Origin of the sequence: Amycolatopsis anabasis (genome assembly GCF_009765355.1) — a bacterium.
Taxonomy (GTDB): domain Bacteria; phylum Actinomycetota; class Actinomycetes; order Mycobacteriales; family Pseudonocardiaceae; genus Amycolatopsis; species Amycolatopsis anabasis.
Map to the genome: position 1 here is coordinate 112612 of NZ_VTHK01000006.1, position 55909 is coordinate 168520.

A 55909-nucleotide genomic window follows, 5' to 3' on the forward strand; every position below is an offset into this window, starting at 1 on the left:
TGCATGCAGTCGGCGTGCCCGTAACGATTGCTGGTGCCGCGGACCGTGTTGCCGAGGATCTTGATGCCGTTGCCGAAGAACCGGATGCCGTCGCCGTCGCCGTTCACCGGTGTGGTGATCCTGTTGTCCCGCAAGGTGATGTTGTTGCCGGTCGCCTCGATTCCCGGCGCCTGCGGCCGGTTCAGGGTGAAGTTCACGACGATCACGTTGTCGGCCTCGATCGTGACGCCGTCGGCGTCGACGCCGGTGCCGTCGTAGGTGATCGGTTTGTCCGGGGTCCCGCCCTTGTCGATCGTCACCCGGCTCCGGGCCGGCCCCGCGGCGAAGCACACGACGTCGCCCGGCCGGGCCTGCCGCGGTTGCTCCTGGCTGGTGACGCGCAGGCCGCACGTCGAGCCGGACGGTTCGGCGGCGTACGCGGAACCGGCCACCAGCGCTGCCGCCGCCAGGATTCCGGCCAGGGACAAGCTCATCATCGGTCGCGCACTCGGCGTGGTTGTCATATCGAGCAAGTTAGGCGGGCCGACGGGGACCGGTCCCGCCACCCGATCGGGTTCTGTCCCCCGCCACCGGAGGACGCCTACGCTGAATCGCCCCTCCCTGTAGGCGATGGAGTCTCCGATGCCCGTCCCGGTGGCGCCCGGCCGGTGGCCCTTGCTCGGACACACCCCGGCGATGCTGCGCCGCCGTTTCGAGTTCACCTCCGCACTGCGCGACCACGGGGACGTGGTGAAGATCTTCCTCGGCCCGCTGGAGACGTATTTCGTCACCAGCCCCGAACTGACCCATCGGGTTCTGGTCACCGAAGGGACCGCCTTCGGGAAAGGAATCCTGTTCGACAGGTTCCGGCCGTTCCTCGGCAACGGCCTCGCCATGTCGAACGGCGCTTTCCACCTGCGGCAACGCCGGCTGATGCAGCCCGCGTTCCACCGCGCCCGCATCGCGCGGTACGCGGAGACCATGGTGCGGGCGACCACGGAGCTGGTCGAATCCTGGCGGCCCGGCGAGGTCCGCGAGATCGACGAGGACATGCAGTCGCTCGCGGTCACCGTCGTCGGCGAGACGCTGTTCTCGACCGAACTGGGCCGATCCGCGATCGAGGAGGCCCGCCGGTCGATTCCGATCATCCTCAACGACGGAATGATCCGCGCGCTGTCGCCCGCGTTCGTGGCATGGCTCCCCATCCCGGTCAACCGGCGGTTCGACGCGGCCATCGAGCGGATGCGCGCCATCGTGCTGGCGGTCATCGCCCAGTGGCGCGCCGACGGCGTCGACCGCGGCGACCTGCTGTCCACGCTGCTGCTGGCCATCGACGAGGACACCGGCGAGGGGATGACCGACCAGCAGGCCTTCGACGAGGTGATCACCCTGCTCACCGCCGGGATCGAGACGAGCGCGCTGGTCCTGGCCTGGATGTTCCACGAGATCGCCCGGCATCCCGAAGTCGAGCGGCGGCTGCGGGACGAGGTCGACTCGGTGCTCGCCGACCGGCCGGTCACCTTCGACGACCTGCCGAAGCTGGTCTACACCAAGCAGGTCATCCACGAAGTCCTGCGGATGTATCCGATCTGGATCTTCATGCGACGCGCGCTCCGGGAGGTCGAACTCGGCGAGGTGCGCATCCCGGCGGGCGCCGAGGTGACCGTCAGCCCGCACGCCATGCACTTCGATCCGCGGAGCTACCGCGAACCGGACCGGTTCGATCCGGACCGGTGGTCCGCCGAGCGTGCGAAGGAACTGCCGAAAGGCGCGTTCATCCCGTTCGGCGCGGGAACGCGCCAGTGCATCGGGAACGCCTTCGCCCTGACCGAGGTCGCGATCGCCGCGGCCACGGTCGCCGCCCGGTGGCGGCTGGTTCCGGTGCCGGACAAGCCGGTCCGGGTGAAGTACACCACCACCGCCTACCCCAGCCGGCTGCCGATGACGGTGGTCCCCCGGAGTTGAGGACAGGGCGATCGGGCTACCACCCCCGACGCCCTGCCTCGGACGACGACCAGGCTCCGCGAAGAACTGACGTCGCGGGTCCATGATGGTGGTCGGCGGGAGAGATGATCACCCCATAATTGGGGGAATCCCTACCCCATTCTACTACGGCTTCGGCACTCGGCAGCGGCTGACTACCTGCGTTTTCGCGGTGAGGGGGTGGCGCTGGCCTTCCCCCGCTCATACTCTCGGGCTCGCTGATTCGGCCGGTGTCCCCTACCAGGCACCACGGGTCGAGCGAAATTCCAGGTTCCGCGAAGAACAACGGCATAGGGGTTGATATGACTCGTGACGTCGCTGCGGTGGTCACGGCGGGCATTGTCGCGGTGATTTTCCTGCTTCTGGTGGGGTTCGTGGTCTGGCGGTTGACCGCGAAGGTTCCCGCCCGGACGGCCCGCGTCCTGATCGCGCTGGCGGGTGTGCTCGCCGGCCTGCCGGCGGTGCTGTACGCGCTGTTGAGCACGCACGGCTGACCCGGGGCCGTGAAATGGGACTGGGGTTGATCGAGGAAGCCACGAAATGGCGGCGGCGGGGCCTGTCCGAACCGTGGCTGGAAGACTCCTTCGTGGCCGAGTTGCCGCCGGATTCGTTGCGCCGCTTGGAACGGCACGCGTCGCTGCTGGACGCCGGTCAGCTCGACGGCATTCCGGGTGCGGCGGGCGCGCCGGTGGTGATCGTGCTCGACGGCGCGGTGAAGGTGTTCCAGGTGCGCTGGGACGGGCCGAACGTCCTGGTCGACGTCGCCGGTCCGGGCGATGTCCTCAACGCCGAGGAGATCGTCACCGGCGTCGCCACGGCGGTCCGCTTCGGACAGTCCGGGAAGGTGGTGCTGCTTTCGGTTCCGCGCCGGAAGTTCCGGGAACTCCTCGACTGCGATCAGGAGATGGAACGTGCGCTGTGCCGGACGTTCGCCCGCCGGTTGCAGGCGCAGATGAACCAGCGCAGCCACACCGGCCGGAAGGTCGAGCAGCGGCTGTGGGCCTTCCTGGTGGAGCTGGGGCGGCGCCACGGCACTCCGGCGAATCGGGGAGGCACGTTGCTGCGCGTGGGGCTCACCCAGGCCGATCTGGCCGCGGCCCTGGGTGTTTCCCGCAACTCCGTGGAAACGGCCCGGCGCAACCTGCGCGAAGCGGGCAAGCTCAGCACCGGCTACGCGCAGGCCGTCCTGCACGAGCTGCCCAGCGAGGAGGAACTCGACCAGGCGTTCTGGAACTGGGCCTGAAACGGCGGCGCCGCACCGGGGTCCGGCCCGGTGCGGCGCCCGCGATCGCGGGCTCAGGACGCGAGTTCCCGAATCCGCGCGTTGCGCTCGTCGCGCCAGGCAAGGGCTTTGTGCAGTTCGGTCAGGTCGTGCGGCGACCACAGCACCAGGGTGAACAGCGTGACGCCCGCGTCCGCATACGCGTCCGCGAGCTCCAGGCCCGCCCATTCCTGGGAACGCTCGATCTCCGCGTGGTCCCGGCCGAGGGCGTCGGTGTTCTCCCGCAGGATCTTGTTCTTGTGCGCGAGCGTGTCCAGGGTGTCGAAGTAGTGCCAGATATCCGCGTACCGGGCCACCAGCGGCAGGGTCTTCTTCACGCCCCCGCCGCCGATCAGGATCGGGATCTTCCGCCGCGGAGCCGGTTTGAGCACCGAAAGGCGGTGCTCGATGCGTGCCAGGCTCTCCGCGAACAGCTTCATCCGGGAGCCCACCGTGCCGAATTCGTACCCGTAGGTGACGTAGTCCTTTTCGTACCAACCGGCGCCCAGTCCGAGGATGAGCCGCCCGCCGGAAATGTGGTCGACCGTGCGCGCCATATCCGCGAGCAGGTCCGGATTGCGGTAACCGACGCCGGTGACCAGGCAGCCGATCTCGATGCGCTCGGTCTGCTCGGCCCAGGCGGTCAGCACGGACCAGCCTTCGAAGTTCTCGACGTCGGGCTGTTCCCCGCTGACCGAGACCGTGCCGTTCGGGTCGATGTTCGCACCCGAGGGAACGTGGAAATGGTCGTAACTGAAGAGCACGTCCGTGCCCGCTTCTTCGATCCGCAGCACCTTGTCGCGCAGGTGCTGGTAAGTGACCCCAGCGCCGCCCTGCACGAGCTGCACCCCGATTCGCACCGGCTTGGCCATGAACTGCCCCCTCTTATTGGAAACGGGAGATCTTTCTGACATCGCCAAGATAAGCGGATCGGGACCGGTCCCGACATGTTCCTTTAGTGAAAGAAGATTCCCGGCGCAAAACGAAGACGGCCTCCGATCGCGGTTCCGGAAAGCAATTCCGGAACCGCGATCGGAGGCCGTATCGGCTTTTCGTCAGGCCGGGTAGTCCGCCCCGCGCGCGACGGCGTCCCAGGCGGCCAGTTCGGCCTTGGCCTTGTCGTAGCTTTCCGCGAGGGAGTCCGCCGCCTCGTTGCCCAGGGCGAGCCGCAGCGGCGGGTTCTCCGCCTCCAGCGCGGTGATGATGGCGGCCGCGGCCCGGTCCGGGTCGCCCGCCTGCACCCCGTTGGCGTTGGCGAGCGCGGTCTGGACCGCCCCGACGCCCTCGCGGTAGGGCTCGCTGGGTTCGGTGAACTCGATGACGTTCGGCTCGTTGAACGAGGTCCGGAACGGGCCGGGTTCGACGATCAGCACGTGGATGCCGAACTTGGCCACCTCCAGCGACAGCGCCTCGGACCAGCCCTCGAGCGCGAACTTGGTCGCGGAATACGCGCTGATACCGGGGAAGGAGTACCGGCCCGCCTGGCTGCTCAGCTGCACGATCGCGCCGCTGCCCTGGGCGCGCATGCGCGGGAGCACGGCACGGGTGATCGCGGCCGGGCCGAACAGGTGCAGGTCCATCAGGGCGCGCAGTTCCTCGTCGGGAATGTCCTCGGCCGCCCCGATCAGCCCCTTGCCCGCGTTGTTCACCAGGACGTCGATCCGGTCGTGCTGGTCCAGCACCTCCGCGATCGCGGAGTCGATCCGCGCGTTGTCCGTCACGTCCAGCTCGACGACGGTGATCCGGCCGGCCGCGGCCTCGGCGAGGTCTTTCACCGATTCGGGGCGGCGGACGGCGGCGACCACGGTGTCACCCGCGGCGAGGGCCGCGTTGGCGAGCGATCGGCCGAACCCGGCGGAGGCCCCGGTGATCAACCAGACACGTTGGCTCATAACTGTTCTGCTCCTCGGAATCAAACTGCCGGACAATTTTCGGTTTTCTCGATTTCGGTCGTTCCGGTTTCCGCCGGACGTTCCCTGGTCAGCAATCCGACCAGGGCGGCGCCGAGAATCGACAGCGCGGCGATGGTCCACATCCCCGCGTGCAGCGCGTCGGTGTACGCCGACGCGGCGGTCGCCCGCAGCGACGCGGCCGGACCGGGACCCGCGGCCACCGCTCCCCCCATGTCGCCCTGCAGAACCCTGGCCGTGACCGCACCCGCCGTGTCCCGGCCGAGCGAATCGGTCAGCTGGGACTGGGTCACCGCGGTCAGCAGCGAGCCGAGGACCGCGATCGCGACCGACTCGCCGCCCAGGCGCATGGTGTTGAACACGCCCGCCGCCATCCCCGCCCGCGCGGGAGCGACGGCGGAAACCGCGGCGCCGTCCAGGATCGCGAGCGAGATCCCGAAACCCGCGCCGATGCACAGCAGCGGGCCGGCCAGCTCCCCGGCACTCGCCCCGGGGTGGATGACGGTCAGCCAGGCCGCACCGGCGGCGACCAGGACCATGGTGACCACCAGCAGCATCCGCTGGGTGACGCGGTGCGCGATCGAACTGATCAGCACCGGCATGACCAGCGTCGGCCCGGTGAGCAGCACCAGCAGCAGGCCGGCGGACCGGGCGCTCATCCCGTCGACCGCCATGAAGTACGACGGCAGCTGCATCAGCGGCGCGACGAAGCCGAAGGCCAGCAGCACCGGCATGGCGCAGATCGCCAGGAAACGCGGCTGGGTGAACAGCGAGACGTCGATCATCGGGTGTTCCGCGCGGCGCTCGATCGCCACGAACGCCGCCAGCAGGAGCACGCACGCGACGAGCGCGCCGACGACCAGCGGGCTGCCCCAGCCGAGCGAGGGCCCCTCGATCACCCCCAGCACGAACAGGGACAGCCCGAGGGTGAAGGTGACCGCGCCCGGCCAGTCCGGACCGGCGGGGTGCGCGTCCCGGGACTCGGGCAGCAGCGGGACGAACACCAGCGGCGGCAGCAGGACGACGGCGGCGACCAGAAAGAAGGCCCGCCAGCCGCCCAGCGAGGTGACCAGCACCCCGGCGACCAGCGGGCCGAACGCGAGGCCGAGGCCGATCGCGGTGCCGAACACCCCGAACGCCCTGGTGCGGGCCCGGCCTTCGAACGCGTGCGCCAGGAGCGCGCTGCCCCCGGTGATCACGCAGGCCGCGCCGATCCCGGCGAGCACCCGGGCCGCGATGAGCAAGCCGATCACCGGCGCGAACGCCGCGACCAGCATCGACGCGCAGAACAGCGCGATGCCGCCGGCGAACATCCGCCGCCGCCCGGTCAGATCGGCGAGGGACCCGGTGATCGCCATGAAACTGGCGAAGGTCAGGAAGAACGCGTTCACCACCCACTGGGCGGAGGTGAGGTCGGTGTGCAGGCTGTTGCTGACGTCGGGAAGCGCGACCGAGGCGCCGGTGGCGGTGACCGGCACGAGCACGATCGCGGCGCACACCACGGCGAGGGTGAGGCCGGGCCTCGTCCGGCGCCGCGGGGCAGCTACGACGTTGACCACGATGAATAACCTTTCTAGGGCACGTGAAGTCTTAGGACCATCCAATCCCTGATGTATGAAAGACATAGAAGCAGCTGCGAGCGGACGCCGTCAAGCAGCAGACTTCTCTCTTCCATGAGAAGCCTGATAGTTTGGACGGGCTCCCGGGATGCGGGAGGAACGGGTCACACGAGTGAGGTCACATGGGCGTCGAAGAGCGGATCGCGGAGAGCTTGGAAACGCGCCTGGGCACCTTCCTGAAGCGGTCCGAGCAGGCGCTGATGGCCGAGAAGCACCGCGTGCTGAAGCCGTTCGGGTTGTCCGTGCCGCAGTACGCGGCGCTGAACGCGCTGTCGGTGGCGCCGCTGTCGGGCGCGCAACTGGCCCGGATCTGTTACGTGACACCGCAGAGCATGGCTTCGCTGCTGTCGACCCTGGAAGCCAAGAAGCTGATCGAACGCACCCCCTCGGACGTGCACGCCCAGGTGCTCGTGGCGAAGCTGACCCGCTCCGGGCACGCGGTCTTCCGCAAGGCCAACGAGGCCGCGCTGGCCGTGGAGGCCCGGCTTTCCGCGGCGTTCACCGACGACGAGGAGAAGTCCCTGCGCGAACTCCTCCAGCGGGCGATTAGCACACTGTCCGACGGCTGAAACCCCCGCTGCCGCTTTAGTGACACCCGGGGTGCGCCGTCCGGAACATCGGCGCCGTTCCGCGGGCCCCTCGCCCGTAGCGTGCGATCGGACAGGTCCGGTCGTAACGAGGGGACGTTTCATGGACGAACAGGTGCTGATCGTCGGCGGCGGGCCGGTGGGCATGCTGCTGGCGTGCGAACTGCTCCAGCAGGGCGTTCCGGTGCGGCTGATCGACGCCGCGCGGGAGCATTCGACGCATTCGCGGGCCACCATCGTCTGGCCGCGGTTGCTGGAACTGTTGCGCCACACGGATCTCACCGATCGGCTGGCCGAGCGCGGGCATCCGATCGATGGCGTCACCTACTTCTCCCACGGCCGCCCGCTCGGCACGGCCTGGATGAACCGGCTGCGGGACACGCCGTACCCGTTCGCCCTGGGCATCGCCCAGAGCGTGACGGAAGAGATCATCGAGGGCAGGCTCGGCGAACTGGGCGGCAAGGTCGAACGCGGGGTGCGGTTGAGCGAAATCCGGAACGCGCACGGCCCCCGGCCGGTCGCCGTGCTGGCGGGGCCGGGCGGCACCACCGAAGAGGTCCAGACCACGTGGCTGGTCGGCGCGGACGGCGCGCACAGCTCGGTGCGCAAGCTGCTCGGCGCCTCGTTCGAGGGCGAGCAGTTCGACGTGAGCTTCGCCGTCACCGACGCCGAGGTCACCGGGGACGTGCCGCTGAACGTGCTGAGCTACTGCTACACCCCGGAAGGCAGCCTCGCCTTCGCGCCGCTGGGTGCCGGGATCAGCCGGGTCGCGGTCAGCGTGCCGCACGCCACCGACGACACCCCGCCGTCGCGGGAGTTCTTCCAGTCGATCATCGACGAGCGCGGTCCCGGCCGCACCGCGCTGGGCGAGCTGCGGTTCAGCACCACGTTCCGGGTGCACGCGCGGATCGCCGCCCGGTTCCGGATCGGCCACTGCGTGCTCGCCGGGGACGCGGCGCACATCATGAGCCCGGCCGGGGCGCAGGGGATGAACACCGGCTTGCAGGACGCGGTCAACCTCGGCTGGCGGCTCGGCGGCGTGCTGCGCGGCCGGCTGCCGGAACGGGTTCTCGACGGCTACGACCGGGAGCGCCGGGACGCCGCGCACGCCGTCGCCCGCACCACCACGCTGCAAACCGACTGGGGGCTGCTGCGGAAGGGCCGCCAGATCGCCGTCCGGGACATCGCCCTGCGCGCCGCCTCCGCCGGTGGCCTGCTCCAGCGCGGCCTCGCGCCGCTGGTGGCGCAGACCGGGGTGCGGTACCCGGCCGCGGCGCGGCGTCTGCTGCGGAACTCGTTGCCCGGTAAGCGTCGCGCCCGGCCCGGTGAACGGCTGCCGGTGCTGCCGGTCGCCGCACCGCTCGCACCGGAGTTCCGGGTGGCCGGACGCACCTGGACGGCGATCGCGGCCGACGGGTTCACGGTACTGGCGTGGCCGGGAAACCGGACCCGGCCCGGCTGGGCGGACCTGGTGCGGCGGGCACGGCAACTGGTCGCCCCGCACGCCGTGGTCGCCGAACCGCGGTACGGGGAGGGCCCGCTCGCCGACGCCCTGGGCGACGCGGCGGTTTTCGCGGTCGTGCGCCCGGACGGCTACCTGCACGAAACCGTTACCCCGGCACGGGTTTCCACGCTCCCGGCAGCCCTGGACGCGGCACGCGCGCGCCAGTGATCGTGCACCTGGCGCGAGTTCCCCGTTTCGGACGTGCGAGTTCCCCGTTTCGGTCTACCGAGTTCCCCGTTTCGGTAGGCGAGTTCGACATCCGGGCCACCTGAGGGGCTCGCCGAAAGCGCGCGCACTTTCGGGGCGGGCGGCGACGGGTTTCCTTGCGTACGCGGGGGAGCCGGGTGCTGGGTCGTGAGTGGACAGGCCGGTTCCAACCGGTCCAAACACTCACGACCCCCGTGACCTGGCGACCTCGAGCGCGCAGGCGAGGAGGGCACTTTCCCGGGAAAGTGCCCTCCTCGCGGTTCCGGCCGGGAAGGGTGGCGCTAGCCGGCCGGGGTGCGGGTGACCCCGGGGAGGTGGGGCCACCCGAGTTCGGCGGCGACGACCGCCATCTCCGGGTTCGGCCCGACGACGACCGGGTTGCCCACCAGCCGGAGCAGGCCGAGATCGGACGTGTGGTCCCCGTACGCGAAGCACTCCGCCGCCGGCGCGCCGGACCGCTCGATCAGTTCGCGGGCCGCGTTCGCCTTCGCGTCGCCGATCATGGTGCGGGTCACCTCGCCGGTGCAGACGCCGTCCCGGAGTTCGAGCTGGGTGCACAGCACCAGATCGGCATCGCAGTACTCGGCCACCGGATCCAGGCAGGCCGGGAAGGACCCGGAGAGGAACACGACCGTCGCGCCCGCGGCCCGGTGGCCGCGCAGCGCGGCGAGCACATCGGTGTGGAACAGGCCGCCGCGGCGCAGGTGCTCGGCGAACCACGCGCGCCCGAACTCGGCGAGCTCGGCGGCCTTGCGGCCGGCGAACCGGCGGTAGAACAGCCGGTTCGCCTGTTCGCGCGGCGTCCCCGGGCGCAGCAGGGCCCGCGCCTCGTCCCGGAGCGCACGCTGCTCCGCCGGGCGGTACCCGGCGGCGTCGAGGAAGTAGTCGTAGAAGTCGAACATGCTCTTGACCGAAATGAGCGTCTCGTCGACGTCGAAGAACGCGAGCACATCTCCCCCGTTCAGCCGAGCGCCAGGTCGATCGACGCGACCACCGCGCCGCCCTGCGCCGCCGCCATCCGGAAGGAACCGGGTTCCGGCAAGGTCGTGGTGGTCAACTCCACCGGCGCGTCCACCTCGGCGAACCGGTCGAACCGGCCGTCCAGCCGGAGCACCACCCGGCCTCCGGGGTCCTTTCCGGACAGCAGGAACGCGCACTGGCGCGCGGCCTCGCTCAGCACCATCGCCGGAACGTGGTCGTAGGGATGGTCGTACATGCTGCGGTTGCGGAACGTCCGCGGGCTGAGCACGGCGCCGAGCGCGCCCTCCTCGATCCGGGCGCCGTCGAGGACCACGTTGCGCGGATCGTGTTTGTCCACAGCGGACGGATGCACCGGCGTTCCGGCCGGTCCGGCGGGCAGCGCGAACGCGGTCGCGATCTCCGCGCCGCGCTGCATCCGCCGCAGCACCAGGTACTGCTCGGCGGGCGTGCAGCCGATGTCCATGGACAGGTGGCCGAGCGCCCGGCCGTCGAGCACGAGATCCAGCTCGAAGAGCAGGCGCCGCAGATGCCCGCCGCGCACCCGGCGCTGGGGAACCGCGCCCTCCACGCGGAGTTCCCCCGGCCGTTCGCCGCACGCGAGCGCCGCGCGATCGGTGATTTCCAGCCGCCACGACCGGACCATGAACGCGGTCGCCCGCGGCGCGCCCTGGTGCACGTGGGCCGCGTAGGTCATCGCCTGACGCCCCGCCTCCAGCACGTTCAGCGGATCGTGCCAGGCCGCGGCCGCCACGTGGTCGCGGAAGTACCCGTGCGACAGCGGAAGCTGCGCGGCGCACGCGAACCGTTCCTCGTCCACCCGCGCGTACCCGGTCAGGAAGACCTCGGACAGCGACCAGCGGTGCAGCAGGTCGCGCGGGACGGTCTGGTCGTAGGCCAGATCCGGGATGACAGCGGTGATCACAGCTTCCCCCTCGCATACTCGGGACTCGCGACGACCAGGCAGCCGACCGAGCCATCGGAACCGACCGAGGTCAGCACGGCGACCTCGCCGCCGGGCGCCCAGTTCGCCAGTGCGGTGGCCAGTTGCAGCGCCGCACTGGCGCCGTGCGTTTCCCCGAGGACCGCGCCGACCCCGAGCCGCCTGGCGGCCCGTTCCGGGAAAACGGCCCGCAGCGCGCGTTCTTCGACCGCGGCCCAGCCCCGCCGCCCACCGGCCCCGGGCACGAGCAGGCCGACCTCCCCGGCCGCCACGCCCGCGCGGTCGAGTGCACTGTGGACGGTCTCGGCGAGCCGCGCGGCCACCGCGATCGGGCCGTCGCCGGTGAAACCGGTTTCGCAGGCCAGGATCCGGCCCAGCAGGCGGTCACCGGAACCCCCCGGCAGGTCGAGCGCGAACACCGCGCCGCCCTCGGCGAGCGGCGTGCCCTCGGCCAGTCCGCCGCCGCGATGCCACGCCCAGGCCGGTTCGGCGGCCAGCTCCTCGACCGCGCCGGCCAGCATCCGCCGCGCGTGGCCGTCGCGCAGCGCCGCGCAGGCGTACCGAAGGGCGTGCAGACCGGACACCGGGCCACCCGACACGGTCGCGTTCACGCCGGTGAGCCCGGTCCTGATCGCGGTCTTGCCCGCGGCCGAGTTCATCATCGTGCCGGGGAACTGGGCCGGGTTGACCAGGTACGGCCGGTCCCGCTCGAACGTGTCGCGCAGGAATTCCAGCACGGTCGCGGCACTGCCCACCGACATGCCCAGCGCGATCCCGGTCCGCTCCGCATCCGGCCCCGCCCCGGCCGCGTCGAGCGCGGTCACGCAGGCGGCCATGGCCAGCTGGTCGGTGCGGCTGAGCCGGGACAGGCCCCGGTTGCCCAGGACCGCGGCCGGATCGAAGCCGGGCACCGGCGCGACGGCGAGCGGGGGCCAGCCGGGTTCGTCCCGCGGCGCGGGCCGGGCCGGGGCGAGTCCGGTGATCGCTTCGAGGCCGGTTCCGGCGGCGCTGAACACGCCGCAACCGACGATGTCGGCGACCGGGCTGAGCGCGGGTGCGGCGGTCATCAGGCGGCCACCTCCCCGAACAGCGTGATGGCGTTGTTCCCGCCGAACGCGAAGCCGTGGTTCTGCGCGATCCGGACCCGCGCGGTCCGCGCCGCCGGCACGCAGTCCAGGCCCGGGCCCAGTTCGGGATCCCGCTCCCGCAGCGTCGCGGTGGGCGGCAGGAACCCGTCGTGGACGGCCGCGCAGGACACCAGCGCGCCGAATCCGGCCGCGGCGCCCATCGTGTGGCCGAGCAACGACTTCACCGAGCTGATCGGCGGGATGCGCTCGCCGAACACCGCGCGCACCGCCGCGACCTCGGCGGCCTCGTTGGCGCGCGTTCCGGTGCCGTGCGCGCAGATGTAGTCGACCTCCTCGGGTTTGACCCCGGCCCGGTGCTGGGCGACGCGGATGCACGCCGCGATCGACGCGGCGTCCGGATTGGTCATGTGCCGCGCGTCGCAGGTCATCCCGTAGCCGAGCACCTCCGCGTAGATCCGCGCGCCGCGGTCGAGCGCGGCGTCGAGGGGCTCCAGCAGGAGCGCGACGCCCCCTTCGGCGGTCACGATCCCATCCCGGTCCTTGTCGAACGGCCGCGGCACGTCCCGGGCGAGGGCGCCGAGCCGGTGGAATCCGGCGTGGGTCGACCGGTTGGCCGCGTCGGCTCCGCCGCACAGCGCCGCGTCGGCGTCTCCGGCGCGCACCAGGTCGAAGGCGTAGCCGATCGCGTAGTTGGCGGCCGCGCACGCCGTGCCGAAGGTCAAGGTTTCCCCGGTGAGGCACAGTTCGGTGGCGACGGCGGCGGCGATCCGCCCGGCGTCGGCCCGCCCGGCGAGCTCCGGCGGCGCCGATCCGGGCCCGTGCGCGACGACGTGCTCGGCCAGCCGCTCCAGCACCTGGGACTCGCCGTTGGTGGTGCCGAAGCAGCTCGCGACGCGCCCGGCGGCGAGCGCCTCCGGATCGGTGTCCGAATCCGCCGCCGCCATCCGCGCGGCGGCCGCGGCGAACTGCCCCGAGCGGCCCCAGCGGCCGGGGTCGCGCAGGTGGTCGGCGGGGTCGAAGCCGCGCACCTCGCCCGCCCGGGTGTGCTCGAATCCCGTGGCGTCGAACTGCTCGATGGGCCCGATCCCGCCGCGTCCCGCCCGGACGCCGTCGACGACCGCCTGCTTGCCCAGCCCGAGGCCGCTCACCGCACCGAGGCCGGTGACCACCACCCGGCGCTCACGCATGAACGATCTCCGCCGCGCTGTGCTTGGCCACCACCTCGCAGGCGGCCGGCAGGCTGTCCAGTTCGGAGATCTCCTCCTGCGGGATCTTGATCCCCAGTTCGCGTTCGAAACGCGCGAACATCTCGATGACGAGCAGCGAGTCGGCGTCGAAGTCGTCGAAGAAACTGCTGTCGTCGGTGATGTCGGCGGCGTCGACTTCGAGCACCTCCGCGACGATCTCGCGGACCTGGTCGCGCAGTTCGTCCGAAAACACGTGGCTCATGATTCTTCTCCCCAGAATTGACTCACCCCGGTCACGGGGTCCCCCGAATCAAATCCCGGCCACCGGTGCCGGGGCAAGCACATCCAAAGTGACAGCGGGGCGTCCGGAGGAGACAGTGACTCGCGGTGCCGCACGTGCCAGCGTGAATGTCGCGGATGGACTGTCGAATGGGGGCGCGACCGATGAGAACCGACGCGATCGGCATTGCGGCCGGTGAATTGTGGCTTCCGCCGGGCCGGGAACTGGCCGACGCGGCCGTCCGGGAGGGGCGCCTGCGCGCGCGGGACGCCCGGGACCTCGGTCATCCGGAGGTGCCCGACGCCGGTGACGAGGCGGCGCCGGACATGGCCGTGCACGCGGCGCTGGGTGCGCTCAAACAAGCGGGCGCCGACGCGGAGGACCTCGACGTCGTGTGCCACGCGTGGATGTACTACCAGGGGCACGACCTGTGGTCGCCCGCGCATTACATCGCCGATCGAATCGGCGCCCGGCGGGCGTTTCCGGTCGGCGTCCAGCAGGTGTGCAACGGCGGCCCGGCCGGTGTCGAACTGACCGCGGCGCGCCTGCTCGCGGCCGGGCCGGGCGGCACGCGCTGGGGTCTGGTCACCACCGCCGACCGGTTCACCGCTCCCGGATTCGACCGCTGGGCCGGTGACTACGGGGTGGCCTACGGGGACGCGGCGACCGCGTTGCTGCTGCGCGTTCCCGCGGACCCGGCGGACGCGCTGCTCCTGCGCTCGATCGTCACGGCGGCGGCGCCGGAACTGGAGGGCATGCACCGCGGCGCCGATCCGTTCGCCCGCGCCGCCCGCACCCATCGCGACCGCGTGGACATGCGCGCCACGAAACGCGCCTACCTGCGCGAGCACGGTCAGGACCCGTTCCTGCTGGCGAACCGGCGCAGTGTCACCACGATCGCCGCCACGGCCTTGCGGGAGGCCGGTCTGGCGCCGGACGATCCCCGGTTGCGGTGCGCGGTGCTCCCGCGGTTCGGGCGCAAAACCCTCGACGCGGTGTGGCGCCCGGTCCTGGCCGGATGCCTGCGCACCGAACTGCTCGACCTCGGCACGACCACCGGCCACCTCGGCGCCGGGGACGCGCTCGCCGGGGTGGCCGAACTGGCGTGGCAGGGGATCCTCGCACCGGGTGAAGCCGCCCTGGTGTTCAGCGCCGGGGCGGGCTTCACCTGGTCCTGCCTCGTCGTGCAGGCGCGGTCGTGAGTCACCGGCGCAGCGACGGAACGGGCACCGGGACCGGCGACGGGATGAGTCCCATTTGGACGGCCTTGTTCGCGGCCTCGACCCGGGACCGGGCGGCGAGCTTGTCGAAAATGCTGCGCATGTGCCGTTTCACGGTGCCCTCCACGATGTCGAGCCGGCGGGCGATCTGGTAGTTGCTCAGGCCTTTGGCCACGAGCTCGATCACCTCGGCCTCGCGCGGGGACAACGGTCCCGGTTCCGCCGGCTCCGGGCGCAGCAGCTGATTCGCCGACAGCGAGACGGTGACGGGATTGCCGGGCAGCCGTGCGCCGCGGACCGCGGCCACCAGCGCGTGCCGGGTCACGGTCTTGTGCAGGAAGCCCGCGATTCCCGCCGCCAGCAACAACCGGACCAGCGCGGTGTCGTCGTGCATGGTGAGGACGAGCACGCGCACCCCCGGCCGGACGTGCTGGAGGCGGCGCACGGTGTCCTGCGGACGTTCGTTTCCCGGCATTTCGATGTCCAGCAGCACGACATGCGGCCGGTGCTCGGCGGCCAGGCGCAAGGCTTCGTCCACGCTGCCGGCCACCCCTGCCACGGAAAGATCGGGTTCGGCCTCGAGCAACTCGGCCAGCGCGTTGCCGAGCAGCGTGTGGTCGTCGGCGATCAGAATTCGAGTCTCTTTCATATTCTTTGCTCTCCTGAAGTCAATCGGCGCGGTGCTCGTTCTCGGGCAGCGGAACCCACAGCCGCATACTCGTGCCCCGGCCGGGCTTGCTGATCAGGGAAAGTCGTCCCCCCAGGTGTTCGGCGCGTTCCCGCATGACGGTCAGGCCCGCGCCGTCGCGCAAATCGTTCCGATCCGGAGAAGCGAAACCGGATCCGTCGTCGTCCGCCGCCACATCCACGCGGCCGGGACTGATCCCGACCCGCACCCGGACGTTCTCCGGCGACGCGTGCGCGAACGAGTTCCGCAGGAATTCGCGGAGAATCAGGAAGATCTCGTCCCGGTGATTCTCCGGTAGCCAGGCCTCGTCCCCGTGCACCCGGACGCGGACCTCGGCCGCCCGGAAGTTGAGCTCCTCCGCGCAGGCGGTGAGCGACCGGGCCAGGCTGGTCAGCGGCGCCTTGGCGCGGAGACCGGAGAAGAGCAGGCGGGTGAAGTCCTTCGCCTCGGCCAGCGCGCCCTCGACCGCCCGGAGATGATCGTCGCCCGCGCCCCGCGCCTTCACCCGGTACAGCTCGAGGTGCCGCATGGCCAGGACGAGGCTGTTGCCGAGCTGGTCGTGCACGTCCCGCGCGAGGCGCTTGCGATCGTCGGAATTCGCCTGCTCGACCTGTTCCAGCAGGTAGGCGTCGTAGCTGTCCGCCGCGGCGGACAGGTGCCGCGAACTGAGCTCCTGGAGCAGGCGGGCGGCCCGGGTGACCAGGGCCGCCCGGGGCTCACCGGGGAGCCCGGAAACGAGGTCCGCGAACTCCTCCAGCGCGATCCCGGCCAGGATCTCGATCGCCTTCAGCGCATCGGTGAACCGGGCCCGGCGGCAGGCCCACAGCCCGCCCAGGACGGCCGGTTCGGCGAGCGGCTCGCCCGGGTGCGGCTCGCTCCCGGGCGAGCCGATCGCCCGGGCGAAGGCTTCCAGCACCAGCGACGCGTGCGCCCGCGCCTGCCCCCGGAGCTCGGCGACGATGCCGAGCGGATTGGCGACGAGCTCCAATCTTTCCTGGTACTTGCGAACAATGTCCGGTATTGCCGTGGTGACTCTTTCCCCCACATCGGCACTCGGCTTCGACTCCATGAAGTTGTCCCCCAGATTTCTTTCGCAGGCTCGGCACGATAGCTCATTCGCCGGACGGCAAAGAATTCGTTACCGCGACACTGCGGCGCACCATACGTGCGACACACCAGCCCCCAAGACCCGCCTGGCATGATTTTGCCGCACGTTCATTGACTTGCGCACGACCCGACTCAGTCAACGGGGTGACCTTGATCACAAGAAAACTGGGGCAAGCATCAGAGTATCGGGCGGCAACCCACCGCGCGCGCCGTCCGAATGGGAAAGAATCCCGTCGATACCACAGAACCTGTCCCGGGATGCCGGGAAAATTGCCCTCTCCACTTGGGACACCGCACGCCGTATGTCCTCTGTGGACCACCAAGTTCGTTCGGAAGGCTAACGGCCGGAAAGGAACCCGGAGAAAAGGCCGCCGCCCACTCGGGGCGACGGCCTCGACTCTTCGAGTGACTCAGGCGGTGGCGGTGAACTGCGCCGAGTACAGGCGATAGTAGGCGCCCCGGGACTCGAGCAGTTCGTCGTGCGTGCCCTGTTCGACGATCCGGCCCGCCTCCATCACCAGGATGAGGTCGGCGTCGCGGATCGTGGACAGCCGGTGCGCGATGACGAAACTCGTGCGCGACGAGCGCAGCGCGGCCATCGCGTGCTGCACCAGCGATTCCGTCCGGGTGTCGACCGAACTCGTCGCCTCGTCGAGGATCAGCAGCGACGGGCCGGCCAGGAACGCGCGCGCGATCGTCAGCAGCTGCTTCTCCCCCGCGCTGACGTTGGTGCCCTCGTCGTCGATCACCGTGTCGTAGCCGTCCGGCAGCGTGCGCACCCACCGGTCGACGAAGGTCGCCTTCGCCGCGGCCAGGATCTCCTCCTCGGTCGCGTCCGGTTTGCCGTACGCGATGTTGTCGCGGATCGTGCCGCCGAACAGCCAGGTGTCCTGGAGCACCATGCCGGTCTGCGACCGCAGGTCCTCCCGGCGCAGCCGGGTGATGTCCACGCCGTCCAGGGTGATCCGGCCCGCGTCCAGTTCGTAGAACCGCATGATCAGGTTGACCAGCGTGGTCTTCCCGGCCCCGGTCGGGCCGACGATCGCCACCGTCTGCCCCGGCTCGGCGACCAGCGACAGGTGCTCGATGAGCGGCTGCTCGGGCCGGTAGGAGAAGCTGACGTCCTCGAACTCGACCCGCCCCCGCCGCTCGGCGGGCAGCGAAGCGTCCGCCGGATCGGGTTCCTGCTCCTCGGCATCCAGCAACTCGAAGACCCGCTCGGCCGAGGCGACCCCGGACTGCATCAGGTTCGCCATCGACGCCACCTGGGTCAGCGGCTGGGTGAACTGCCGCGAATACTGGAGGAACGCCTGCACCTCGCCCAGGCTCATCGCGCCGGAGGTGATCCGCACTCCGCCGATCACCGCGACCACGACGTAACTGAGGTTCGACAGGAACATCATCGCCGGCATGATCAGCCCGGAGATGAACTGCGCGCCCAGGGCCGATCCGAACAGCTCGTCGTTGCGGCGCCGGAACTCGGCTTCGGACTCCCGCTGCCGCCCGAACACCTTGACCAGCTGGTGGCCGGTGAACGCCTCCTCGATGTGCGCGTTGAGCGCGCCGGTGTGCTTCCACTGCGCGATGAACAGCTTCTGCGACCGCTTGCCGATCCAGCCGGTGATGAGCACCGAGGCGGGGATCAGGACCAGCGCGAGCAACGCGAGCAGCGGCGAGATGGTGAACATCATCACCAGCACGCCGAGCACGGTCAGCAGCGAAGTCAGCAGCTGGCTCAGGGTCTGCTGCAACGTCGTCGAGATGTTGTCGATGTCGTTGGTGACCCGGGACAGCAGCTCGCCCCGGGGCTGACCGTCGAAGTAGCGCAGCGGGAGCCGGTGCAGCTTCTCCTCGACGTCGGCCCGCAGCTTGAACACGACCCGCTGCACCACGCCGTTGAGCAGGCGCCCCTGCGCCCAGCCGAACACCGAGGACGTCAGGTACAGGGCGAGCACCCAGGCCAGCACGGTGCCCAGCGCGCCGAAGTCGATCCCCGCGCCGGGCACGTTCCGCAGGCGCGCGAGCACGCCGTCGAAGATGACGTCGGTGGCCTGCCCGAGGATCTTCGGCCCGGCCACGGCGAACGCGACGCTGGCGACGCCGAGCGCGACGACGGCCGCGAACTTGACCCGTTCCGGGCGCATGCGGGCGATCAGCCGTTTCAGGGAGGGCCCGAAGCTGTTCGCCTTGCCCATCGGCATGCCCATGCCCGGCATGCCACGGCCCATGGGCGAGGGCTGCGGCCGGGGAGTGGTTGTGGTGGTGGTGCTCATGCCGCCTGCTCCGGGGTCAGCTGGGACTGGACGATTTCCTGGTAGGTCCGGCAGGTGTCCAGCAGTTGCCGGTGGGTGCCGATCCCGACGACCGATCCGTTGTCCAGCACGATGATCTGGTCGGCGTCGAGGATGGTGGAAACCCGCTGGGCGACGACGAGCACCGCCGCCCGCGCGGTGTGCGGGCGCAGCGCCGCGCGCAGCCTCGCGTCGGTCGCCAGGTCGAGCGCGGAGAACGAGTCGTCGAACAGGTAGATCTCCGGTCGGCGGACCAGGGCCCGGGCGATGGACAGCCGTTGCCGCTGGCCGCCGGAAACATTGGTGCCGCCCTGCGCGATCGGCGCCGCCAGCCCGCCGGGCATGTCCTCGACGAAATCGCGGGCCTGCGCGATTTCCAGGGCCTGCCACAGTTCCTCGTCCGTGGCGTCCGGGTTCCCGTAGCGGAGGTTGGTCGCCACGGTGCCGGTGAACAGGTACGGCCGTTGCGGCACCAGGCCGATCCGGTTCCACAGCGCGTCGGGATCGAGTTCGCGCACGTCGGCGCCGTCGACGAACACATTGCCCGCGGTCACGTCGATCAGCCGGGGCACGAGCGAGAGCAACGTCGTCTTCCCCGACCCGGTGCTGCCGACGATCGCGGTGGTGCGGCCCGGCTCGGCGCGGAAGGAGATGTCGCGCAGCACGGGATCCGCCGCGCCGGGATACCGGAACTCGACGCCGCGGAACTCGAGTTCGGCGCTCCTGGTCAGCTCCCGCACCGGCGCCGCGGGCGGGCTCACCGAGGACTCGGTGTCCAGCACCTCGGTGATCCGCTCGGCGCAGACCGCGGCGCGCGGGATCATGGTCGAGATGAACGTCGCCATCATCACCGACATGAGGATCTGCAACAGGTAGTTCAGGAACGCGGTCAGCGCGCCGATCTGCATCTCCCCCGCGTCGACGCGGTGCGAACCGAACCACAGCACGGCGACGCTGGAGGCGTTCAGGATGAGCAGCACCGTCGGGAAGATCAGCGCCTGGTACCTGCCGACCCGCAACGCGGTGTCGGTGAGCGTGCGGTTGGCGTCGGCGAACCGGCGGGTCTCGGCGGGCTCGCGGACGAACGCGCGGATGACGCGGATGCCGGACAGCTGCTCCCGCAGCACGCGGTTGACCTCGTCGATCCGCTCCTGCATCTTGCGGAACTGCGGCACCATCCGGGACACGATCAACCCGATCGCGAGCACCAGCACCGGCACGCAGACCAGCAGCAGCCAGGACAGGCCGACGTCCTCCCGCAGCGCCATCACGATGCCGGCGACGCACATGATCGGTGCCATGACCAGCATGGTGCACACCATGACCACCAGCAGCTGGATCTGCTGCACGTCGTTGGTGGTGCGCGTGATCAGCGACGGGGCGCCGAACCCCGCGACCTCACGCGCGGAGAACTCGCCGACCCGGTGGAAGACGGCCGACCGGATGTCCCGGCCCAGCGCCATCGCGACCCGGGCGCCGAAGTAGGCCGCACCGACCGAGCAGAGGATCTGCAGCACCGTGACGGTCAGCATCCAGCCGCCCGTGGACAGGATGTAACCGGTGTCCCCCTTGACCACGCCGAAGTCGATGAGGTCGGCGTTCAGGCTCGGCAGGTACAGCGAGGCCAGCGTGCCGATGAGTTGCAGCACGAAGACGGCCGTGAGCTCGCGACCGTACGGCCGCAGGTACGTGCGTAACAGGCGGTTCAGCAACGAAGCCCCCACAGAAGAAACGAACCGTGTCTAATATGACCCAAGGTAGACAGCTTCGATAAGAAACGCAACGTATTTTAAGGGGCAGGGTGACCGAGACGAAGTCGCGCCGCCGGGGAGCGGAGCTGGAGCAGGCGATCCTGGACGCGACCTGGGCCGAGCTGAAGGAAGTCGGCTACACCCGGCTCACCATCGAGGCGGTGGCCGCCCGCGCCGCGACCAGCAAACCGGTAATCTACCGGCGCTGGTCGAGCCGCGCGGAACTGGTCCTCGCCGCGTGGGACCGGCGGGTGCCCGCCAAGCGGAAGGCGCCGCCGCACACCGGCGCGCTCCGCTCCGATCTGGTGGCGCTGTTCAAGGAGGTCGCGCACCGGGTCGACAGCATGATGAGCGAGATGATCGCCGGTGTGATGGGCGAGACCTTCCGGCATCCCGAGGTCACCAAGGTGCTGCGGAAGCGGCTCTGCGAACCGTCACCGCTGACCGAGGCGATCGAGACGATCCTGGGGCGCGCGGCCGATCGGGGCGAACTCCCGCCCGTCAAGCTGCCGCTGCGAGTCACCCGGCTCCCGCTCGACCTGGTGCGCAACGAGTTCATCGTCTACGGCGCGCCGCTCAACGAGGAAAGCATCGTGGAAATCGTGGACGAGGTCTATTTGCCGTTGTTGCGCGGATTGGGCAGCTCACCGGAAACCTAGGAACGGGAAACTCGCGGCGGTTGTTGCGTTGTCCGCACCTCGATGCGCAGGGCGATGCACTCTCGGTTGAACATGGCAGGAACACAAGCGGGGGAAGACATCAGGCATGCGGCCTAAGAAAAGGGCCCTATATCCACCCAGGGCAATCACGCACGGCCGCGATTAGGCCGAACGGATGTGAGCCACGACTCCCCTCGCGGGCGGGCGTTCCCGCCCCTTGGAGATCTTCACCCGGGGTGAAACCGCACGTCACGCCATCGACGCATTGCTCCTTCCGGCCCGCCTCCCATAGATTGAACGGGAGGCGGTTTCGCGGACGGTCAGCGTGGATTAACGCGAACGCCGTCCGAGTCGGGGTAATGAATCAAGTTTCACACCCTGAGCGTTCGCACGCGATTTTCGACCTTCCTGCGATGTGTGCTGCGCGCCAGTATTCGTGCCTACCGCCGAACCCTGGAGTGAAACGAAAATGACTGATTTGACTGCCCATCCCGCGCAGGCGTTCGGCGCGGATCCATTGCAGGTCCGGGACACCGATCACTACACCGATGAGTACGTCAAAGGTTTCGTGGAGAAATGGGACGAACTCATCGACTGGAAGAAGCGGTACGAGAGCGAGGGAAGCTTCTTCGTCGATCTGCTCAAGTCGCGGCGGGTGAAATCCGTCCTCGATGTGGCCACCGGAACCGGTTTCCATTCGGTGCGGCTCATCGAAGAAGGTTTCGACACGGTGAGCGTCGACGGCAGCCCGGAAATGCTGGCCAAGGCCTTCGAGAACGGGAAGAACTACGGCGGCCACATCCTGCGGGTGGTGCACGCCGACTGGCGCTGGCTCAACCGGGACGTGCACGGTGAGTTCGACGCGGTGATCTGCCTCGGCAACTCGTTCACGCACCTGTTCTCCGAGCGGGATCGGCGCAAGGCGCTGGCCGAGTTCTACGCGGTGCTCAAGCACGACGGGATCCTGATCCTGGACCAGCGCAACTACGACGCGATCCTGGACAACGGGTTCTCCAGCAAGCACACGTACTACTACTGCGGCGAGCAGGTGACCGCGGAACCGGAGTACATCGACGAGGGCCTGGCCCGTTTCCGGTACAGCTTCCCGGACCGCTCCCAGTTCCACCTCAACATGTTCCCGCTGCGCAAGGACTACGTCCGGCGGCTGCTGCGCGAAGTCGGCTTCCAGCGGCTCGAGACCTACGGCGATTTCCAGGATTCCTTCGCCGCGGACGAACCCGATTTCCTCATCCACGTCGCGGAGAAGAGTTACGTGAAAAGCACCGAAGACCGAATCGCCTATTCGTCCGCGGTGAACGTCGCCCGCGACTACTACAACTCCTCGGACGCGGACAATTTCTACTTCTCCATCTGGGGCGGCGAGGACATCCACATCGGACTGTACGACCGGCCGGACGAGGAGATCGCGACGGCGAGCCGCCGGACGGTCGAGCGGATGGCCGGCAAGCTCGCGCTCACCGGGGCGAACCACGTGCTCGACATCGGTTCCGGTTACGGCGGGGCGGCGCGTCACCTGGCCCGGGCCTACGGCTGCCGGGTGACCTGCCTGAACCTGAGCGAGGTGGAAAACCGGCGCAATCGTCAGCTCAACGACGAGAGCGAGCTGACCGGGCTGATCGACGTGGTCGACGGCTCGTTCGAAGACCTGCCGTTCGAGGACAACCACTTCGACGTGGTGTGGTCGCAGGACGCGATGTTGCACAGCGGGGACCGGATCCGCGTGCTGCAGGAGGTCTACCGCGTGCTCAAACCGCGCGGCGAGCTGGTGTTCACCGATCCGATGGCCGCGGACGCCTGCGCGAAGGACGCGCTCCGGCCGATCCTGGACCGGCTGCACCTGGAATCCATGGGGTCGCCGGAGTTCTACCGGCGCGAACTGCACCGGCTGGGCGTCGCCTCGCTCGAGTTCGAGGATCACACCCCCCAGCTGGCCACCCACTACGGCCGGGTGCTGGACGAGACCGAGCGGCGCGAACCCGAGCTCGCGGGCAGCATCAGCGACGAGTACCTCACCCGGATGAAGACCGGCCTGAAGCACTGGGTCGACGGCGGGCGCGCGGGAAACCTCGCCTGGGGCATCTTCCACGCCATCCGATGAGCGCGGTTGACCTCAACGCGGATTGAGGACGCAGGCTGAGGTGGTCCGCGAGATCGGGAAAGGACCACCATGCCTGTGCGAATCGGGGCCGGATTGCCCACGTTCGGCCAGGGAGCCGGGAACGCCGTCCCGGACATCCCGGCCCTGGCACGCGCGGCCGAACAGTCCGGTTTGGACGCCGTCTGGGCCGGTGACCACCTGAGCACCGGCAATCCGTTCCTGGAGAGCACCGTCGCGCTGGCCGCCGCGGCCGCGGTGACCGAGCGGCTGTCGATCGGGTTCGGCGTGCTGCTGCTCGCGCTGCGCCAGGAAGCCTGGGCCGCCAAGCAACTCGGCTCCCTGCAATGCCTGTCCCGGAACCGGCTCCTGCTCGGCGTCGGCACCGGCGCGGGCTCGCCGGGCGAATGGGCCGCGGCCGGGATCCCCCGCGCCGAACGGGGCCGCCGGACCGACGCGATGCTCGCCGCGCTGCCCCGGCTGCTCGCCGGCGACGCCACCGAACTGGGCACGGTGCCGGGCGCACCGGTGACGGCCCTGCACCCCGCGGTGGCGATGCCGCCGCTGTGGATCGGCGGCGGCTCGGACCGGGCGTTCCGGCGCGTGCTCGACCACGGCGCCGGCTGGCTCTCCTCGTTGCTCGCGCCGGAGGAGTTCGCGCACCGGCTCACCGCGCTGAGCGCGATGGCCGCGCGGCGGGGCCTGCCCGCCCCGGACGCGGGCACCACCGTGTTCGCCGCGGTGAGCCGGAACGGCCACCGCGAGAAACGGGACCGGATGGCGCGTTTCCTGGGCTCCCTGACCGGCCGGTCCCCGGCGCAGCTGGAGCGGCTCGTGGTCAGCGGGCCGCCCGAGGCGCTCGCCGAACGGCTCGACGAGTACCGCCGGTCCGGTGCCCGGACCTTCGTGGTACACCTGCCCGGACCCGACTGGGCCCGCGACTACGAACTCCTCGCCGAAGCCCGCGCGCTCCTGGTACCGGCCGTTACGGGGTCCGGCCGGTGACGGCCAGGATCCGGTCGAGCAGCGGCGCGTCGGCGGGAACCTCGACCGCGGGCCCCCACAGGCCCTCGACGGGGGCCTTCGGGACGAATTCGGCCACGTGGTCGAGGCAGGCGCGCAGCGTCTCCCCGGGCAGGTCGAAGGGCTGCCCGGTGGCCTGCGCGAGGTCCCAGCCGTGCACGACCATCTCGGTGAGCGCGATCCTGCCCCAGAGCCGGTTCGGCAGCTCCGGACCCGCCGCCGGGCCCATGCCCGCCCAGGCCGCGGGGTCGTCCCAGGCCTCGCCGAGCGATCGGACGTGCCGGGTGACGGCGGCCCGCCAGCCGTCGCCGAGGTGCGCGGCGGAGGCCTCGGCCCGGACGTCGACGGGCTCCTTGCGCGCGACGGCGGTGAGTCCCCGCGCCGCCTCGCCGACGTGGTCGATCAGGTCGCCGACGGTGTACTCGGTGCACGGGGTGGGGCCGGTGAGCCGCTCGTCGGCGATGCCGTCCAGCACGTCGATCATCCGCTGGCAGGCCGGTTTCAGGTCGATCATCGTTCCTCCCGGTGGTCGTTCACCAGGATGTCGGAACCGACTCGCCGGTCTCGACATCCCCCGGGCGGTTCGCTGGCGCGAGTCCCCCGTTCCGGAAGGGTGAGTCCCTCGTTTCGGTCTATCGAGTTCCCCGTTTCGGTAGGTGGGTGGTTACCAGCCCCGACCGGCGAACAGGGCGGCCCGGGCCATCGCCACGACCGTGGACCAGGGCGGCAGCGGGCGGCCGGCGACCGGGCGGTCGATCCACCGCACCCGCCCGCGCGGGAGGAGCGACGGTGGCAGGGAAATGGTGGCGCCCAACGGTTTCCACCCGACATCGGCCCGCAGCAGGTCCTCGCGCGTCTTCTCGCTCATCTCGGTCCGCGGCCGGGTCAGGAAGATCCAGTCCGCCGGGTCGCCGGGGATCCCGATGATCGGTCCGGTCACCAGGTGCATCCGCAGCAGGGCGTTGACCTCCCCGCCGAACGCCGCACGCATGACCAGCGCGTCCACGGTCTCACCGATCGGCAGTTCGAGCCGTGTCCCGGAAGTGTCCACTGTGGTCGGCCAGTCGAACGTGCCGCGGTACCGGCGGGACACCGCGGCGAGGTCAGCCAGCACATCGGGGGCGGTCTTCTCGGTGGTGGTCAAGGCGGAACTCACTTTCCTCGGTGGATGCGGATTCGGCCCGCGGCGGATCCTCCAGAACCGCGTCGCGCAGGGCCGCACGGAACCGGCCGACCTGCAGGGCCGTCAGCCGGGCGGTTCCACCGTGCGGGAATTCCACCTCGACGGCATCGGCCACCCGGCGGATATGTATCCGGGCGGTCCAGCCGCGGTGATCACGGCAGGGAACCCGGCGCCCGGGGCGGCGGCCCAGGAACCGGCTCAGCATGATCGGCCCTCCCCGCGCAGCAACCGCTGGGCGGCCAGCGCCACGAGCAGTTCCAGGCGCAGGTCCGGATCGGCGAGCCGCTCGCCGAACAGCGCGGTGAGCTTGCGCAAGCGGTAGCGCACGGTCTGCGGGTGGACGTGCAGCCGCGCCGCGCAGGCCGGTGCGCTGCCCCCGGCCCGCAGCCAGGCGAACAGCGTGTCCGCCAAGGCGTCCCGTTGCGCTCCGGAGCGGAGTTCGAGCAGTGGCGCCAGGCGGTCCTCGACCAGGATGCGGACCAGCGCCCGGTCCTGGACCAGGACGAGCGTCGACAGGTGATCGGCGCAGCGGACGATCCCGGTCGCCCGCACCAGTCCCGCGCGCAGCACCTCGGCCAGTCTGCGCGCCCAGCCCAGCGAGGAGGCCGCGTCGACCGGGGACACCGCGGGCCCGACGACGGCCGTCCGGCCGCGCAGGGTCTCGTCCAGCCCCCGCCAGCGATCGGGGACGAGCAGGCACGGATCCGGCCGGTCGAGGTCGGCCAGCACGTCCGGGGGCAGGGCGATGAGCGGGCTCGAACCGGGCCCGTCCCCGTCGAGCAGCACGCTCGCCACCGAACCGGGCATGGGCCAGCCCGCGGCCCGGGCCAGTTCGGCCAGCGGGCTCGGGCCGCGCGGCCGCTCACCGAGCAGTACGCGCAGCAGGTCCCGCTGCCGGTGCCGCACTTCGGCGGCGGAGTGCGGCGCGTCGACCATCGAATCGGGCATCACCGGTCGCTCCCTTCGTTCTTTCCCGGGCATACGGGCGACTCGGGGAAACCGGATCACAATTTCCCGGCGGATGTACCGGTGAGCGGGACTCGTTTCCGATCTTTCGCGGCGAAATTAGCATCCTGCGCGCATTCCGCCCGAATCCGCACTTCGACGCTCAAGGGGAATTCGTGCCGCATCCATCGGACGACGGCGACTGGCACCACCGCGATCTGATCGACACCCTGTGGCAGCTGCGGGGCCCGCTGCTGGCACACACCATCAAACTGACCAAACAGGACAGACACTGGGCCGAGGACGTGGTCCAGGAAACCCTGCTCCGGGCCTGGCAGAACGCGCACAAGCTCAACCGGGAGCTGGACATGCTCCGCTCGTGGCTGTTCACCGTGGCCCGCCGGATCGTGATCGACACCTGGCGCACCAGGAAGGCCCGGCCGCACGAGGTGGAACTTTCCGGCACGGAGGTCTCGTCCTCCTCCGACGCCACCGACGGGGTGCTGGCGACCATGCTGGTCGACGAGGCCGTGCGGCACCTCAGCCACGAGAACCGCGACGCCGTCCGCGAGGTCTACCTGAAGGGGAACACCGTGCGGGAAGCCGCCGACGCGCTCGGGGTGCCGGTGGGCACGATCAAATCGCGGCTGCACAACGCGCGGCACGCGATGCGCGCCCGGCTGCGCGAGGCCGGATGAACTCCCGTGCCGCCTCCGCCGGGTGGCGGATGCACCCGGTGCGCCCCGGCACGCGGCGCGCGGATCCGGGTGCGCACGTTCCGCGCACCGGCCGATGTGCGGCCGGGGGTGGAAAGCGCACAGTGGACTCGACGACAACGCGATCGTCGCTTCCGTTTCTCGCTTTCGCTGGAGACCCGTCGATGCACCGAAATGTCCCGCGCCGCCTGCCGCACCTCGCCGTGGGGGCGCACCACGGCCCGGCCGAGGGCGCCTGCCTCATGGAGTGCGTCTCCGTGGTCGCGGGGGAACCGTGGTCGGACCGTCCCGCCTGCACCGATCCGGTGCTCGCCGCGGCCGCCCGGGGAGCCAACGACGCGCTGCCCGACGAGGAGCGGCAGCGGTTGCTGCCCCTGGTCCCGCGGTTGGCGAGCTCCGCCGGAAGCGAACCGCATACCCGCCGGCTCGCCGCGTGGTGCCTCCGGCAGGCCGCGGCCACGGTCGATCCGGCCTGGCAGGGCGGGGTCGGCGCGGCCGCCGCGGTCACCGCCCGGCTCCTGCTCGGCCGGGAAGTCCCGGCGGCCGCGGTGGACCGGGCCCGCTCGTGCCTGCGCAAGATGCGGCTGTGCTCGGCGCCGGGAAAACCGGCCTGGCTGGCGGGAAGCGCGGTCGGCATGCTGTTCGACGCGGTCGCCGGCCCGGGCGCCGCCGAGGCCGACCGGTACCGCGCGATGACCGCCGCGGCCTACCACTGCGCGCTCGCGGCCCGGTCGCCCCGGACGTTCCTCATCCGGCTGCTCGAGTTCCACGAGAGCCGCACCGCCGATCGGCGATCCGTTCCCCCGTACCGGAACTGGCGCAACGAGCTCGCACCGCTGGCCCGGCTCGGCCCCGATGTCCGAGCTTCCGAATGTACGGATTGGACGATCCGGCGCGGAAATCTCCCCGCCTGACCGCCAGAATTCGGTTCCGGCGGCTTCCCCTCCCGCTGGAACCGGACGCCCCGCCACCGCGGGGCACCCGTCGCACCGGTGTGCGCCCCTTTCCCCTCCCGCGCACCCGGTGCGACGACCCACCGGCGGTTGTCATCCCGATGACAACCGCCGGTGTTTTTCTTTTTGGTTTTCCCTCAGGACACCGAAATCGGTTCCCGGATAGCTTTGTTCTCGCCCTTGTCGGCAACTGGAGAGAAATGGAACAGATGACAGACGAACAATCCACCGAAAACCGTGCGGCGAAACGATCGCGGGCGGTCGGGGCCACCGTGCTGGGACTCGCCGCCACGGCCGCACTCGCCGCCCAGGCGCCGGCGGCGGCCGCGGCGCCCGGCGTGGACCCAGGCTTCCCGGACAACGTCGGCAACGCGGGCGCGAGCTTCACCGTGCGCGCCTACCGGGAGATCGCCCTCCTGCCGAACGACGAATACGTCCGGCTGCGGAAGGACGTGCTGGCCCTGGACGAGAACCGGGTTCCGGGCCGGACTCCCGAGGAGATCGTGGCGCTGAAGCGCAGCTTCTCGTCCAACGGCTGCACCCTGGTCCCCGATCTGGGTGCGGAGCGGGCCTGCGAGCAGCACGACTTCCGGTACACCGTCGGGCCGACCGTGTACGCGAACGACCCGTCCGGCGCGCGGGCCGACCGCGAAGACGCCGACGACCAGCTCTACCGGAACACGAACAACGCCTACACCGTCGAATGGGCCGGCGCCCTGCACGCGATCATCAAGTACTACGGGACCACCCTGTTCGGCCGCGACCTGTACTCCCCCACCAAGGTCGTCGGCCCGGTCTACCGGAGCGCCGAGGAGATCCGGGAACTGGTGCGCGCCGCCCAGGCCGGGTGAACCCGGGGAGCGGATGCCCGGAACGAGCCGGACCGTTCAGGGCATCCGCTCCGCGTGGCCCAGGCGGCGGGAGACGGCCGCGGCGGCCGCGCGCACGGCGTGGCCGAGTTCGTCCAGGCGCAACAGGATCCCACCGGCCGGGGCGAGGACGGTCAACGCGCCCACCGGCCGCCCCGAGCGGTCCAGGACCGCCGCGGCCACCCCGCCGATCTCGGGTTCGCTCTCCACGTTGTCGATCGCCCAGCCGCGCGATCCGGTCTGCTCCAGTTCGGCGAGCAGGCCGTCCCGATCGACGATCGTGTTGGGCGTCAGGCGGTCCAGCGGCATCCCGCGAACCCGCTCGGCTCGTTCCCGTGGCGGCAACGCGGCGAGCCACGCCTTCCCGGACGCGGTCGCGTGCCACGGCCACCGCGCGCCCAGCCGGAGATCCTCCCCGGCGACCGCGGGAAGCCTCGATTCCCTTGCCACGTAATCGATTCCGTCCACCTCGGGCACGGCCAGGTACACGACACCGGGCACTTTTCGCGCCAGGCCGCGCATCGGCGGCGCCGCGGCCCGGCGCACCTCGGCACCGGACAGCGCCCGCAGCGCGAGATCCACCAGCCGGACCCCGAGCCGCACGCGGCCGGTCGCCGGATCGGCTTCCAGGTAACCGAGTTCCTTGAGCGTGTGCACGGCGCGGTACGCGGCACTGCGGCTCAGTCCCAGCTCCCGCGCGATCGCGTTGGTGGAGACCTCCTCGTGCAGCCCGACGTGCTCCAGGATCGCCAGGCCCCGCTCCAGCGTGCCCGCGTGGTCCAGGGCGGTCATCGCTCGCTCCCTCCGCTGCCGCCGCAACGTATCGCAGTACCCTAGGCCCGGATCGCCAGCAAACACCGCCCGTCACCGGTCCGCACCTCGAACGACCGGATGCCGGTGACCGGCAGGCCCGCCGTCCCCCGCACCCGGCGCGGCGCGGCGAACCCCTGGTCCGGCGCCACCCATTCGGCGACGGCCTGCTCCCGGCCGTCCGCGGCGATCGCGACGAGCCGGTAGGGGCCGGGGCCGGGCAGCCCCGACACTTCGGCTTCGACGCCCGTTCCGGCGCCCGCGGCGGTGAGCACGAGCGTGGCGGCGACGTTGCCGGCCGGATCCTTCGCCGAAAGCGTCCGGGGCGTGGTGGCGCTGGGCGGCGGTTCGTCGGGAGGCGTGCTGATGACGGTCACCACGGGCGGGGCCGTGGGGGCGGCGGCCGGTCGCATCCCGAGCAGGACGATGACCGCGACGGCGAGCGCGGCCGCCGCGAACGCGATCCGCGCTCGCCGGTTCCGGGCGGCGCGGATCCGAGTGAGCAGGGCGCGCAGGCATTCCTCGTCCCGCGCCGCGTCCTCCGGTTCGGCCGCCGGGAAGGCCGCCAGGACCCCGTGTTCCGCGGCGGCGTCGAGCAAATCGGGCAACTCGGCGAGTTCGGTCAGCTCGAGCTGGCAGCCGCGGCAGTCCCGCAGGTGGTTCTCGAAGGCCGCCAGTTCCGCGGATTCCAGCGCTCCGACGACATAGGCGGCCACATCGGTGTGGGCCGGTCGCGCGGTCATGCCGAGGTTCCCTCCCGCAGGGCCAGGCGCAGGATGCGCAACGCGTTGTACAGCCGGGCCTTCACCTTCCCCGGCGGCACGCCCAGATCCCGGGCCGCTTCGCCCACGGTCCGGCCCAGCAGGTAGGTCGCCACGATCGCCTCGCGGTGCTCGGCCGAAAGGCCGCGCAGCGCCTGGACGATCACCTCGACCGGTTCGGGACGGTCCGGTGCCGCGGGCGGGCTCGCGCACCTCGCCCGCCCGCCGCGCCGCCCCTCGGCGACGACCCGGCGGGCCACCGTGAACAGCCACGCCCGCGGCACCCCGGATTCGCGGCTGAGCCCGCCCACGTTCCGCCAGGCCCGGAACAGGGTTTCCCGGACGACTTCGGCCGCCCACTCCCGGTCGTTGCCGGTCAGCCGCAGGGCGAACGCGAACAGGGCGCCGCGGAACTGCCGATGCAGCAACGCGACCAGTTCCTCGTCGCGGCGCCGGGGCGCTTCGGCCGGTGGGAAAGGCGATCGGTCGCGTCCGGTCATCGATTCCATGTGGAGGACGTACGGAACCGGCGGCCACCGGGCCCTGTGAGCTGCACCACGCGAGGTGGCCGTGAACCTCACTGGCCCGCATTCCGTATGCCCGTCCGTCCCCAGCCGCGCGACCACCGATCGATCCGAGGCCCTTCGTGCTCCTACCGCTGCTGCACCAGTTGCCCTCGCCCTCCCCGCACGACGCGGGTATCCGGCAGGTTTCCGCGCTGTCCGCGCGGCTGGGCTACGCGTTCATGTGCCTGGCCCTGTCCTGGGGCGTGCTGACCGCCACCGGCTGGGTCCACCGGGTCGTCGGGCGGCAGGCGGTGCGCGGCACCCATCTGGTCTTCGTGATCTTCACCCTGGCGTTCGGCGTGGTGCACGCCGCCGCGTTCCTGTTCCTCGAGGACCTGCCGGTCACCCCGCTCACCCTGACCGTGCCCCTGTGGCGGAACGGCCCGCTCCGGCACGCGGCGGGGATCCTCGGGCTGGAGCTGATGACGGCGGTCGCGATCACGGCCGCACTGCGCCGCTGCCTCCCGTACCGCCGCTGGCTGCGGCTGCACCAACTCGGCTACCCCGCGGTCGGGTTGACGGCGGTCCATTCGTGGCTCGGCGCCGCGGCCAACGGGCATCTCCCCCTGCTGTCGCTCGGCGGGGTCACCTTGCTCGCGCCCGCGGCGACCCTGACCTTCCTCCGATTCGTGCCCGCGGCGGTGCTCACCCGCCTCGGCCTGGTGGAAGAACCACCCGCGGGCCCGCCGCGCCCGGGTTCCGCGGTGCGGGTGAGCGTGGACAACCAGCGGTGCCGCCTGTACGGGATCTGCCGGGGCGAAGCGCCCGGACTGTTCTGGCTCTCCGCGGACGGGCGGCTCCGGTACCGGACCCGGCCGAACGCGAGCCAGGCCGACGCCGTCTTCGCCGCGGCGCGGTCCTGCCCCATGCAGGCGATCCAGGTGAGCCGATGACCCGCATCGTGCTCGCCGGGGCCGGAGTCGCCGCGCTGCGCGCCGCGGAACGCCTGCGGGAACTGGGTTTCGACGGCGAGGTGATCCTGGTCGGCGCCGAACCGGAGTGGCCGTACCATCGGCCCGCCCTGGCCAAGCAACTGCTCACCGGCACGCGACGACCCGGTGACCTCGCGCTCGCTTCCTACGGCCGGCTCGATGTGCTGTGGCGGCGCGGAACCGCGGTGTCCGCTGTGGACACCGGTCGCCGGGTGCTGGCCCTGCCGGGTGGTGAGGAACTCCGCTACGACGGCCTGATCATCGCGACCGGGGCCGAAGCCCGGCACCTCCCCGGCGCGCCGGTGCACGATCCGCGGGTCCACGTGCTGCGGACGGTGGCCGACGCGGTGTCGCTGCAGCGCACCCTCGGCCAGGACCGGGGCCCGGTCGCGATCATCGGTGGCGGGTTCACCGGCTGCGAGATCGCGTCCAGCCTCCGCGAACTGGATCGCGAGGTGACGATCGTCAGCCGCGGCCCGGTGCTGCTGCGCGACGCCGTCGGCGCCTACCTCGGCCGGAAGATCACCGAACTGCATGCCGCGCACGGCGTCCGGCTCGCGCTGGGGGCCACCGTGCGCCGCTGGATTCCCGCCCGCGGCGGGATGGCGCTGTACCTGTCCAACGACAAGGTGCTCGTCGCCGGCACGGTCGTCGTCGCGGTGGGTTCGGCGCCCGCGGTCGGCTGGTTGCGCGGCTCGGGCCTGTCCGTCGCGGGCGGCGTGCGGTGCGGCGCGACCTGCCACGCGCTGGGCGCGGCGGACGTCGTGGCGGCCGGTGATGTCGCCCAGTGGCCCAATCCGCGTTTCGACGAGATCCCGCGCCGGGTGGAGCATTGGCTCAACGCCGGGGAGATGGGCCGGGCCGCGGCGGAAAGCCTGCTCGCCGGGGCCGGGGCGCGCCCGTTCACGCCGATCCCCCGGTTCTGGTCCGAACAGCACGGCATCCGGATCCAGGCGGCCGGGATGCCGTCCCTGGGGCGGGACACCGTGGAGTTGCTGGCCGGGCCGAGCGGGGGAAACCGCGTGGTGACGGGGTTCGTGCGCGACGGGAGCCTGATCGGGGTGGTCGGCCTGAACAGCCCGGACGAGATGCTCAAGTGGACCGCGGAACTGGCCCGCCAGCGAGCCTGGCCACCCGCGCCAAATGTCGTTGCGGCGCACCAGGTTCCCGGATCGCGGCGATGATCCGGCTCCGGGCGCGCCACGGTCCGCTCGCGCGGTCGTCACGCCTCGCGCTGGGCGAACCGGGTCGCGATCTCCACCCGCGAAGTCGCGCCGAGCTTGGCCAGGATGTGCGAAACGTGGGTCTGGACGGTCCGCCGGGAGATGAACAGCCGCGCGGCGATGTTCGGATTGGACAGTCCCTGCGCCACCAGATGGGCCACTTTGGACTCGGTCTCGGTGAGGCTTTCCCAGCCGCTGCGGGGCCGCCGGCGGGTGCGGACCCCGCGGCGCACGCCGAGTGCCCGCAGTGCGGCTTCGATCCGGGAGAGATCCCAGTCGGCGTCGAGGGCCTGGTAACGCGCCGCGGCGAGGGTGAGTTCGCGTTCGGCGGCGGTGCCGTCGCCGCGCCCGGCGAGCAGGGCGGCGAGATCCTCGCGGCAGCGCGCCTCGGGCCAGGGCATCTGCCGGGTCCGGAACAGCTCGGCGGCCACGCGTAAGGACTCGGCGTCCCCGCCCAGCAGCCCCTCGCACCACCGCAGGCCCGGCACGACGACGGTGGGCTCGGCGTTTTCCGCGTGCCGCGACACGTGTTCGTGGATCTCCCGGGCCCGGGCCGGATCGTCGACTTCGAGGGCGAGCCGGATGGTCTCCGGCGCGGTGATCGGCAGCCAGGTGCCCGGCAGGTTGTCGTCGTCGTACCGGACCAGGTGGTCGAACAGCTCCAGCGCGCGGACGGGATCCCCGGCGCAGTGCGCGTTCCGCGCGTGCGCCCAGCGCGGGAACGAGCCGACGAACGCGTCCGTGGGCTCGTACAGCGGGGCGATCGGCGCGGCCTTCAGATGGGTTTCCGCACCGGCCGAATCCGCGCGGTGCAGGGAGATCAACGCGCCGATCGCGCTCAGCGCCCGGTGCGCGTCGCCCCAGTTAGGCAACTCCTGCCCCGATTCGATCTCGGCGACGGCGTCGTCCCACATCCCGAACGCGAACTGGGCGTAAGCGCTGAGGAGGTGGCTCCACACCATCGCGCCCGGGCCGCGCCGCTCGCTGTGTTCGTGCATCCGCTCGACGACGTCCAGCGCGTCCTGCCGTCGGCCGAGGTTGATGTACATGTAGACCTGGCACTCGTCGAGGTGCTGCTCGTCCGCGTGCCCGGTCCGGCGCACCCGCCGGGCGAGTTCCAACGCCTCCGACGGCCGGTCCGCGCGCCCCGCCAGGGCGGCCAGCGCGGCGACGGCGGTGATCGCCTGCGCGGGCGGCTCCAGCTCCGCCGCGGCCGCACGCGCCCGTTCGGCGACCTCCCGCGCCCGGTCGTACCGGCCGAGGTTGAACAGGCGAACCGAGGCGTAGCCCAGGAAACGAATGCGTTCGGCGGCGGTGACGTCCGGACCGGCCGCCGCGTCCTCGGCGATCCGCAACGACAGTTCCTCGTCGGTTTCCGCCCGCGCGCAGTGGGCGAGCGTCCACCACAAGTGGGTCCGCAGCACGGAGTCGCCGGTGTCGGCCAGCGCGGAGCGGGCGACTTCGGCGGCCCGGACGGTCTGGCCTTCGAGCAGCAGGGCCCGGGCCAGCGTGACGCGGACCCGTTGTGCCCGGGGATCGGCCGGGTCGCTCGCGGAAAGGACGCGGCCGAACAGTTCGATCGCGGTCTCGCGGTCCCGCCCGACGAGCCGGTCGGCGGCCGTCGCCAGCCAGTCCAGCGCGGCCTCCCCGAGCGCGGAACCCGCCAGCCGGAGCTGTTCGGCCACCTTGTCCACCGGGTACCGCGCCTCGGCCAGGGCGAGCCCGATGCGGTGGTGCAGGGCCCGGCGCACCGACAGACTCAGGGTCTTGACCAGCGCCTGCCGGACCAGATCGTGCTGGAACGCGAGTTCTTCGCCCTCCTCGACGAGCAGGCCGACGCGCTGCGCGCGCTCCAGCACGCGGAGCAGGTTCTCGGGGTTCTCCGCCGCGACCAGCGCCAGCGCGGACACCGAGAACGGGCTGCCCAGCAACGCGGCCATGCGCAGCAGTTTCAGCAGTTCCGCCGGGAGGAAGCGCAGCCGTTTCATGATCGTGGTGTGCACCGACTCCCACGACACCGGCCCTTCGGCTTCCGCCGTCCCGGCCCGGATCCCGATCGCCTGCGAATCGGCCAGCACGCCGACGGCCGCGACCACGTAAAGCGGGTTGCCGCACGCCCCGGCGACCGCCCGCCGGAGCGATTTGCCGGGCGTCGCGCCGACGAGCCCGCCCACCAGCCGCACCACGTCGTCCTCCGGCAGGGCCTTCAGGCTGATCGTGTCGGCGCCCCGCTCGAGCATCCGGGCGCGCAGATCGTCCAGTTCCGTGGTCGTGTCGCCGGACCGGATCGACAGGATCACGAGCAGGGGCAACTGCTCGACGATCCGGCTCAACCGGCCGAAGGTCCGCAGGCTCTGCACGTCGGCCCAGTGCGCGTTGTCCAGGGACAAGGCCACCGGCGCCGCTTCGCAGAGGTTCTCCAGCAACGCGATGATCTGCTGGATCACCGAGATTTCGTTGCGCGGGAAGCCGGCGAAGGAATCCGGCGGGCTCTCCCCGCAGATGAACTCCGCCAGCGCCGCGCGCCGCGGATCCTGCGAGCCGCCCAGCAGGTCCAGGCATTCCGCGATCGCGCTGAACGGCAGCCGCGATTCCAGGATGTCGGCCGAACCGTGGCAGAGCTGCAGACCGAGTTCGGCGATCCGCGGCAGGGCATCCCGCAGCAGGGACGACTTGCCGATCCCGGCTTCGCCTTCCAGCAGGAGAACGCCGCCCCGCCCGGACGCCGCCGCCCGCGCGCGAGCGAGAATCGCCTCCAGATCTGCTTCCCTGCCGACGAGCGGGAACGAGTTCGGTCGTGCCATCCCCTGGATGCGCATGCGCCGAGTCTCCTCGCCGCCCGCGACCGCCCGCAACCGCCGATTCGGGAAAGGAGCACCCCCGGAAAGGGCGATCCGCCGGAATTCCCCGAACGATCCGCGACCGGAATTCACCGGGCCGTGGCAATACGCGCTCATCGCCCGCGCGGGAAAATCATTCGTGTTGTGGCTGGAGCGGCGGCCGGGCCACCAGCATCTGGGGGGCGGTAGGCGGTAGGCCGCGGGCCTCGATCCAGTCCACCGGCACGTCCAGGTGGACCCGGCCACGGCGCTCGGGCTCCCCAGCGCCTTCTCGGCGTCTTCTCGGTGGGCCGCGAGGGTCCCAATGCGGCATCGGGGACGGTGCCCGATGCCGCATTGGGGCCCGCGGTTACTTCTTCCTCGTCGTTTTCTTCGCGGCCGCCGCCTTTCGCGGGGCCCGCTTACGCGCGGGTTTGGCGGCGGCTTCCTGAGCGGCCGCCTGGGCCTGGTCGAAATCCGCCACGACGTTGGCCGGGATTCGGCCGCGGTCGGCCAAATCGTAACCGTTGGCCTGAGCCCACGCCCGGATCTCCTGACTGCGCTGCCGCTGCGCGGGATCCGCGGACTGACCCGTCGCCACCCGAACCTTACGGCCACCGACGCGGCGCCCGGCGGCGACGAACCGGGCGAGCTCATCGCGCAACGCCGCGGCATTCTGGTCGGAAAGGTCGATATCGTAATTCACACCGTCCAAACTGAACGGCACGGTCTGATTGGCTGCGCTTCCGTCGAGGTCATCGAGCATCTCGACGAGTACTTTCTTGGCCATGAGGCGGGGTTCCTTCACATGGGGGCGTCTTAATCTCACGATCGAGATCCTTTCCAGCGTAGCTGCCCCACCGCTGTCGAGCCACCGCTGTGCACAACCCCAACGAAACCTTCCTCCGCTCGGCCCAGCCCCGGCCATCCGATGTCCGAGATGCTTTTCCCGTTTCCGCGAGTTCCCCGTTCCGGCACGCGAGTTCCACACTGAGGTTTTCTCAGTGTGTGGTGTGGTGCCGTGCTCGCGGAGTGCCCGGGTGGAGAACTCACCTACCGAAACGGGGGACTCGCACGTCCGAAACGGGGAACTCGCGCCAGCGGGCCCCGCCAGCGCACGAGTTCCGCGTTCGGGGCCGCGAATTGCGCACTCGGGCAGTCGCGTGCGTGGTGCGGGGTGGTTCTGAGTGTGTGGTTCGCGTGCCCGAGTGTGTGGTTCGCGTGCGTCAGTGTGTAGTTCGGTGGCGGGAACGGGGAACTCGCGGGCCGGGATTGTCGGTGGTGGCTGGTTCACTGCGGGACATGGAAACACATCGGGGATTGTTCGAGGAGATCCAGGCCGGGCGGGTGCCGCCGCCGCCCGCCGCGGTCACCCTGGGCTGGGAGTTGGTCGAGGTGGATCCGGCGGCGGGCACCATCGAGGTCGCCTTCAACGCGGGCGAGCACTTGCTCAACCCCGTGGGTGTGATCCAGGGCGGGTTCCTGGCCGCGATGCTGGACGACACCCTGGGTCCCGCGCTCGTGGCGACGCTACCCCGGGGTCAGTTCGCGCCGACGTTGGATCTGCACGTGCAGTTTCTGCGTCCGGCTCGTCCCGGCCGGCTTCGCGGCCACGGCAGGATTGTGCAACGCGGCAGGCAGATCTGCTTCCTGTCCGGTGAGCTCACCGACGCGCGCGGCGGACTCGTGGCCACCGCCAGCGCGACGGCACGGATCCAGGCGATGACCGGCTGAGGCGCCGCCCGTTCACTGTCGCGTTCGGACTCGGCCCGCGCGGGCTACGGGAACGGGTGCTCCTCGACGAGGGGCTCGGGGGCCGACAACCGCCAGGCCTCGTAGAGCAACTCGAGCAGTTCACCGGCCTCGATCTTCGGCAGCTGCACCACGACCCAGCCGAACCCACCGGCCGTGAACTGCACCTCGAACACGTCCGGCCGCTCGGAAACCAGCGCGAGCTGCTCGGACAGGGTCTGCTTCAGACCGGCGGTCCGGGTCCGCGGCCAGTGGTAGCCGAACCGCCTGCCGCACACACTGAACGACGTGTAATCCCTCGCCTGAGCACGCTCGACCTCGGCGAGCTTGTCCACCATCCGCAGGAACTGACCGCTCGACACACCCATGCCGGTCATTCTCACCCACGCCACCGACAGATTTCAGGCGTGCCGCTCCCCTTGCTCTGCACTGGTCAGGAACTCCAGTTCCTCGTCCGGACGCGCCGGAACGAAATGACCCACACCGGGCAGCAGGCGCACCGTCGCGTGCGGTGCGGCGGCTTCGAGCCTCCGCTTGGTCTCCCCGGCGTCGAACATGACGTCCTGCGCCCCGACGAGCACGTGCACCGGCATGGTCAGCTCGCGCAACACGTCGTCGCCGAACACCGGAACGTCACCGGGACGGAACCGGAAGTTCCGCGAAACGAGCTGCACCTGCTCGATGACCCTCGTTACAACGGCCGGTTCCAAGGTGGACAGCCCGGGGCCGAGCACGCCCGCCACCGACATGCGGCGGCCCCGGCGACCGAGCAGGTTCAGCAGGATCGCCTTGACCAGGAACCCCTTCTTCGCCCGGCCGACGCCCGCCGGGCACGACAGCGCCAGGCGCCGCACGCGCTCGGGCCGCCGCGTCGCGTAGTCCAGGGCCAGCCAGCCACCGAAGGAGATCGCCATGATCGAGACGCGCTCCAGCTCGAGGAAGTCCAGTACCGCGTCCAGCCACACCGCGTACTTGTCGGACCGCAGCGGCGGCCGGGACGGCGCGCTGAGGCCGGGCTCGCCGATGACGTCGACGACGTACACCCGGAAACGCGTTGCGAGATCGGAGATCCGATCCAGCCACTGCGTCGAGTTGCCGCCGGACCCGTGGAGCAGCACCAGCGGCGGAGCGGTGGCGGGCCCGGACGCGATGACGAAGGTCTCGCCCTCGGGCGTCGGCACGTGGAGCCGCTCGTTTTCGACCGGCCAGAACTCCAGTTCCTTCAGGTAGCGCTCGCGCAGCAGGCGGGCTCCCGCGTCGGAACGGTAGATGTCGCTCATGTGTCCGGCTCCTCGATCACGGCGCTGATCAAGCCGAAGATGTACGCGCTGGTGGTCAGGCCGCCCAGCACGACGATCTTCAGGTGGGCGCGCTGTTCGTCGTAGATGGTCTCGATGCGCAACTGCTCGTCGCCTTCGCGGCGGTGAGCCGTCGCGCCGGTCAGCAAGGTGCTCACGCGGCTGGCCGTGTCGCGGCTGACCGCATCGATGTCCACGATGCTCGACACCCCCACGTGGCGATGGCGGGGCGTCGAGTCCCGGACGGACGGCTCGGCGGGGCGGCCGGTGAACGCCTCGAGGTCCTCGCGGGCGATCCGGTACTGCTTGCCGATCCGGACGGCCTTCAGCTTTCCGTCGCGGACGTAGTTGCGGACCGTCCGCACGTGCAGGCCCAGCCGGTCGGCAACCTCATCGGCCGTGAACAACTCCTGCTGCATGCGGCTACCGTATCATACCGCAAACTTCTCTGACGTACCCTCAGAAAGGCAGTTTGAGGAACGTTCGAGGATCGCGTCGATGGCAGCAGAACCGGACCCGGACGTATGATTGCCGATCGATGACGCAGACTGATCGCGAAGCATCCGGCCGGGCGCCGCTGAGCCAGGCCGTCGTGCTTTCCGAAGCCGTGTCCCTCGCCGACCGCGAGGGGCTGGACGCGGTGACGATCCGCCGGCTCGCCCAGGACCTCGGCGTCACACCGATGGCCCTCTACTGGCACTTCCGCAACAAGGGCCTGCTCCTGGCGGCACTCGGCGATCGGATCTTCGGCGAGGTGGATCTGACGGTCGACCCGGACGCCCCCTGGAGCACCCAGTTCCGCACCCTGATCCGCGCCCTGGTGACCACCCTGCGGAAACACCCGTGGGCGGGTTCGGTGTTCACGTCCCAGATCTGCGAGTCCCCGAGCTACCTCGCCGCATTGGAGAAGGTGCTGGCGATCCTGCGCGGCGCGGGTTTCTCCCCCGCGGAGGCGACCGACATCTCCCGGCACGCCATGAGCACGGCGATGAGCCTGGTCAACAGCCGGCCCGGGAGCACCGAACAACTCGCCCCGGACGAGGCCGAGGACGCCCAGCGGCGCGCCCGGCTGCACTTCGAAGCGCTGCCCCGCAAGCGGTACCCGCACATCGTCGAGGCCGCCGGGCCGCTCACCACCTGCGAGGACCAGGACTCCTCTTACGAATTCGGCCTCGACCTCCTGGTCGCCGGGGTCGAGGCGATGGCGGCGCGGAAACGCTGATCCCCGCGCCACGGGACACCACCCGGATCTCTACGCCAACCGCGTGACCGTGCCCGCCAGGCAAACCCGTCCCCGCCCAAGGGAGGAGGCTGCGAGCCGCATTGGCGCGGCGCCGGATCCTTCGTCGCCGTTTTTCTTTCGTGCCAAGGAGTTCGCCGATGACCGCCTCGTCCACACCACCTCGGCGGCTGCGGTTCCAGACCACGGACTGCGACCGCGCGGCCGAGTACCTGAGTCGCATCTACGCCACCGGCATCCGGATGACCGGCCGCGGGGACCGCTGTTTCCTGCGCCACATCCGGATGGCCACCAGCACGTTCGCCATCGACACCACCACGCAGACCGACGACCTCGCGTTCACCGTGGAACCCCCGCCGACGCTGCTGATCGCCCGCACCCGCAGCACGACCATGGATTACCGTTCCGGAGGCGCCGAGCACCGATTCGGTCCCGGCGAAGTGTTCCTCGGCAACCGGGCCGAGGACGGCGACCCCTTGTGGGCGCGCTGGCGCGACGGCACCGTGCAGGCCGTCTCCCTCCCCTTCCCGCTGCTGGAGCGGCTGGCCACCGAGACCGGCTGTCCCGCGCCGATCCGGTTCACCGGCCAGGTTCCGGTGACCCCGGCCGCCGCGCACCACCTGGCCACGACCATCGACTACCTCGGCGATGCCCTGCGCGACCGGCCCCAAGCCATGAACGAGCCGCTGGTGGCCGGCACCGCCGGTCAGCTGCTGGCCGCGGCGGTGCTGAGTTCCTTCCCCAGCAACGCACTCACCGCACCCACCGTCGAAGACCGCCACGACGCCCACCCGCGCACCCTGGGCCGGGCCATCGCCTTCATCGAGGACAACGCCCACCGCGACATCAGCGTCGCCGACATCGCCGCGGCCTCCCACGTCACCGTTCGCGCCCTGCAACTCGCCTTCCGCCGCCACCACGGCAGCACCCCGACCGGCTACCTCCGCCAGGTCCGGCTGCACCGGGCCCACCGGGAACTGTTGGCCACCGATCCCGCCACCGGGGCCACCGTCACCCAGATCGCCGCCCGCTGGGGCTTCTTCCACCCCGGCCGCTTCGCCCAGTACTACCGCACCACCTACGGCCGGCCGCCCTCTCGAACCCTGCTCCGCAACGGTTCCTGAGCCACGCCGGAGCAGACTCCGGGCGGCGGGGGGTTCCGCCCGGAGCCTGCCTTCCCGGCAGGGACGGGGTCCGGGTCGACCTGTCCGGGACAGCCTGGCGGCCGCTGCCCCAGCCTGCCGCCCCCGAGCCCGCCGCACAGCACACCGGACGAACCCACCGCATCCCCGTACAGCGGCCAAGCCATCCGCGAAACGAACATCGGACCGGCGGCGGCTCAGCGGGCGGGCTGGACGTACCGGGTGATGAGCTTCCCGAGCAGCCGGGGCGCGAATCGCCGGGCGCGCCAGAGTTGCCGGGTTCCCAGGCTGGGGAAGAGGAACAGCGGTGCGCGCGGATCCGCGAGCGCCTGTTCGATGGCGTCGAGCACGACCGCCGGATCGGCGCCGGTCCGGCCACCGAGCACCGCGGGGTCGACCGCGCGCACGCCTTCGGCCAGCGGCGTCTCCACCTGATCGGGGCAGGCGCACAGCAACCGGACGCCGGTGCCCGCGGTTTCCTGGGCGAGCACTTCGCAGAACGCGGTCACCGCGAACTTCGACGCCGAATAGGCGGCGAGCCGCGGCGAGGGAAGCCAACCGGCGATGGAGCCGAACACGACCAGGGTGCCGTGGCCGCGTTCGACCATCGCCGGCACGGTCGCCCGCGAGAGGTGCACGGTGCCCAGGTAGTTGACCTCGAGCACGCGCCGCAGCACGTCCACCGGCTGCTCCAGCGCCCGGCCGATCCGGCACAGGCCGGCCGCGTGCACGACCAGTTCGATCGGGCCGAGTTCGCCGGTGGCCGCGGCGACCGCGTCGGCGACCGCGGCCCCGTCGGCGACGTCGCAGGCGTAGGTCCGCATGGCGGGCGCGCGCCGGGCGGTGCTTTCCAGGTTCGCGTGGTCGATGTCGAGGGCCGCCACCGGTTTTCCGGCGGCGGCCAGGCGCAGCGCGGCCAACCGGCCGAGCCCGCTGGCCGCACCGGTCACCAGGGCCGCGCCGGTCATCGGACCACCTCCGCGTCGGCGAAGGTCATCCGCATCTTGCCGATGCTGCTGGTGGCCAACGCCGTTCTGGGCAGTCCGAGGCGGCGGAGTTCCTGGGCGACCGGATGCTCCCCCAGGCGCAGCACCGTTCCGCCCGGCCGGGTCCGCACCCGGCCCGCCCGCAGGTCCCAGGGCGTGCGGCGGAGCACCCCGTCCCGGTAGGTGTAGGCGTCGATCGAAGCGGCCGCCCCGCGGCTGGGCACCGGGAGGCCGGGTTTGACGAGCAGGTCGGCGACCAGGTGGCCGTCGTGGCGGACCACGCAGCGTTTCGCGCGCCCGGCCAGCCGCAGCTCGATATCGGCCATTTCCTTGGGAAAGCCCCAGATCGACCGGCCCGCCGCCAAGGTGAACGGCTGGTTGACCGGCAACCAGTGGATGAACGCGCCGACACCGCGCCCCCGCGGGGACCGGATCAGGAACGCCACGCCGAACTCGTGGTACGGCCCCAGATCGCCGTCGAGGTAGCGGACGAACACCAGTGAGCACAGCGCGAAGCCGGGCACCGGCTCGGCGACGTCCACCCCGGCGTAGGCCAGCACCGGACGGGCCGCGCGGGCGCGGACGGCGAACATCGCCGAGCACGCGCCGGCGTCCCGGATGCGGACCGGCATGGTGATCCGCTCGCCCTGGACGAGATGGCCGTTTTCGGGTCGTGGAACCATCGTGCCTCCTCACCGCCGGAGGTGCCGGCGCAGGAAGGCGAGCTGGTGCTCGACCGCGGACCGGTACCACGGATTGCCCGGAAAAACGTCGAAGTGGTCGCAGGGGTAGTGCCGGACCTCGGCGCGACCGGCCCCGGCCGCCTTGATCGCCGCCCGCGGCGGGCTGCTGCGGTCGAGGTCGGCGATCTGCACCAGCAGCGGGCGGCGAATCCGGCGGGCATACCGGATCGGCCGGTACCCGCCGATCTCGAGGGCGGCGCACGCGTCGATCTCGTTCCGCCAGCTCGGCCCGGCCAGCGCGGTGTAGGTCTCGAACTGACCCGGCAGCGACAAGGCCGCGCCCGAGCCGGGCCGGCCGACCAGCGGCACCGGCGCCGCGGTCCGGCCGGACAGCCGGGCCGCCCAGCCGCGCGCGGCGGCCAGGGTGGCGCGGGCCAGCGCGCCCGGCCGGTGGTGGCGGAGCGCGTGCCGGGCGGCCGCGAGGCCGTCGGCCATCGGCACCAGCGCCACGATCGCGGCCACCGCGGTGTCCTGCGCCCCGGTCACCAGGACGTGGCCCCCGGCCAGGGACGCGCCCCAGAGCACGATGCGGCCGGGATCCACGCCGTCCCAGGCACGCGCGGCGGCCACCGCGGCCCGGTAGTCGGCCAGTTGCCGGGCGATCGACACGGTCTGGCGCGGCGTGCCGCCGCTGTCGGCGAAACCCCGGTAGTCGAACGCGAGCACCTCGAATCCGGCCCGGGCGAACTCGCCCGCGAAGGCATCGAGCCCGCAGTCCCGGGTCGCGCCGAATCCGTGGGCCATGACCACGCACGGGTGCCCGGCGCCGGAGCGCAAGGCGTCGTCGGCGGCCCGGAACCGCCACGCCGCGCAGGTGGTGTCACCCACCGGGAAGGGCGCGGGGATCATGGGTACCTGCCGTACAGGGTGCGCAGCCACACCGTCACCAGCGCTTCCCGGAGTTGGTCGACCGGCGCGGTCGACGGGCCGCCCCGGGAAAGCCGTTCCAGGGCGCGGTCGTTGAGTTCGAGCAGGATGGTGGCGAGCAGCCGGGCGTCCGGCCCGTCCGGGGCGCGCCCCGCCGCGCGCTCGCCCTCGATCATGGTCGCGATCTGCGGGATGAACGATTCGCGGTCGCGGTCCCACAACTCGCGCACGGTCTCGTCGGCGTCCCGGGCGTCGAGCATCGCCCGGAAGACGTGCCGGTGTTTCGCCCACGCCTCGAACAGGCCGGCGATCGTGCGCCCGATGCGCTCGGCCGGGGTGCCGTCCCCGCTGAGCAGGTTCTCGCTGGCGGTGAACGCCTCCTGGTACATCTCGTTGCACAGGGCGGCCACCGCGATGGCCTTGTTCTCGAAGTAGAAGTAGAACGCCGAACGCGTGACATCGGCCTTGCGGGAGATGTCCCGCACGTTGATCGAGGCGAGACTGCCCTCGCACAGCAACTGGTCGAGCGCGCGGAGCAGGGCCTTCCGCCGCTGGTCGCCCCGATTCGGCCGGCGGCGGTCCAGGACGTCCTCGTTCATCGGGCCCGTCCCGCGAGTGGCACCGGACCGCGTTCGCACACCCGTTTCCGGCCCGCCGGCAGTTCCCGGGTGCGGATGTCGTGCTCGTAGACGAAGTAGTCGACCTGCTGGGTGTGCCGCGGCCGGTCGGCGAAATGTCCCACGAACCGCTTCTCGTCCCGGGCGATGGTCCGCCGCATTTCCGCCGCCGCGGGCGGCCGGTAAATACCGGCGAGGTAGGCCGCCAGCAACCGCGCCTGGCATTCCACGAACGGGAAGAGCGTCGGCGTCGACTGGGCGAAACCGACGAAGGCGAGTTCGTCGACGCCGGGTTTGAACATCCGCTTGTACAGCGGCAGCCGGTTGTCCGGCGCGCTGAGGAAGTCCGGATCGAAGAACGGGAACGAGATGTTGTAGCCGGTGGCGTAGACGAGCACGTCGAATTCGGCGGACGTCCCGTCGGTGAAGTGCACCCGGGAGCCGTCGAGCCGCCTGATGTCCGGTTTCGCCGTGACGTCCCCGGAGCCGAGTCGCAGCGGCAACTCCTGCGACTGGGTGGGATGCGCCTCCAGGAAATGGTGGTTCGGCGTGGGCAAACCGAACCGTTCCGGCCGGCCGGTCAGCAGGACCGGGCTCTTCCGGGCCAGCCGGCGCTGCCAGGACAGCGGGAGGTGCGGACTGGTGGCGAAGAGCCGGTCGGCGGGGATGCCCATGATGTATTTCGGCACGATCCACGCGCTCGACCTGGTGGAAATGACCACGGTGTTGTTCAGGAAACGCTGGGAGAGTTCCACCGCGATATCGGCCGCGCTGTTGCCGATACCGACCACGAGAAGGCGTTTGCCGGACAGTTCCAGCGGGGTCGACGGGTCGATGTACTCGTGCGAGTGCATCGACCTACCGGTGAACTCTCCCGGGAAGTCCGGAAACCGCGGATCCCAGTGGTGCCCGTTCGCCACGACCAGGAAGTCGAAGTGGTGGGCCGCCCCGTCCGCCGTGCGGACTTCCCACCCGCCCCCGGGCAACCGGCGGGCGTGCTCCACCGAGGTCCGGAAGCGGATGTTCTCCTTGAGCGCGAAGGCATCCGCGTAGCTCTCCAGGTATTCCTTGACCTGCGAGTGGTGCGGGAAGTCGGGAAAGTGCCCGGGCATCGGGAAGTCCTGAAAGGACAGCCGGTGCTTGGACGTGTCGATGTGCAGCGATCGGTACGCGCTGGAGCGGCCGTTGGGGTTGCCGAACGCCCAGTTGCCGCCGATCCGGTCCGACGACTCGAAGCACACGTACGGGACGGCGTAGTCCGACAGCATCTTGCCGGCGCACAACCCGCTGATTCCCGCTCCGATGATGCAGGTCCTGGGCGCGGTCATCCTGCTCCGTCCTCGGCATTCGTCCCGTGTTCGGCACCAGGCACGCTACAAACTGGTTTGACACGTGTCAAGAACTACGAACACGCGTCGACTGCGGCGCGGGCCGCGGGGTGTCGGTTCGCTTGACCGGGGGGTCGGTCCGGATGCCTTGGGGCGCCGGTATTCGGGGCAACGCCGCAGTCGGGTCCCGCGGCGGAGGGTCGGTGGTGGCGTGGGCCGGTGGTTCGGCGGAGAGGTGCCGCTCCAGTTCGGCCGTCCAGTTCACCATGGCCGCCGGGTTGTCCCAGCCGAGCACGCCGACCAAGCGGTGTCCGGAGAGATATCCGGTGACGCTGGGCGTGCCCTCGTGCTGCAGCGTGACGGTGTACTGGCCCAGGGAAGGCATTCCGGCGGCCTGGATGCGGACGCCGAACTGTTCGGACCAGAACCGGGGAACCGGTTCGAACCGCCTCGCCTGGGCCGGCCCGGCGAGCAGGCTTTCGGCCGCGGCGCGGCCCATTTCCACCGCGTTCAACCAGTGTTCGACGCGCCGCGGCTGGGTGTCGAACCGGTGGTTGGGCCAGGCGGCGACGTCCCCCGCGGCGACGGCGTCGCTCGCGCCGACCACGTGGCAGTTCGGCCAGCACAGCACGCCGTCGCGCAGGTAGAGGTTGCTGCCGCGCAACCAGTCCACCGCCGGCACGCCGCCGATCGCGACGACCACGCAACCGGCCGTCAGCGGCTGCCCGGTGGACAGCAGCATCGTGACGCCGAACGGCTGCGAAAGCCATTGCAGCACTTCGGCGCCGGTGATCAACCGGACCCCGTTCTCCCGGTGCAGCCGGGTGACGCGCTCGCCGATCGCCGACCCCACGGCGCGGCCCAGCAGCGTCGTCGACCGGGAAACGATGGTCACGTCCCGGCCGAGTTCGCGCGCGGTCGCGGCCACCTCGCAGGCGGTGAAACCGCTGCCGATCACCGCTACCGGGCCGTTGTCGGCGGTCAGCGTGCGGCGCAACGCGACGGCGTCGTCCACGGTGCGCAGGACGTGCACCCTCGGGTTGTGCGCGGGCACGCCGGGCATCCGCCGCGCCTGCACCCCGGTGGCGATCACCAGGCCGTCGTAGCGCAGGTATTCCGAACCCCGCAGCTCGAGCACGTGCGAGGCGGTGTCCAGGCGTATCCCGGAAACCGCGTCCCGCCAGGACAGCTCCAGCGGCAGGTAGGAGCGCAGCCGGAGATCCGCCGGCGCCAGTTCCCCGGTGAGCAGGTGCTTGGACAGGGCGGGCCGGTGATACGGCCGGTGCCGCTCCTGGTTCACCATCACCACTTCCCCGCCGAATCCGAGTTCGCGCAGGCGTTCCGCCGCGCGCAGTCCGGCGACCCCGGCGCCGACCACCACGATCCGTTCCGCCGTCATCGCCTCGTCTCCACCGCGATCGCCTGCATCGGACAGCAGCGGGCGGCCATCCGCACCTCCTCGTTGTGCACCGGTTCCGGGTGCACGGCGTACTTCAGCTGCCCGCCCACCGTGATCTGGAAAACCCCGGCCGCTTCGCGCTCGCACACCCCGTACTGGTGGCAACGCCGGCTGTCGACGCTGACCACCAGCCCCGACCAGGGCGGGGGACTTCCTTCGGCCCGGCCCAGCCATCGAGCCGGGAGGAAGCGCAGGACCAGAACCACCGCGGTGGGCAGCAGCAACGCCACCACACCCACCGCCAAGACGGCGAGGTGCCCGTTCGCCACCGCGCCGAACACCGAGTGCACCGCGATCACGACGAGCGCCGTGTAGGCCAGCCGGTGCAACCACAACCACCGCCGCGGCGGCAGGAACCGGCGCACGGAGGTGGACAACGCGATGGCCAGCATCAGTTCGAGCCCGACGATGCCGAACGCGTGCCGCAGCAGCCCGCCTTCGGCGAAGGGCACGGTCAGCCGGACGACGTCGAACGGTTGGCGCGCCAGGAACAGGAACGTGGCGGCGTGGATGCAGCCGAACGCCAGCGCGAGCGTGGCGAAAACCAGGTGACCGCTCGTCGTCGCCTTCGACCCGCTGAGCCCCCGCAACCACCCCGTCCGGACGAACACTCCCCAGGACAGGGCGAAGCAGGTCAGGGCGAAAGACAGGCGAGCGGACAACGCGGCGAGTTGCCGCAGGCCGACGTCCTCGGGTGGAATAACAGGAGCAGCGAGAAAGAACGTATTGATCATGAAGAATTCCATTGTTCGACAGACCGCAATAGCGCGCGTCGCAGTAGCGACTATTTCAGGGTTGCCGAGCATTCCGCCGGGCGACATCGAATTGGCAGGTTGCTGTCGATTTCGGTGGCGGAACTAGGGATTTCTTCGGGCGGGGATTTCGCTACGGGCGGCAGACCGCGCCGCGCACCGGCTTCGGCTGGCTTTCGTAGAGCTGCCGGCTGTCGGTCGCCTGGATCTGGAAGCAGTACTTGCGGACCGGGTCGACCGGCACGGTCAGGGTGTGGCTCCGGTTCGCCAGCACGACGTGGTTCGGCTCGCCTTCCGCGGCGACGACGACCGCGAAGTCGAGCGGCGCCTGCGCGCTCGTCCAGTTCAGGACCACCTGGTTGCCGAGATCGGTCGGCGGGGCCAGCTCGAGCTGCACGGCCGCGGCCGCCTGCTGCGCCGGTTTCGACGCCGCCGACGGCAGTTGCGGGGTGACGTCGAGCTCGTCGGGGGAATCTCCCGGGCCGATCACCAGGACCGCGCCCGCCGCCACCACCGTCGCCGCCACGGCTCCGGCGCCCGCGAGCACCAAGCCGCGCGGCAGCCGCCGCCCCGCACCGATCCGCGGTCCCTTGTGGACGATCGGCTCGGTGGGTGGTTCCGCGGCGGGTACCGCGACGGCGGGTTCGGGCGGCATCGCGCGCTCGGCGGGCTGGTCGGGCCCGAAGTCGTCGAACTCGGTGTCCACCTCCGAGTCGGCCACCGGTTCGGGCATCGGTTCGGGTTCCGGGACGGCTTCCGTCGCCGGTTCGGGTTCCGGTTCGGGCACCGGGATGGCTTCGGTGTCCGGTTCCGGTAGCGGAATGGCTTCGGTGTCCGGCTCGGTGTCCGGCTCGGCCGGGAGCGGCGGTGGTGGTACCGGAAGGTCCGGCCGCCCAGGCCGGTAGGCGATCATCTCCGCCAGCCGGCCCGCGACCCAGGCGGCGTCCTTCGGCCGGTTGGCCGGATCGGCGGCCAGCAGGCGTCCGACCACTGTGGACAGTTCCACCGGAACGTCCGGCCGGTGGATCGCGGGCACCGGGGTGCTCAGGATCCGCAGCACCCGGTCGTCCGGGCGCTCGCCGAGCCTGCCGGGCAGCGGCGCGGATCCGGTCAACGCGATGTGCAGCACCGCGCCGAGGCCGTAGAGGTCGGTGCGCTCGTCCAGCACTTCGGTGCGCAGGGTTTCCGGTGGCAGGCATTCCAGCGCCCGCGCCGGATCCCGGGGAAACGCCTGGCGCAGGGTCACGCCGAAGTCGGCGAGCACCGGCTGCCCGGTCGACCGGAACAGCACGTTGGCCGGGGTCACCCCGCCGTGCACCACCCCGGCGCCGTGCGCCGCGGCGAGCGCGGTGGCCAGCGCGTGGCCGAGCACCACCGCGTCGGCGGCGCCGAGCGGGCCGGACCAGCCGACCAGCGTCTCCAGCGACTGGGTGCACCGCTCCATCCGCAGCGCGTGCCTGCCGTCGGGCAGCTGCTCGACGCCCTCGGGCACCAGGATCGACGGCGCCGGCCCGGTGCGGCGCAGCCGGTCGAGCTCCCGCTCCACCGCGGCCAGCGTGCGCCGGTCGAAGCGGGACGGGAACACCTTGAGCGCCACCGGATTCCCGCCGGACAGCCCGGCATGAACGGTCGCGACCGGACCGGCGCCGATCGGGCCGCCGCGCCCGTCCGGGATCGTCGCCATCGACGCCTCGCCTCCTCCTCCGCTAGCTGCCGACCCGGTTCTCGGGGAAGTCCCGCCAGGTCATGGTAGGCCGGTCCCCGCACCGCGGGGGCCGTCGGCAGCAAGCTGTCGCCGCCGCCTCCACCCGGTCCCGGAACACACTCACGACCCCGCCTAGGCGCGGGAGAGTGCCGGTTCCCGGGCGAAGAGCAGGCCGCGCGGGTCCAGGGCGGCGCGCAGGCGGGCGGTGCGCGGCCGGTCGGCGAGGCCGCGGCGGATCGCGGCGACCGCGCCCCAGGCTTGCCGCAGCGTGCCGTCGTCGGCTTCGTCGCCCGACCACAGCGCGATGTCCACCTGCCCGGCCAGCCAGATCAGACCGTCCACAACGGACTGGTGCACCACCGGCGAGGCGGACGCGGCGAGGTCGCGGACGGTGGCGCCGGGTACGCACGGCACACCGTGCGCGCGCAGCAGGTCCCGTGCCTCCCGCCAGGCCGCGACCACGCCTTCGGTGCCGATCCGGCGACGGCGTCGCCGCGTGCGCAGCAGTTTCGTCACCGGGACGCTCGCGGCCGCGGCCAGCGCCAGGACCAACAGTCCAATGAGGACGGACAGCACCAGCCAGACCAGCCGCGGCCGGTCCGAATCCGAGTCCGGCGCGGAGTCGTCGGCCCGCGGCAGCGGTGGATCGATCAGGTCTGGCGGCGGCGGGAGTTCGGCGCGGGCCTGCGCGGTCGCGGCGGCCAGCCCGACCGGTGCGGCACCGGAGGCGCCCGCCGCACCGGTCGGGTCCAGCGGCACCCAGCCGACGCCGGCCACCGCGACTTCCGGCCACGCGAGCACGTCGCCGTCGCGCACGGTGGCCGTGCCGTCCGGGCCCGGCGCCGGAGCGCGGAACCCGACCGCGAGCCGGGCCGGGATGCCGACGATCCTGGCCAGCGCGACGTAGGCCGCGGCGAACTGCTCGCTGGTGCCGCGTTTGCTGCCGAGCAGGAACTTCCGCAGCTGCGGCCAGCCCGCGCCGGTCGGCAGGTCGGCGCCGGTCGCGACCTGGTAGTGCTCGCTCAGGAACCGTTCCAGCACCAGCGCCGCGCGGAACGACGGCCGCAGGCCGGCGACCGCGGTGCGCGCCAGTTCGTCGATGCCCGGTGGCACCACGCCGAGTCCCCCGGTCGCGGCCTGGGGATCCATCGCGGCGTCCTGCAGCGCGCCCGGATCGACGCGCGGCTCCCGCCAGGTCAGCCCGTAGTCGAGCGGTCCGGCCCGGTCCGGTCGCAGCAGCATGCCGGAAGCGGGGTCGATCAGCGGAGCGATCCCGGTGACCGACGCGGGCGCGGCCTGGCTCGGCAGCCACGGCCCGGCGGCGGGCGGCAGCGCGACCCGCGCGGTGTGCTCGGCGGTCGGCACGGTCATCGACGGATCGGGGCCCAGCGCGGTGCCCAGCCGCCGGTACCGCGCGGTCGCCTGCCACGACACGCCGTCGAAACCGTCGAGCACCACCAGCCGCCAGCGATCCACCGGCGCAGACGCGGTGTAGCTGAACACCGGCGTGCCGGGGGTGTCCAGCCGGGCCGCGATCTCGTCGAGCGGATTGGTGACGCTCGCCGGTGGCACCGGCACGGAATCGTTCTGGTGCAAGGAATACGCGGGCTGGTTGCCCTTGTCGACGGCGGTCACCGCGGCCGCGGCGCCCACGCCGAGCAGCACGGCCGACACCAACCCGAGCACGACGGCACGCCGTCCGGCGGGCCGCCTCCGGCACGTTACGGCGAGCAATGTTCCCGCGATAGCAAAGAAAACCAGGCCCGCGACCGTCGCGAGTGGACCGGACAGCGCGACATACGCCTGGCTCAGCCCGAGCAGGGCGAGCGAGGGCAGGAGCGCGAACAGCGGCCACCGCAGCAGTTCGACGCCGATGATCGCGACCACCAGGACGGCCAGCGGCACGAACAGCAGCAGCGACGCTTCGGGGCGCGCGGGCCACGTCGACTGCAGCGTCAGCTGCCACGAGTCCGTCACCCCGGACACCAGCGCCCGCACCGTCGCACCGGTCGGCAGCCCGGCCCGGGTCGTGCCGTGCAGCACCGTCTCGGCGAGCCCCAGCAACCCCAGCGCGAGCGCCAGCACCGGCCGCCACGGCGCCAGCGCGGCGACCCGCGCGGCGAGTTCGTTCGCCGCCAGGCACGCGACGGCCACCACCGCCAGCGGCAGGAGCAGCGCCGAGATCCCGAACACCGGGGCGAACAGCAGACCGGGCAGCACCGCCGCCGCCAGCACGGCTCCCTGCGCCGCACGGGCGCCCGCGTGCTGGTTCATCGCGCGACCACCGTGTTCCACCGGGCCGCCGCCTCGGCCGCGTCCGCCGCCGACAACACCGTCACCCCGGGCAGCCGCACCCCGGACGCCCGCGCGCCGAGCACGATCACGACGACCCTCGAGTACCACGACCGCACGGCCGCGAACACCCCGCGGTCGACCGGCGCCGACGCGGTCGTCACCACGGCGAGCCCGCCTCCCCAGCCGCGCCGCAACGCCTCCGGCACCAGCGCCAGCCCGGCGTCCTCCGCCGGGTTGAGCACGCACAGTTCGTCGAGCATCCGCCGGACCGCCGGCGCGCCGCCGCGCGTTTTCACGTCCACCCCGCACGGGGTGCCCAGCCGGCACCAGTGGTCGGCCGACGCGGCGGCCGACACGAGCGACGCGGCGACCTCCACGGCCGCCTCGAACGGCGCCGGATCACCGGCTTCGCGCCGCGTGTCCAGGATCGTGGTGAGCCGGGGCTGGTCGGGGTCGGCGTAGTCGCGGACCATCAGCCGCCCGGTGCGCGCGGTCGCCTTCCAGTGCAGGTGCCGGACTTCGTCGCCGGGCTGGTATTCGCGAACCTCGCGCAGATCGAACGACCCGCGCAGCGCGTTGTCGGCGACCGCGCCCTCGTGGTGGTGCCGCGCCGGGCCGCCCGTGATCGCGCGCATGGCGTGCACCCGCGGGTACACCCACAGCGTCCCGGCGCCGCCTGCGGTCAGCCGCCGCCTGCTGAGCCCGAGCGGATCGCCCCGGTCCAGGGTGAGCGGGCCGACCTGGTGCCGCCCGCGCCGCTGCGTCGGCAGTTCGTAGTGGTGCACGGCTTCCGCGTACGGCGCGAGCGCCCGCACCGCCACCGAACGGAACCCGTCGCCGAGGCGGTCGCCCGCGGTGAACGCCGCCTGCCGCCGGCCGCCGGGATTGCGCACGCGCAGCTTCGCGAGCGCGGGCCGTCCGACCTCGACCCGGTCCGGATGCACCTGCCTGGTCACCGCGACCCGCGGGCGGCGCCCGGTCGTGACTGCCGCGGCCACCACCGCGCCGAGCGCCGCGGATCCCATGGCCAGGAACAACGGGTACCCGGCCACCTGGCCCGCGGCGAACAGCACCGGCGCCGCCACGAGCACGGCCACCCCGCGTCCGGTCAGCCGCATCTAGCCCCCCGCACCGGTCAGCCGGGGCACCGGCACCGCGGCGAGCACCTCGTCGAGCACGTCGTCCGGCCGCCGCTGGTTCAGTTCGGCGTCGGGGGTGAGGATCAGCCGGTGCACGAGCACCGGCTTCGCGACGCTCTTGACGTCGTCCGGCGTGACGAACGCGGAACCCCGGGTGGCCGCCATGGCCTGCGCGGCCCGCACCAGCGCGACGCTGCCGCGGGGGCTCGCGCCGTACCGGACGTCGACGTGCTCGCGGGTGGCCGCGGCGAGTTTGGCCGCGTACTCGCACAGCGCCCGGTCGACGCGCAACGCGCGCACCTGCGCGACGGCGTCCAGCAGCGTCGGCAGATCCACCACCGGCGACAGGTCGTCCGGGCCGATCCCGGCGCAGTCGCTCATGATCACCATGATCTCCGCGGCGAGATCCGGGTAGCCGACCCGCAACCGCATCAGGAACCGGTCGAGCTGGGCCTCCGGCAGCCGGTAGGTGCCCTCCATCTCGATCGGGTTCTGCGTGGCGATCACCAGGAACGGCCGCGGCACCTCGTGCCGCACCGAATCCACGGTGACCGTCCGCTCGGCCATCACCTCCAGCAGCGCCGACTGCGTTTTCGGCGTGCCGCGGTTGATCTCGTCGGCGAGCACCACGTTGGCGAAGATGCCGCCGGGGTGGAACTCGAACCGTTCGGTGTGCTGGTGGTACACCGGCACTCCGGTGATGTCGCCGGGCAGCAGATCGGGCGTGAACTGGATGCGGTTCCAGCTCCCGCCGATGCTGCGCGCGAGGCACCGGGCCAGGGTCGTCTTGCCCAGCCCGGGGACGTCCTCGACGAGCAGGTGCCCCTCGACCAGCAGCGCGGCCACCGCGAGCCGCACCACGTCGGGCTTGCCGCGAATCACCCGCTGCACGTTGGCGGAGATCCGCTCGCAGACCTCGGCCACCGGTACCGGCGGTGCCTGGTGCATCCTCACTCCCACCTGATCTTGTTGGAGGTGACCGTGCCTTCCGGCGTGCTGACCGAGACCCACACGGAATTGCCGGGCACGTCGTAGTTGAGTTCGTTGTACTGCGCGGAGCCGTCCGGGCCGGTGGTCGCGCTCTCGTTGTTGTTGACGTCGGGGTTGTCGTCCGAACTCAACCTGAGCTTGTAGGTCGTGTTCGGCGCGAAACCCTTCATCGACACGTTCACGAAGGCGCAGTTCGGGGCGTGGCAGTTGTCGGAGGTGGTGTCCCGGCCGCGGCTGATCGTGATGCTCCGCGCCGGCAGGGTGATCGATTTCGATCCGGCCGCGCCGGTCAGCGTCTGGCCGCCCGCGCTGGTCACCGCGCGGACGGTGTAGGTGTAGGTCTTCCCGGCGGTCAGCCCGCTGAACGTCGTGCTGGTGCCGGTCACCTTCTGCTCGGCCGCGCCGGTCCCGCTGACCAGGTAGTGCTGGAGCGTGCCGCCGCCGAGATCGGGCTGGTTCCACCGCACGGTCGCGGTGCCGCCGGAGTGGGTCACGGTGACCGCCGGTGCGGACGCGGCCGCCGCCGGGGTCACCGGCGCGGCCGACGCCCCCGGTCCGGTGCCCGCCTTGTTGGTCGCGGCCACGGTGACCGTGTACCGCGTGCCGTTGGTCAGGCCGGTCAGCGTCGTGCGCCTGCTGTCGCCGCCGACCGTCGTGGACCCGCTGCCGCCACTCGAAGTCCACGAGACGTGGTACGCCGTGACGGGTGCGCGGTTGTCCGGCGCGGCGCCCCAGCTGACGGTCACCGATCCGTTGCCCGGGGCCGCGGACACCGCGGGCGGCGCGCCGGGCGGGGCCGCCGGGATCGCCGGCCCCTGCGGCTGCGGTTTCGGCTTCTGCGGCGGTTTGGGATCCTGGCCGGTGGTCCCGGCCGGAACCGGGTTGGCCGGGTTCCGCCGCCCGTCCGGTGGCCGCGGATCGGTCGCCTGCTGCTCGACCGGCGGGCCGGGCCGGTCGCCCGGCGGGGTGCCCGGCTGCTCGCCGGGCTTGCCCTCGGCGGGCGCCACCGGGACGTCGGAGACCTTGCCGTCGTGGTCCACCACGAGCACGTGCGTGCCCTGGCCGCCTTCGACGTACAACCGGGAATCCGCTCCCCGGGTCAGCCGCGGTTCGCCGCCGGAGTCCCGCGGAATCGGTTTGGCGTCGGTCTGCTTGCCGGTGGCGTCGAAGGTCACCACGGTTCCGTTGCCGCGGTTGACCATCGCGACCGCCGAGCCGGTCGACGCGGGGCCGTCGTAGTCCCCGGCCGGCAGCGGTACGGTGACCGGCTTCGCCGCCGGGGTGCCCGGGTCGACGAGGTGCAGCTGGTGGGTCGCCCGGTCGAAGATCGCGACCTTGCCCGCGACGTCGTTCGCGGCGGGCCGGGACTGCGGCGAAGTCGCCACGCCCAGCGGCACCGCGCCGCCCAGTCCTTCCGCGCCCACGGCATGCAGCGTGC

General features: G+C 71.5%; 54 protein-coding genes (2 of these 54 running past the window's edge). 17 read left to right on the plus strand and 37 right to left on the minus strand.

Features of this window, described 5'->3' with window-relative positions; translation table 11 throughout:
* A protein-coding gene (locus tag FXO23_RS10105) for a right-handed parallel beta-helix repeat-containing protein (RefSeq protein WP_246257095.1) crosses the window boundary here: on the minus strand, window positions 1-503 show its 5' portion. Its footprint begins 388 nt before the window's first position; 503 of the gene's 891 nt are visible here — the first part of the coding sequence; its start codon is at window positions 501-503; the stop codon falls past the left edge of the window.
* 118 nt (window positions 504-621) lie between these two features.
* On the opposite strand from FXO23_RS10105, the gene FXO23_RS10110 reads away from it, so the two are divergent.
* From FXO23_RS10110 to FXO23_RS10120, 3 genes are all read left to right on the plus strand, one after another.
* Window positions 622-1944 (plus strand): cytochrome P450, encoded by a 1323-nt coding sequence (locus tag FXO23_RS10110; RefSeq protein WP_158883256.1) that lies wholly within the window; start codon window positions 622-624, stop codon window positions 1942-1944.
* A gap of 320 nt (window positions 1945-2264) precedes the next feature.
* Complete coding sequence (locus FXO23_RS10115) at window positions 2265-2456, plus strand: hypothetical protein (protein ID WP_158883258.1); 192 nt, start codon at window positions 2265-2267, stop codon at window positions 2454-2456.
* A gap of 14 nt (window positions 2457-2470) precedes the next feature.
* Entirely contained in the window at window positions 2471-3205 is a 735-nt protein-coding gene (locus tag FXO23_RS10120) for a Crp/Fnr family transcriptional regulator (RefSeq protein ID WP_158883260.1), read from the plus strand.
* Between the two features lie 53 nt (window positions 3206-3258).
* Here FXO23_RS10120 and FXO23_RS10125 read toward each other — a convergent pair whose 3' ends face one another.
* From FXO23_RS10125 to FXO23_RS10135, 3 genes are all read right to left on the minus strand, one after another.
* The gene (locus FXO23_RS10125; RefSeq protein WP_158883262.1) at window positions 3259-4095 is read right to left on the minus strand and encodes an LLM class F420-dependent oxidoreductase; all 837 of its coding nucleotides are present in this window, start codon (window positions 4093-4095) and stop codon (window positions 3259-3261) included.
* A gap of 183 nt (window positions 4096-4278) precedes the next feature.
* Window positions 4279-5115 (minus strand): oxidoreductase, encoded by an 837-nt coding sequence (locus FXO23_RS10130; RefSeq protein ID WP_158883264.1) that lies wholly within the window; start codon window positions 5113-5115, stop codon window positions 4279-4281.
* A 20-nt stretch (window positions 5116-5135) separates the two neighbouring features.
* The gene (locus FXO23_RS10135; protein WP_246257098.1) at window positions 5136-6692 is read right to left on the minus strand and encodes an MFS transporter; all 1557 of its coding nucleotides are present in this window, start codon (window positions 6690-6692) and stop codon (window positions 5136-5138) included.
* Window positions 6693-6874: 182 nt separating this feature from the next.
* Between FXO23_RS10135 and FXO23_RS10140 the strand changes: the two genes are divergently transcribed.
* Together FXO23_RS10140 and FXO23_RS10145 are read left to right on the plus strand one after the other, a co-directional pair.
* Window positions 6875-7321, plus strand: coding sequence for a MarR family winged helix-turn-helix transcriptional regulator (locus FXO23_RS10140; protein WP_158883268.1), 447 nt, complete (start codon window positions 6875-6877; stop codon window positions 7319-7321).
* 121 nt (window positions 7322-7442) lie between these two features.
* Entirely contained in the window at window positions 7443-9011 is a 1569-nt protein-coding gene (locus FXO23_RS10145; RefSeq protein WP_158883270.1) for an FAD-dependent monooxygenase, read from the plus strand.
* Window positions 9012-9331: 320 nt separating this feature from the next.
* On the opposite strand, the gene FXO23_RS10150 is transcribed toward FXO23_RS10145, so the two are convergent.
* Genes FXO23_RS10150 through FXO23_RS10170 form a run of 5 tightly spaced genes read right to left on the minus strand, consistent with a single transcriptional unit; the run spans window position 9332 to window position 13508 of the window.
* Entirely contained in the window at window positions 9332-10000 is a 669-nt protein-coding gene (locus FXO23_RS10150; RefSeq protein ID WP_246257099.1) for an HAD family hydrolase, read from the minus strand.
* A gap of 11 nt (window positions 10001-10011) precedes the next feature.
* Window positions 10012-10953: an AfsA-related hotdog domain-containing protein gene (locus FXO23_RS10155; RefSeq protein ID WP_158883272.1), complete on the minus strand. Its 942-nt coding sequence runs from the start codon at window positions 10951-10953 to the stop codon at window positions 10012-10014.
* The gene (locus FXO23_RS10160; RefSeq protein ID WP_158883274.1) at window positions 10950-12038 is read right to left on the minus strand and encodes a beta-ketoacyl synthase N-terminal-like domain-containing protein; all 1089 of its coding nucleotides are present in this window, start codon (window positions 12036-12038) and stop codon (window positions 10950-10952) included. The genes FXO23_RS10155 and FXO23_RS10160 overlap by 4 nt, the downstream gene beginning before the upstream one ends.
* The gene (locus FXO23_RS10165) at window positions 12038-13246 is read right to left on the minus strand and encodes a beta-ketoacyl-[acyl-carrier-protein] synthase family protein (protein WP_158883276.1); all 1209 of its coding nucleotides are present in this window, start codon (window positions 13244-13246) and stop codon (window positions 12038-12040) included. Before FXO23_RS10165 ends, FXO23_RS10160 begins: the two co-directional genes overlap by 1 nt.
* Window positions 13239-13508 (minus strand): acyl carrier protein, encoded by a 270-nt coding sequence (locus FXO23_RS10170; protein ID WP_158883278.1) that lies wholly within the window; start codon window positions 13506-13508, stop codon window positions 13239-13241. The genes FXO23_RS10165 and FXO23_RS10170 overlap by 8 nt, the downstream gene beginning before the upstream one ends.
* Before the next feature lie 182 nt (window positions 13509-13690).
* Here FXO23_RS10170 and FXO23_RS10175 point away from each other — a divergent pair, with 182 nt between their 5' ends.
* On the plus strand, window positions 13691-14728 hold the full coding sequence (locus FXO23_RS10175; RefSeq protein ID WP_158883280.1) for a ketoacyl-ACP synthase III family protein: 1038 nt from the start codon (window positions 13691-13693) through the stop codon (window positions 14726-14728).
* 1 nt (window position 14729) lies between these two features.
* Here the strand turns inward: FXO23_RS10175 and FXO23_RS10180 are convergent, their stop codons facing one another.
* The 4 genes from FXO23_RS10180 to FXO23_RS10195 all read right to left on the minus strand — a co-directional run bounded on the left by FXO23_RS10180 (window position 14730) and on the right by FXO23_RS10195 (window position 20544).
* On the minus strand, window positions 14730-15395 hold the full coding sequence (locus FXO23_RS10180; protein ID WP_158883281.1) for a response regulator: 666 nt from the start codon (window positions 15393-15395) through the stop codon (window positions 14730-14732).
* Window positions 15396-15414: 19 nt separating this feature from the next.
* Window positions 15415-16422: a sensor histidine kinase gene (locus tag FXO23_RS10185; RefSeq protein WP_158883282.1), complete on the minus strand. Its 1008-nt coding sequence runs from the start codon at window positions 16420-16422 to the stop codon at window positions 15415-15417.
* 529 nt (window positions 16423-16951) lie between these two features.
* Window positions 16952-18814 carry an ABC transporter ATP-binding protein gene (locus FXO23_RS10190; RefSeq protein WP_158883284.1) on the minus strand — a complete coding sequence of 621 codons (1863 nt, stop codon included), beginning with the start codon at window positions 18812-18814 and terminating at the stop codon, window positions 16952-16954.
* Window positions 18811-20544: an ABC transporter ATP-binding protein gene (locus FXO23_RS10195; RefSeq protein ID WP_158883286.1), complete on the minus strand. Its 1734-nt coding sequence runs from the start codon at window positions 20542-20544 to the stop codon at window positions 18811-18813. The genes FXO23_RS10190 and FXO23_RS10195 overlap by 4 nt, the downstream gene beginning before the upstream one ends.
* Before the next feature lie 89 nt (window positions 20545-20633).
* On the opposite strand from FXO23_RS10195, the gene FXO23_RS10200 reads away from it, so the two are divergent.
* From FXO23_RS10200 to FXO23_RS10210, 3 genes are all read left to right on the plus strand, one after another.
* On the plus strand, window positions 20634-21242 hold the full coding sequence (locus tag FXO23_RS10200; protein WP_158883288.1) for a TetR/AcrR family transcriptional regulator: 609 nt from the start codon (window positions 20634-20636) through the stop codon (window positions 21240-21242).
* 469 nt (window positions 21243-21711) lie between these two features.
* Complete coding sequence (locus FXO23_RS10205; protein WP_158883290.1) at window positions 21712-23361, plus strand: glycine/sarcosine N-methyltransferase; 1650 nt, start codon at window positions 21712-21714, stop codon at window positions 23359-23361.
* Between the two features lie 69 nt (window positions 23362-23430).
* Window positions 23431-24363, plus strand: coding sequence for an LLM class flavin-dependent oxidoreductase (locus FXO23_RS10210; protein WP_158883292.1), 933 nt, complete (start codon window positions 23431-23433; stop codon window positions 24361-24363).
* Here the strand turns inward: FXO23_RS10210 and FXO23_RS10215 are convergent.
* The 4 genes from FXO23_RS10215 to FXO23_RS10230 form a co-directional block, all read right to left on the minus strand.
* Window positions 24344-24895: a TIGR03086 family metal-binding protein gene (locus tag FXO23_RS10215; RefSeq protein WP_158883294.1), complete on the minus strand. Its 552-nt coding sequence runs from the start codon at window positions 24893-24895 to the stop codon at window positions 24344-24346. The two genes, FXO23_RS10210 and FXO23_RS10215, sit on opposite strands and share 20 nt — an antisense overlap.
* Window positions 24896-25045: 150 nt before the next feature.
* Entirely contained in the window at window positions 25046-25525 is a 480-nt protein-coding gene (locus tag FXO23_RS10220) for a hypothetical protein (protein WP_158883296.1), read from the minus strand.
* Complete coding sequence (locus FXO23_RS10225; RefSeq protein ID WP_179956737.1) at window positions 25485-25769, minus strand: hypothetical protein; 285 nt, start codon at window positions 25767-25769, stop codon at window positions 25485-25487. The genes FXO23_RS10220 and FXO23_RS10225 overlap by 41 nt, the downstream gene beginning before the upstream one ends.
* A complete protein-coding gene (locus FXO23_RS10230) occupies window positions 25763-26512 on the minus strand; it encodes a PucR family transcriptional regulator (protein WP_158883298.1) in 750 nt (249 codons plus the stop codon). The genes FXO23_RS10225 and FXO23_RS10230 overlap by 7 nt, the downstream gene beginning before the upstream one ends.
* A gap of 173 nt (window positions 26513-26685) precedes the next feature.
* On the opposite strand from FXO23_RS10230, the gene FXO23_RS10235 reads away from it, so the two are divergent.
* The 3 genes from FXO23_RS10235 to FXO23_RS10245 all read left to right on the plus strand — a co-directional run bounded on the left by FXO23_RS10235 (window position 26686) and on the right by FXO23_RS10245 (window position 29029).
* Window positions 26686-27207, plus strand: a complete 522-nt coding sequence (locus FXO23_RS10235; protein ID WP_246257100.1) for a sigma-70 family RNA polymerase sigma factor — start codon at window positions 26686-26688, stop codon at window positions 27205-27207.
* Between the two features lie 182 nt (window positions 27208-27389).
* Window positions 27390-28139, plus strand: coding sequence for a hypothetical protein (locus FXO23_RS10240; protein ID WP_158883300.1), 750 nt, complete (start codon window positions 27390-27392; stop codon window positions 28137-28139).
* A 248-nt stretch (window positions 28140-28387) separates the two neighbouring features.
* Window positions 28388-29029: a hypothetical protein gene (locus tag FXO23_RS10245; RefSeq protein WP_158883302.1), complete on the plus strand. Its 642-nt coding sequence runs from the start codon at window positions 28388-28390 to the stop codon at window positions 29027-29029.
* 36 nt (window positions 29030-29065) lie between these two features.
* Here FXO23_RS10245 and FXO23_RS10250 read toward each other — a convergent pair whose 3' ends face one another.
* From FXO23_RS10250 to FXO23_RS10260, 3 genes are read right to left on the minus strand one after another with little or no spacing between them, the layout of a single operon-like run.
* Window positions 29066-29839 carry an IclR family transcriptional regulator gene (locus FXO23_RS10250; protein ID WP_158883304.1) on the minus strand — a complete coding sequence of 258 codons (774 nt, stop codon included), beginning with the start codon at window positions 29837-29839 and terminating at the stop codon, window positions 29066-29068.
* Window positions 29840-29880: 41 nt separating this feature from the next.
* A complete protein-coding gene (locus tag FXO23_RS10255; RefSeq protein ID WP_158883306.1) occupies window positions 29881-30600 on the minus strand; it encodes an anti-sigma factor family protein in 720 nt (239 codons plus the stop codon).
* Entirely contained in the window at window positions 30597-31118 is a 522-nt protein-coding gene (locus tag FXO23_RS10260) for a sigma-70 family RNA polymerase sigma factor (RefSeq protein WP_158883308.1), read from the minus strand. Before FXO23_RS10260 ends, FXO23_RS10255 begins: the two co-directional genes overlap by 4 nt.
* A gap of 146 nt (window positions 31119-31264) precedes the next feature.
* Between FXO23_RS10260 and FXO23_RS10265 the strand changes: the two genes are divergently transcribed.
* Both FXO23_RS10265 and FXO23_RS10270 read left to right on the plus strand, forming a co-directional pair.
* Entirely contained in the window at window positions 31265-32077 is an 813-nt protein-coding gene (locus tag FXO23_RS10265; protein ID WP_246257101.1) for a ferredoxin, read from the plus strand.
* Entirely contained in the window at window positions 32074-33300 is a 1227-nt protein-coding gene (locus FXO23_RS10270; protein ID WP_158883310.1) for an NAD(P)/FAD-dependent oxidoreductase, read from the plus strand. The genes FXO23_RS10265 and FXO23_RS10270 overlap by 4 nt, the downstream gene beginning before the upstream one ends.
* A gap of 38 nt (window positions 33301-33338) precedes the next feature.
* Here FXO23_RS10270 and FXO23_RS52220 read toward each other — a convergent pair whose 3' ends face one another.
* Complete coding sequence (locus FXO23_RS52220) at window positions 33339-36158, minus strand: ATP-binding protein (protein ID WP_158883312.1); 2820 nt, start codon at window positions 36156-36158, stop codon at window positions 33339-33341.
* Between the two features lie 370 nt (window positions 36159-36528).
* A complete protein-coding gene (locus FXO23_RS10280; protein WP_158883314.1) occupies window positions 36529-36948 on the minus strand; it encodes a histone-like nucleoid-structuring protein Lsr2 in 420 nt (139 codons plus the stop codon).
* 512 nt (window positions 36949-37460) lie between these two features.
* On the opposite strand from FXO23_RS10280, the gene FXO23_RS10285 reads away from it, so the two are divergent.
* Entirely contained in the window at window positions 37461-37892 is a 432-nt protein-coding gene (locus tag FXO23_RS10285) for a PaaI family thioesterase (protein ID WP_158883316.1), read from the plus strand.
* Window positions 37893-37936: 44 nt separating this feature from the next.
* On the opposite strand, the gene FXO23_RS10290 is transcribed toward FXO23_RS10285, so the two are convergent.
* From FXO23_RS10290 to FXO23_RS10300, 3 genes are read right to left on the minus strand one after another with little or no spacing between them, the layout of a single operon-like run.
* Window positions 37937-38278, minus strand: a complete 342-nt coding sequence (locus FXO23_RS10290; RefSeq protein WP_158883318.1) for an MmcQ/YjbR family DNA-binding protein — start codon at window positions 38276-38278, stop codon at window positions 37937-37939.
* Window positions 38279-38311: 33 nt separating this feature from the next.
* Complete coding sequence (locus FXO23_RS10295) at window positions 38312-39190, minus strand: alpha/beta fold hydrolase (protein ID WP_158883319.1); 879 nt, start codon at window positions 39188-39190, stop codon at window positions 38312-38314.
* The gene (locus tag FXO23_RS10300; RefSeq protein WP_158883321.1) at window positions 39187-39627 is read right to left on the minus strand and encodes a helix-turn-helix domain-containing protein; all 441 of its coding nucleotides are present in this window, start codon (window positions 39625-39627) and stop codon (window positions 39187-39189) included. The genes FXO23_RS10295 and FXO23_RS10300 overlap by 4 nt, the downstream gene beginning before the upstream one ends.
* 119 nt (window positions 39628-39746) lie before the next feature.
* On the opposite strand from FXO23_RS10300, the gene FXO23_RS10305 reads away from it, so the two are divergent.
* Both FXO23_RS10305 and FXO23_RS10310 read left to right on the plus strand, forming a co-directional pair.
* The gene (locus tag FXO23_RS10305) at window positions 39747-40430 is read left to right on the plus strand and encodes a TetR/AcrR family transcriptional regulator (protein ID WP_158883323.1); all 684 of its coding nucleotides are present in this window, start codon (window positions 39747-39749) and stop codon (window positions 40428-40430) included.
* Between the two features lie 158 nt (window positions 40431-40588).
* Window positions 40589-41572 carry a helix-turn-helix transcriptional regulator gene (locus FXO23_RS10310; protein WP_218951941.1) on the plus strand — a complete coding sequence of 328 codons (984 nt, stop codon included), beginning with the start codon at window positions 40589-40591 and terminating at the stop codon, window positions 41570-41572.
* 215 nt (window positions 41573-41787) lie between these two features.
* On the opposite strand, the gene FXO23_RS10315 is transcribed toward FXO23_RS10310, so the two are convergent.
* From FXO23_RS10315 to FXO23_RS10375, 12 genes are all read right to left on the minus strand, one after another.
* Complete coding sequence (locus FXO23_RS10315) at window positions 41788-42558, minus strand: SDR family NAD(P)-dependent oxidoreductase (RefSeq protein WP_158883325.1); 771 nt, start codon at window positions 42556-42558, stop codon at window positions 41788-41790.
* Complete coding sequence (locus tag FXO23_RS10320) at window positions 42555-43259, minus strand: acetoacetate decarboxylase family protein (protein WP_158883327.1); 705 nt, start codon at window positions 43257-43259, stop codon at window positions 42555-42557. Before FXO23_RS10320 ends, FXO23_RS10315 begins: the two co-directional genes overlap by 4 nt.
* A gap of 9 nt (window positions 43260-43268) precedes the next feature.
* The gene (locus tag FXO23_RS10325; RefSeq protein WP_158883329.1) at window positions 43269-44168 is read right to left on the minus strand and encodes an alpha/beta hydrolase; all 900 of its coding nucleotides are present in this window, start codon (window positions 44166-44168) and stop codon (window positions 43269-43271) included.
* Window positions 44165-44785 (minus strand): TetR/AcrR family transcriptional regulator, encoded by a 621-nt coding sequence (locus FXO23_RS10330; RefSeq protein WP_158883331.1) that lies wholly within the window; start codon window positions 44783-44785, stop codon window positions 44165-44167. Before FXO23_RS10330 ends, FXO23_RS10325 begins: the two co-directional genes overlap by 4 nt.
* Window positions 44782-46131 carry a flavin-containing monooxygenase gene (locus tag FXO23_RS10335; protein WP_158883333.1) on the minus strand — a complete coding sequence of 450 codons (1350 nt, stop codon included), beginning with the start codon at window positions 46129-46131 and terminating at the stop codon, window positions 44782-44784. The genes FXO23_RS10330 and FXO23_RS10335 overlap by 4 nt, the downstream gene beginning before the upstream one ends.
* A 67-nt stretch (window positions 46132-46198) precedes the next feature.
* On the minus strand, window positions 46199-47530 hold the full coding sequence (locus FXO23_RS10340) for an NAD(P)/FAD-dependent oxidoreductase (protein WP_158883335.1): 1332 nt from the start codon (window positions 47528-47530) through the stop codon (window positions 46199-46201).
* On the minus strand, window positions 47527-48324 hold the full coding sequence (locus tag FXO23_RS10350; RefSeq protein ID WP_246257103.1) for a 4Fe-4S domain-containing protein: 798 nt from the start codon (window positions 48322-48324) through the stop codon (window positions 47527-47529). The genes FXO23_RS10340 and FXO23_RS10350 overlap by 4 nt, the downstream gene beginning before the upstream one ends.
* Window positions 48325-48475: 151 nt before the next feature.
* Window positions 48476-50026, minus strand: a complete 1551-nt coding sequence (locus tag FXO23_RS10355) for a serine/threonine protein kinase (RefSeq protein WP_158883337.1) — start codon at window positions 50024-50026, stop codon at window positions 48476-48478.
* A gap of 153 nt (window positions 50027-50179) precedes the next feature.
* Window positions 50180-52321, minus strand: a complete 2142-nt coding sequence (locus tag FXO23_RS10360; RefSeq protein WP_158883339.1) for a transglutaminase TgpA family protein — start codon at window positions 52319-52321, stop codon at window positions 50180-50182.
* The gene (locus FXO23_RS10365; RefSeq protein ID WP_158883341.1) at window positions 52318-53460 is read right to left on the minus strand and encodes a DUF58 domain-containing protein; all 1143 of its coding nucleotides are present in this window, start codon (window positions 53458-53460) and stop codon (window positions 52318-52320) included. The genes FXO23_RS10360 and FXO23_RS10365 overlap by 4 nt, the downstream gene beginning before the upstream one ends.
* Window positions 53461-54429 carry an AAA family ATPase gene (locus FXO23_RS10370; RefSeq protein WP_158883343.1) on the minus strand — a complete coding sequence of 323 codons (969 nt, stop codon included), beginning with the start codon at window positions 54427-54429 and terminating at the stop codon, window positions 53461-53463.
* A 2-nt stretch (window positions 54430-54431) separates the two neighbouring features.
* Window positions 54432-55909: the 3' portion of a fibronectin type III domain-containing protein gene (locus tag FXO23_RS10375; protein ID WP_158883345.1), read on the minus strand. Its footprint extends 688 nt past the window's final position; only the last 1478 of its 2166 coding nucleotides appear in the window; its start codon lies off the right edge, out of view; the stop codon is at window positions 54432-54434.

Bases quoted from the DNA above. Each gene is read 5' to 3' on its own strand.
- FXO23_RS10110 (WP_158883256.1), top strand. From the start codon at position 622: ATGCCCGTCCCGGTGGCGCCCGGCCGGTGGCCCTTGCTCGGACACACC.
- FXO23_RS10115 (WP_158883258.1), top strand. From the start codon at position 2,265: ATGACTCGTGACGTCGCTGCGGTGGTCACGGCGGGCATTGTCGCGGTG.
- FXO23_RS10120 (WP_158883260.1), top strand. From the start codon at position 2,471: ATGGGACTGGGGTTGATCGAGGAAGCCACGAAATGGCGGCGGCGGGGC.
- FXO23_RS10125 (WP_158883262.1), bottom strand. From the start codon at position 4,095: ATGGCCAAGCCGGTGCGAATCGGGGTGCAGCTCGTGCAGGGCGGCGCT.
- FXO23_RS10130 (WP_158883264.1), bottom strand. From the start codon at position 5,115: ATGAGCCAACGTGTCTGGTTGATCACCGGGGCCTCCGCCGGGTTCGGC.
- FXO23_RS10140 (WP_158883268.1), top strand. From the start codon at position 6,875: ATGGGCGTCGAAGAGCGGATCGCGGAGAGCTTGGAAACGCGCCTGGGC.
- FXO23_RS10145 (WP_158883270.1), top strand. From the start codon at position 7,443: ATGGACGAACAGGTGCTGATCGTCGGCGGCGGGCCGGTGGGCATGCTG.
- FXO23_RS10160 (WP_158883274.1), bottom strand. From the start codon at position 12,038: ATGACCGCCGCACCCGCGCTCAGCCCGGTCGCCGACATCGTCGGTTGC.
- FXO23_RS10165 (WP_158883276.1), bottom strand. From the start codon at position 13,246: ATGCGTGAGCGCCGGGTGGTGGTCACCGGCCTCGGTGCGGTGAGCGGC.
- FXO23_RS10170 (WP_158883278.1), bottom strand. From the start codon at position 13,508: ATGAGCCACGTGTTTTCGGACGAACTGCGCGACCAGGTCCGCGAGATC.
- FXO23_RS10175 (WP_158883280.1), top strand. From the start codon at position 13,691: ATGAGAACCGACGCGATCGGCATTGCGGCCGGTGAATTGTGGCTTCCG.
- FXO23_RS10180 (WP_158883281.1), bottom strand. From the start codon at position 15,395: ATGAAAGAGACTCGAATTCTGATCGCCGACGACCACACGCTGCTCGGC.
- FXO23_RS10190 (WP_158883284.1), bottom strand. From the start codon at position 18,814: ATGAGCACCACCACCACAACCACTCCCCGGCCGCAGCCCTCGCCCATG.
- FXO23_RS10205 (WP_158883290.1), top strand. From the start codon at position 21,712: ATGACTGATTTGACTGCCCATCCCGCGCAGGCGTTCGGCGCGGATCCA.
- FXO23_RS10210 (WP_158883292.1), top strand. From the start codon at position 23,431: ATGCCTGTGCGAATCGGGGCCGGATTGCCCACGTTCGGCCAGGGAGCC.
- FXO23_RS10215 (WP_158883294.1), bottom strand. From the start codon at position 24,895: ATGATCGACCTGAAACCGGCCTGCCAGCGGATGATCGACGTGCTGGAC.
- FXO23_RS10225 (WP_179956737.1), bottom strand. From the start codon at position 25,769: ATGCTGAGCCGGTTCCTGGGCCGCCGCCCCGGGCGCCGGGTTCCCTGC.
- FXO23_RS10230 (WP_158883298.1), bottom strand. From the start codon at position 26,512: ATGCCCGATTCGATGGTCGACGCGCCGCACTCCGCCGCCGAAGTGCGG.
- FXO23_RS10240 (WP_158883300.1), top strand. From the start codon at position 27,390: ATGCACCGAAATGTCCCGCGCCGCCTGCCGCACCTCGCCGTGGGGGCG.
- FXO23_RS10245 (WP_158883302.1), top strand. From the start codon at position 28,388: ATGACAGACGAACAATCCACCGAAAACCGTGCGGCGAAACGATCGCGG.
- FXO23_RS10250 (WP_158883304.1), bottom strand. From the start codon at position 29,839: ATGACCGCCCTGGACCACGCGGGCACGCTGGAGCGGGGCCTGGCGATC.
- FXO23_RS10255 (WP_158883306.1), bottom strand. From the start codon at position 30,600: ATGACCGCGCGACCGGCCCACACCGATGTGGCCGCCTATGTCGTCGGA.
- FXO23_RS10260 (WP_158883308.1), bottom strand. From the start codon at position 31,118: ATGACCGGACGCGACCGATCGCCTTTCCCACCGGCCGAAGCGCCCCGG.
- FXO23_RS10270 (WP_158883310.1), top strand. From the start codon at position 32,074: ATGACCCGCATCGTGCTCGCCGGGGCCGGAGTCGCCGCGCTGCGCGCC.
- FXO23_RS52220 (WP_158883312.1), bottom strand. From the start codon at position 36,158: ATGCGCATCCAGGGGATGGCACGACCGAACTCGTTCCCGCTCGTCGGC.
- FXO23_RS10280 (WP_158883314.1), bottom strand. From the start codon at position 36,948: ATGGCCAAGAAAGTACTCGTCGAGATGCTCGATGACCTCGACGGAAGC.
- FXO23_RS10285 (WP_158883316.1), top strand. From the start codon at position 37,461: ATGGAAACACATCGGGGATTGTTCGAGGAGATCCAGGCCGGGCGGGTG.
- FXO23_RS10290 (WP_158883318.1), bottom strand. From the start codon at position 38,278: ATGGGTGTGTCGAGCGGTCAGTTCCTGCGGATGGTGGACAAGCTCGCC.
- FXO23_RS10295 (WP_158883319.1), bottom strand. From the start codon at position 39,190: ATGAGCGACATCTACCGTTCCGACGCGGGAGCCCGCCTGCTGCGCGAG.
- FXO23_RS10300 (WP_158883321.1), bottom strand. From the start codon at position 39,627: ATGCAGCAGGAGTTGTTCACGGCCGATGAGGTTGCCGACCGGCTGGGC.
- FXO23_RS10305 (WP_158883323.1), top strand. From the start codon at position 39,747: ATGACGCAGACTGATCGCGAAGCATCCGGCCGGGCGCCGCTGAGCCAG.
- FXO23_RS10310 (WP_218951941.1), top strand. From the start codon at position 40,589: ATGACCGCCTCGTCCACACCACCTCGGCGGCTGCGGTTCCAGACCACG.
- FXO23_RS10315 (WP_158883325.1), bottom strand. From the start codon at position 42,558: ATGACCGGCGCGGCCCTGGTGACCGGTGCGGCCAGCGGGCTCGGCCGG.
- FXO23_RS10320 (WP_158883327.1), bottom strand. From the start codon at position 43,259: ATGGTTCCACGACCCGAAAACGGCCATCTCGTCCAGGGCGAGCGGATC.
- FXO23_RS10325 (WP_158883329.1), bottom strand. From the start codon at position 44,168: ATGATCCCCGCGCCCTTCCCGGTGGGTGACACCACCTGCGCGGCGTGG.
- FXO23_RS10330 (WP_158883331.1), bottom strand. From the start codon at position 44,785: ATGAACGAGGACGTCCTGGACCGCCGCCGGCCGAATCGGGGCGACCAG.
- FXO23_RS10335 (WP_158883333.1), bottom strand. From the start codon at position 46,131: ATGACCGCGCCCAGGACCTGCATCATCGGAGCGGGAATCAGCGGGTTG.
- FXO23_RS10340 (WP_158883335.1), bottom strand. From the start codon at position 47,530: ATGACGGCGGAACGGATCGTGGTGGTCGGCGCCGGGGTCGCCGGACTG.
- FXO23_RS10350 (WP_246257103.1), bottom strand. From the start codon at position 48,324: ATGATCAATACGTTCTTTCTCGCTGCTCCTGTTATTCCACCCGAGGAC.
- FXO23_RS10355 (WP_158883337.1), bottom strand. From the start codon at position 50,026: ATGGCGACGATCCCGGACGGGCGCGGCGGCCCGATCGGCGCCGGTCCG.
- FXO23_RS10360 (WP_158883339.1), bottom strand. From the start codon at position 52,321: ATGAACCAGCACGCGGGCGCCCGTGCGGCGCAGGGAGCCGTGCTGGCG.
- FXO23_RS10365 (WP_158883341.1), bottom strand. From the start codon at position 53,460: ATGCGGCTGACCGGACGCGGGGTGGCCGTGCTCGTGGCGGCGCCGGTG.
- FXO23_RS10370 (WP_158883343.1), bottom strand. From the start codon at position 54,429: ATGCACCAGGCACCGCCGGTACCGGTGGCCGAGGTCTGCGAGCGGATC.